The following is a 57,671-nucleotide window of genomic DNA, read 5'->3' as shown; positions in this document are numbered from 1 at the left end:
TCAATGTGTGTGTATTGGAGAGTTCTTCTTAAGCGGAATTCCGGCAGCTCCGAAAGGGAAACATCGCATTCTAATTAACTTTGAAATCAATCAACAAAATGAAGTAATTGTAACCGCTAAGCTTAATGGAGACGACGAAGTAGTTAGTCAAATTACTATTCAAAGAAATTAGGAGCTGAATTAAATGATAGAAAAATCGGGACTGGTGCAAGAACTGCTCGTTCTTCAACAGCAATATGAAGGCAGACAAAAAGAGCTGGAGAAATGGAAAGCTGAATTTGACCGTTTGAGTCAAGAAACAGAGCAATTTATGTTTTCTTTTCATGAAAAATACGAGCAAACGACTATCGATGAAGAATTCACTGATGAATTGAAAGAGAAATTAGAGAACAGACTTGAAGGAATTAGGCTCTCGGATAAAAGTGTCGGTCGCTTGATTCGCAGGCTTAATCCTGAAAAAGAAATCGAAACAGCTACTTCTGAGTTTATCTTGGCAGAAAAAATTGGTGAACAAATTAATAAAAATCGACAAGTAGTTTCTGAAACAGAAGAAGTAGTATCAGACTCTGCATCCGATCTGCAGAATCAAGATGATGTTGAAACGACAGCGGAGGAAAATCATTCAGAAGCATTAGAAGTAGATGAAAACAACGCGCAAGAACATGACATTCAAAATCAACCGATTGAAGACGGTTCTATTGAAAAAGAAGCAGAAGTTACAGAAGAGACAGAGAGTGGAACTTATAGTGAAAGTGAAGCAGCGCTGTTAAAAGAAGCAATTCGTTCGAACCAAAACGTTCTTGAAGAAGTAAATGAAAGAATTGAAGCAGCTGAAAAAAGATTTGTTACATTTATGGAAAAAGGCGTCGCTCCTATCATCGACGGTCTTTACAGTGGGAGTAATTATGCCAATGACCTGCTAATTGAACTAGAACAGCAAAATCACGAACAGTTCTCAAAAGTAAAAGAGTGGTTAACTATCTATCCGCATTTAATGAAAGAGGTTGAAGGGTTATTTAATGAGTTTCACGTGGAGCTTTACATTCCTCAGCCTCAAGATACGTTCGATGAATACAAACATGAACCTATTGGCGTTGTTGAAGATGAAGGGCTAGAAGATGAGCAAATTAAAGAAGTTGTTCGATACGGCCTTATCTATCAAAAGGAATTATTTAATCAGTCTCATTTTCTTATTCGTCCAGCTCAAGTAATTGTGGTGAAAAATAAGTCAAAAGACCTTGTAGAAGAGAATAGAGGGAATGTTGAATGAGGCATGATAATGAAAAAAAACCGGTGCTAGGCATAGATCTAGGAACAACTTATTCAGCTATTGCTAGGTGGACGGAGAAAGGGCCTAAAGTTTATCAAAACCCTCGAAGAGAATATACATGGGCTTCCGTTGTTTATTATGACGAGCGTCAAGAAAAGCCGCTGGTGGGAAATTTGGCGCTAAAGCGTGCTTTAATTGACCCGGAAAATGCCATCATTGGCGTAAAGCGAATGATGGATGACGGGCAACAGAAAATTCAAGTAGGAAACAAAGAATTTACGCCTATTGAAGTATCATCTATGATTCTACGAGATGTATATGAATACGCAGAAAAAACAACGCCAGGATTCGATCCTGCAGGAGTTGTTGTGACGGTTCCTTATTACTTTACAGCGCTTCAGTGTACCAATACTTCTGAAGCTGCATCTTTAGCCAATCTAAATGTACTCGGTATTATCCAAGAGCCGGTAGCGGCAGCGTTAGCTTACGGTGTTCATAATGAAGAAGCTCTTCGAGATGAAATCATTATGGTCTTTGATTTAGGCGGAGGCACGTTTGATTTAACCATTTTTAGATTCACCAATAGTCCCGAGCGTCTATTATTTGAAGTACTGGCAACCGGAGGAGACGATCGTCTTGGAGGGTTAGACTTTGACGAAAGCTTGGCTGAGTTTATCAAGGCTAAAGCGAATTTAGATTTTAATGGTCTAACCGTAGAGAACGAACTCAAAGCGAAAGCAGCACTGATGGAAGCTGCTAAAGAAGCGAAAGAAATTTTATCGTATGAAGAATACACAGATATTATTAAGCCTAATATTTTACCTGGACAGCATATTGAACTAGAAATTACGCGCGACGATTTTGAAGGATGTATCGCTCATTACTTTGAAAAAATGGACAGTATTATTGATAAAGTAATTGAAGAATCGTCACTATCCCGAACGGATATTAGCCGAGTGATTAAAGTTGGAGGTTCCAGTCGTATTCCAAAGATTGATCAAATTCTCTCGCGAAAAATCGGGGACAATAAAATCTACGGAGATATAGATCCAGATTTATGTGTTGCACAAGGAGCAAGCATCTACGCAGCCTTTTTAGATGGACGTATTGAGTGGTCTAAAGAAATTGAAATTCAAACGGCAACTGCTCATGCTCTAGGTGTAGAAGCAGCTAATGGAGAATTTAGTACGCTTATTCCAAGTAATCGACGCACGCCTTGTGAAGTGACAAAAGTGTATACCTTAGACACCGATTATTGCGAAGAATTAGATATTGACTTGTATCAAGGTTCCTCAAAGTATATTCGCAATAACAAAAAAATCGGTACGATTAATGTGACGGGGCTAAAAAAATGTAAAGCAGGCGAGTTAGACATTCATATTACGTTCCGAATTAGCCAGCAGCAGTCCGTTTCTGTCACGATTGTACAAAGAGAAAGTAATATTAGGAAAGTGGAAAGTGTGAAATTAACCTAACGATAGTTTCATAACTTGTTAGATAAAGGATAAGGTGATCACTATTGAAAATAGAAGGCTATGATATAAAAAGAGAACTTTTTTCTTTTGAAAACGTGACAGTATATGAAGTGATAAAGCAAAGTGACGGTAAAAAATTTCAATTACGCGTCATGAAATTAATCAACAGCGAAGATAGAGAAAGTGAAGATCGCTGGTACCATCAATATGAAGATTATCAGCTCAATATTAATAACTATAAGTATCTTCCGCGTGTTTCAACGATTGCAACTCAAGATCAAATTTTTGTCTATGCTCTGCTAGAAAGTGAAGCAGGTCAGACTTTAAAAGAAAAAGGAAGTATTGAAATTCATGAAGTTGAACATTTAATTGATGCGCTTCGTCACCTTCATGCACAGCGTTTTGTACATGGATTTATCTGCTCAGAGAATATTTGGATGAGTGACGAAGGAAATCGTACAGTTTTATACGGTGCAGGAGAATATAAAGCTATTAGTAACAGCTATGACCTAAAGCAATCTTCTGATATCACAAAGCTAGTCGATATTATCTCTGATTATTCAACTGTTAATGAAGAAATAATTGAAAAGTTAAAGGCTAAAAGTAATCTGTCTCTTGGAGAAATAGCGTCTATTTTAGATGAAGCAAAAGAGATGAATCCTAGAGTTCCAAAGCCAAAGCTAGTAGAACGGGAAGATAAAGTCATCCCTACGGCTCCTTCTATACCTGAAGAAAAAGAAGAGAAGCCAAAACCAAAAGAAAAAAGGGAGCAGTATAAAGAACAAACAGAAGAACGAAAAGAAGAAAAAACGGAAAAAACAAATGAAGAGAAACGTTCAAAAGAGAAGAAAGCTGTACCATTCGTATGGAAAGCGATGACCGGTGTGTTGGTTGTTGCTGTCATGGTGCTTTTGTTTATGGTTGGTAAATCCTTTAATAATGAAGAACCGGCTCCTGTAGAACAAACAGCAGCAGAAGTTACGAAAAATAATCAGCAAGAAACACCAAAAGCTGATGGAGGTAATTCTAATGATGTAGGTACACAAGATAACACAAAGGCAGAGGAACAACCTTCTGTTCAACAAGAGCCCGCTCAAGAAGAGGAACCTGTTGAAGAAGAGGAAGGCCCCAGCTACACAGCGCAGCAAGTTAGTGATTTTATGGCGGAGTACTCCAGTGACAGTATTGAAGCAGTGAACAGTCGAAACTTTACTGTTGTAGAAGATTCACTTGACCCTTCAGGTAAAGCCTATAAAGAACAGCGTGACTACCTTAAATATCTTGAAAAGAAAAACATTACAGAAGAAAGCTTAGGATTCACTGTTAATAAGGTCGTGTCCGTTGATCAATCAACTTATAAAGTGACAACTCAAGAAGAGTATGAGATTTTTTACGATGACGGTTCGTCAAAAATAAAGAGTTTTAGCAGTTCTTATATTGTAAAAGTTTTAGCAAATGGAAATTTGGCTGTTAACGAACTGTTATATACTCAAGAGCTCTCTTCTTCAGCAAATGAAGAAGCAGACGATAGCTCAACGGCTTCAATTGCGCCAACTATCCCAGCACAGCCTGAATCATCTTCGGATGATTCAGGAGCTATTGAAAGCACTATTCGAATTCATTATGGAAGTATTAGCAACGAAAATTTTTCAACAGCGTACAATTTGTTTTCTTCGTCATTTAAACAACAAGTAAGTCAAACGGTTTGGGAAAAAGGACTTCAGCAAAATATGTACGATGAACTAGGTACAGTAGAAGTAAAACAAATAGATGCTAACCGAGCTACGGCATATATTGAAATGACTTCGTATGACGATAACAACGATGGCACAACACTAGTACAGAAGTGGGTTGGAAACTGGAATCTCGTTCAAGAAGGTGGCAGCTGGAAACTAAATAAACCTGAACTAAAAAAAGTTAGCTCCAAGGTTGAGGCACAATGAAGCGCGTAAGCAAGATAGCGCTTCTTTTTCTAATGGCAATTTTAGCGATTACAGCAGTAAGTTCACTTGTGCTTAACACATCTAAGCCTAAAGTTGCTTCTGAGAATGTAAAAGGTGAGGGTGAGTCTAGTAAAAAAATAGCTCCAAAAGCGGCATCGACTCATGAAAAACAAGGTAGCGTGACAGAAAAGGTAGATAGCTTAATGGCCCGCATGACGCTGGAAGAAAAAATTGGTCAGTTAATGATAATCGGCTTTCAAAGTGGTGAAATAGATGAACATGTTCAAACGATGATTAAAGATTATCATGTAGGGGGCATCATTTTATTTGATCGCAATATGAAATCACCTGCTCAAGTAGCTGAACTAAATAACCATCTTCAGCAGCTGGCCCTAAAAAATCAACACCATATTCCTTTGCTGACGAGCGTGGACCAAGAGGGTGGAGCTATTACTCGAATGAAAGACCAGGTTTCTTACCTTCCTTCTCATCAAGAGCTCGGTAAAGAAAAGAATGCTGAACAAGTGTATGATACAGCATATCGTTCTGGGAACGAATTAGCGGCTATGGGATTTAATTTAAACTTTGCACCCGTTTTAGATTTATCCAATACTGACACACGTTCATTTGGAAAAGATCCTTACCTTGTGAACAATTATGGTAACGAAGTCATTAAAGGATTAAACGATTCAGGAATCACAGCAACCTTAAAACATTTTCCTGGAAATGGACGAAGTGATATAGACCCGCATAAAGAAACATCTTCTGTAGAAGCAAATCAGCTCGATTTAGAAAATAGTGATATTTATCCTTTTAAGAAAACCATACACAATGTAGATAACAATCGTTTTTTTGTGATGGTTACACATATTAAATATCCTGCTTACGACAAAGTAAATCCAGCTAGCTTGTCTCCAACTATTATTCAAACGCTATTGAGAGAAAAGCTGGGCTACACAGGAATTGTCATCACAGACGATTTAGAAATGGGGGCGGTAAATAAATATTTCACACCTAGAGAAATGGGATACAAAGCATTAAAAGCAGGAGCGGATATTTTGCTTGTGTGTCATACGCTCCAAACGCAAGAAGAACTCTTTAACGGTGTAGTAGAAGCTGTTCAAAACCATAAACTCTCTGAAGCTCGTATTGACGAAGCGGTAAAAAGAGTACTGACGTATAAGTTAAGCGCTATTAATTCAACTTATTCGGATCCAGAGCTTACTGAAAGAATAGTTGGTAAAAAATAAGAAAATTAAAATTATTTAAAGTTAAGGAGAATGTTAAATGAAATTTAAATTAAGTATTGTACTAGTTTGCCTACTGGCTTTCCTATCATTTTTTAATCATACAACTTATGCACAAAGCATAAGTGCCAATAAAGGAAATCTATCTTCTGGTGTTGCTGTACAAGGTAAATTATCATCTAGCAAGGCAACAGACACTTATAAATTTACTACCAATAAAGATGGAGAAGTTTATATAAGCTTAGACCAAACGACAGCAGGATTTTATCTGTATCTTTATAATGAAGACGGTGAGACTATTACTTCAGATTACTATAGCTCTCGAGGTAGTAAAATAGTATTAAAAGAAGAAGTGCAAAAAGGCACTTACTACGTAAAAGTAGCTCCTTATAGTTGGAGTGGGATTTCAAGTGCAACGTATCGTTTAAAAGCGACATATCCAGGAAATATTACCCGCAATGCTACTACTTTTGAACCGAATGACACAATGGAAACAAGCATGAATATCAATTCAGGTCAAATCTATAAATCTACCAGTGAATCAGATATTGATCAAGACGTTTATCAATTTACAACGAATAAAGACGGAGAAGTGTACATTACCCTTGATGAAACAACGGCTGGTTATTCAATGTATCTATACGATAAAAATGGAAATAAATTAGGTGGAGATTATTACAGTACAAAAGGAAATACGATTGTCATCTCGGATACGGTAGAAAAAGGCACATATTACATTAAGGTAAATCCATACAGTTGGAAAGGTATAACGAGTGCAACATATCGTTTGAAAGCAACATATGCAGGAAGCATTAAGCGCGATGTGTCAACATTTGAACCAAATGAGACACCGGATACGGCTATGGAAATTAGCTCTAATAAGTATTATAGTTCCACTAGCTACTCTAAATCAGATCGAGATGTGTATAAGTTTAAAGTGAGTCAAGATGGAAATACAGTCGTACAGCTGGATAATACGACGGGCGGCTATTCAATGTACCTGTACAATGAAGATGGAAAATCGCTAGGCGGAGATTATTACAGTTCTCGAGGGAACACTATTGTAATTAAAGAGAACCTTGCTAAAGGAACGTACTATATTAAGATTACTCCATACAGCTGGAGCGGAATTTCAAGTGCAAGTTATCGTTTAAAAGCGACGTACCCTTCAGATACAACAAAACCAGATAGCGTAAAAGTAACGGTAAAGTCGAAAACGACAAGTAGCGTAACGTTAAGTCTAAGCGCTCATGATGCTTCAGGAATTAAGCAGTATGAAATCTATCGAAATAATAAACTAGTAAAAACAGTAGGTAACGTAAAAGAATATACGGATGCGAATTTGCAGCCAAACACAACGTATACGTACAAAATTAAAGCGTTTGATCCTTCTAATAATGCGGCAGAAAGCGGAACCGTTTCAGCAAAAACACTGCCTAAAGATACAACAAAACCAGATAGTGTGAAAGTAACGGTAAAATCGAAAACAACGAATAGCGTAACGTTAAGCCTAAGCGCTCATGATGCTTCAGGGATTAAACAGTATGAAATCTATCGAAATAATAAACTAGTAAAAACAGTAGGCAACGTAAAAGAATATACGGATACAAACTTGCAGCCAAACACAACGTATACGTATAGAATTAAAGCGTTTGATCCTTCTAATAATGCGACAGAAAGCGGAACCGTTTCAGCAAAAACACTGCCTAAAGATACAACAAAACCAGATAGTGTGAAAGTAACGGTAAAATNGAAAGTAACGGTAAAATCGAAAACAACGAATAGCGTAACGTTAAGCCTAAGCGCTCATGATGCTTCAGGGATTAAACAGTATGAAATCTATCGAAATAATAAACTAGTAAAAACAGTAGGCAACGTAAAAGAATATACGGATACAAACTTGCAGCCAAACACAACGTATACGTATAAAATCAAAGCGTTTGACCCTTCTAATAATACAGCGGAAAGTTCAGCAATCAATGTGAAAACAAATCCAAAAGGCGGGCTGCAGTCGGGTGTGTTCGTAGAAGGGAAAATGACATCAAGCAGTGCTGGAGACACGTATACTTTTACGACCAACAAAGATGGAGAAGTCTATATTACATTAGACCAAACAACAGCAGGATATTCGATGTATTTATACAATCAAGATGGTGATCGCATAGCCGGAGACTATTATAGTTCAAGAGGAAGTAAAATTGTAATAAATGAAGATATCCAAAAAGGCACTTATTACATTAAAGTAGAGCCATACAGCTGGAGTGGAATTTCAAGTGCCACATATCGAATAAAGGCAACTTATGCAGGAGAGATAAGCAGAAATCCTTCAACATTTGAGCCGAATGAAACGAATGAAACAAGTATGTCTATCAACTCAGGACAGATGTATACATCAACAAGTGAATCGAATATTGATCAAGATGTCTATCAATTTACCACCACTAAAGATGGAGAAGTCTATATTTCGCTAGATCAAACAACAGCAGGATATTCGATGTATTTGTACAACCAAAATGGCGACCGTATAGCTGGAGACTATTATAGTTCAAAAGGAAGTAAAATTGTAATAGATGAAGAGATTCAGCAAGGTACTTATTACGTTAAAATTAAACCATATGAATGGAGCGGCACAACGAGTGCTACGTATCGAATAAAAGCAACCTATGCAGGAACAATAAAAAGAGACGCAGCGACATTTGAACCAAACGAAACAATTGAAACTGCAATGAACATAGTATCGGGTCAAGCTTATAGCTCAAGCTCGTATTCAAGTGTGGATCGAGACGTCTATCAATTTACAACAAAAAAAGATGGAAACGCAAAAATTGTGTTAGATAATATGAAAGGCGGCTATTCTATGTACCTTTATGATCAATATGGCCAAAGAATAGCTGGAGATTATTATAGTACAGCAGGCAACGTTATAGAGATTAATGAGGATCTTTCACAGGGCACTTATTATGTTAAAGTAACACCATACGAATGGAACGGCATATCTAGCGCTACGTACCGGGTAAAGGCAACATATCCTAAGTAAGAAAAATAGGTCCAAAAAGACGCTTGAGTTCAAGCGTCTTTTTTGATGTTAATTATTGAACGTATGTAAAAAATCACTTAATGCTTCTTCTGTTGGGAACTTAAATGAATACCCAAAAGAAATTGGTTGTTTCCCTCCGTTTAACCTCTTTGGAAAATGTTTTAGAGCTGTACTATGAATTTTTCCATCACTTTGACTTAGATCAATATCAAATGAAAGAGGATTTACTGCAAGGTTTATTTCTTTTGTTGGCAGTAAATATACGATGTCTTCAGTCTCTTGATGTTTATATTCAAGTCCTTTTGTTGTTTCATTTGTTAGTTCGAAATTATGAGTTTCAAAAATGTGATGTAAATTTTGCATTGTTAGCGCTCCTGTCTTTTTATGAATTACAAATATTATACAAGAATGCAAGGGATTGTTGTATAAGAGAAGGCTAACTAATCAAAATGTTACTCTAGTACCAGCATACATAAAATTTTAAAAGAAAATAAACAGAGACTGTAAACAACTTAACCTTGATGTCGATATATAGTATGAACATATTTCTTAAAGGTATATGTTATATGTTTGATTACTGTCGTTCCTCGCTTAATTAATTAGTAAGCGTGATGCTTCTTGAATACAAGGATGTAACCAAGAAGTAAAACAATTATATGGAGGTAAAGGGAAATGAGAATTAATCACAATATTGCAGCGTTAAATACGTATCGTCAGTATAATAATGCGAATGCTGCACAATCTAAGTCAATGGAGAAATTATCTTCAGGTTTGCGTATTAACAATGCAGCTGATGATGCTGCAGGTCTTGCTATTTCAGAAAAAATGCGTGGGCAAGTCCGTGGGTTAAATCAAGCATCCCGCAATGCACAGGATGGTGTGTCATTAATTAAGACAGCAGAAGGTGCGTTAAGTGAAACAACTGATATTTTACAACGCATGCGTGAATTAGCAGTCCAATCTTCAAATGATACAAATACTGATTCAGATCGTAAGGAATTACAAAAAGAAGTAGATCAACTATCTCAAGAAATTACAAGAATCTCTACAGATACAGAATTCAATACAAAGAAACTAATTAATGGTGATGCGAAAGACGTAGCTTTCCATATTGGTGCTAACGAAGACCAAAATGTTAAGTTAACTATTAACAACATGGATGCTAGCGCTCTAAAAGTTACTGGTCAAACAGGTGACAAAACAGATCTAAATGGAAATGATGCAATTGAAATCAGAAATGATAAAGGCGAAGCAGTTACAGTTAATTTTAAAGCTGCAGCTGCTGCAGGTGGAGCTGCTATAGATAAAACTACTGCTGAAGTTAGTAGTGATGGGAAAACTGTTACTGTAACTTTAGCACAAGCTGCTGGTGATGGTGCAGCAACACCACCAACAGCAGGAGCTATTACGGCAAAACAACAGGATGTTTTAGATGCTTTAAATAGTACAAATGGAGCTGTTGTTGCTACTGCAAAAGCAGATGGAGATCTTAGTGCAGATGCCACTGTGGGAAGTGCTACCACAACTCTTACGACTTCGACAGTGGACAATACAAAGGGCATTAATATTTCAGATCAAAAGTCAGCATCCGCTGCAATTAAAACAATTAGTAGTGCTATTGAAACGGTTTCAGGAGAACGTGCTAAACTTGGTGCATTCCAAAATCGTTTAGACCACACTATTAACAACTTAAGTACATCATCTGAAAACTTAACTGCTGCTGAATCTCGTATTCGTGACGTAGATTATGCTTTAGCTGCATAAGCAGTACAAGCACAGTCGTCCTAGCTGGTAACGGCTAGTGATTATAATCGGGTGAATTGCTGGGAACCCCTTAGAGCTTTTCTTGCCACAACGTAGTTGGAAACGACAAGCGTGATGGTTAGAAAAAAGGAAAAGATTGGGCAATCAGCAGCCAAGCTCCTGTCTCGAAAGAGTGGAGAAGGTTCAACGACTAGGATAGACCATCTAAAAGCTAAGCTCAAGATGATGAAATCCATAGGTGAAACAGTATACATCAGTATTGTGAATCCGAAGTGCCCGACCCCTACTTATATATAAAAGGGTGAAGATATAGTCTAGTCATTTATGAAAGTAAATGTTCGCACGATGGCGAAAGAAATGATGGAACAAACGAAGAATTCAATTCTTTCTCAAGCATCACAAGCAATGTTGGCTCAATCTAATCAGTTGCCTCAAGGAGTATTACAACTTTTGAGATAATGATTACAGGGCGTCTAGCTTGGTAACGAGCTAGAGGATAACTGGGTGAACTGCTGGAACTTCCTAAAGCTTTATCAACCACAACGTAATCAGAAACGATAAGCGTGACGGTTTGAAAATGATAAAGATAAAACAATGGATAATCAGCAGCCAAGCTTCTGTGAGGAAACTCTGGAGAAGGTTCAACGACTAGAGAATACGGTCTAAGGTGAAAACTATGACTATGAATCTCGTAGGGCAGTGAAAACTGTTCGAAGTGCCCAGCTCCATGAAAAACATGGATGAAGATATAGTCTATTCTGTAATCGAAAGATACAGTCGCAAAGCAAGCGAACCAACAACCACAAGGAGTATTACAACTTCTTCGTTAATTTCAAATTATTTGGAGGAGGCTCTAGCTATTTTGCTAGAGCTCTTTTTTTAGACTTTTTTGAACGACATCACTGGGATGAAATGAGAAAGAAATATATCACCTTTAAATTTCTTAATATTGAAAAAATATAAAAAGTAAATTAAAATAGAGCAAACGTTCTTATTAAAGGATGGTGAAACAAATGAACCAAGAAAAGCAGTTGAAAGAGTTAATTCCATACAATCAACTGTGTATGATCGTAGGCAAGTTATTAGGTGATGGCAATATTTCTATTGAAAAAGGACGCCAGCCAAGGTTCCGATTTAGCCATTGCTTAAAAGATAAGGAGTGGGTCTTTTGGTGTTATGAGAAATTGAAAGATTATGTAGAATTATCATTTCCTAAGTATAGAAAGGTTCTAGATCAACGATTAAAAGATGGATACAGCGAAAGCTACTACACACAATCGAAAGTAGGAGAAGTCAGTACATTATTAAAAGAAATCTGGTATCCCCAAGATAAAAAAGTTTTACCACTAGAGTTTGTAAATGCTCATTTTTCACCATTAACTTTAGCATGGTGGTATCAAGATGATGGTTCTTTAACAATTAGTAATTCTACTATTAGAAAGATTATTCTTTCTACAAATAGCTTTAGTAACCAAGAAAATAAAAAGTTAATAGAAATCCTTTTTACACATTTACATCTTTCATTTTCCTTAGATAGCCAAAATAGACTAGTGATATACGATCAAAAGCAAATTCTTTATTTTCTCAGCTTAGTTAGGGAGTTTATTCATCCATGTATGTCTCGAAAGGTTAATATACCTAACAATAACTCACAATTGTTTCACTTAAATAAGAGAACGACTATTACTCTACCCCTGACTATTCCTGTAACTTCCCCTACAAAAGATTTACGACATTTTCTTAGTTATTTACCTGAACTTTTACTACAATTACAAAATAGATCTACCTATCATCACTTTTTTAAACACGAGTTCTTCCTTGAAAATACTGATTGTAAGAGAAAGAGTTATCAAATTCAATTGGGGCAAAATGAGTTGCGCCTATTGCACGAATGTAGGGAAATCACAGGCTTGTCTATGAATCAAATAACAGAAATATGTTATATATTGCAAAGAAATAGAAATGAAAATTTAATAAAAGAACAAAAGATAGCATATCAATTTTTCACTAGAAACTAAGAGAGTTAAGACATTTTACAAATATAAATAGCTGTTTTCAGTGAAAAAACCTTACTCACAAGTGGAGTAAGGCTCAGGTTTTTGTTAAGAAAAATTTGTAATTTAATGAGTAGCCCCACCAGAAACCACAACATCCTCCTCCACCAAAATCGTCGTCTTCACCACACTCAGCAGTCCCTGCACAATCAAATCCAGCGACATACTCGCTTTCCCCGGATGATTCACAGCTTGTTCAGGAAGGTAAGGAATATGAACAAACCCCCCTTTAATACAACAGTTTTGAATCATGTTCATCAGCCCATAAAACACGTGATTACAGACAAACGTTCCAGCGGTTTGAGAGACGCTGCTTGGAATGCCTGCTTGGCGCAAATTTTCGACAGCGGCTTTAATTGGCAGTGTCGAAAAATATGCGGCAGGGCCGTTTTTGATAATAGGACGGTCAATGGGCTGCTGGCCGATATTGTCAGGGATTCGCGCGTCATCTACGTTAATAGCAACACGTTCGACTGTAATCCCTTCTCGGCCGCCTGCTTGTCCAACGCAAATGACGATAGAAGGGCTGATTTCTTCTATATACGTATGAAGCTTTGCGATTGATTCACCAAACACCGTAGGAAGAGGCTTAGCAATAATGTGATAATCTTCAACAGCTATGCCGTCCAAAGCTTTTACAGCTTCTAAAGACGGGTTAATGCTTTCACCTTCAAATGGTTCAAAGCCAGTTAGTAATACAGTTGTCATTCTATTACTCTCCTTTAAAAGTGATATACAAGGTAGTACATTAATAGCGTATTTACTACAAACACGGATAAAGCAATCGGTACTTGCGCTTTAATCACGGCGTTTTTGTCTTTTAATTCAAGCAGCATAGCAGGTACAATGTTAAAGTTGGCTGCCATTGGCGTTAACAGCGTGCCGCAGTAGCCAGCAAACATGCCGAGCGCTGCCATAATCGCTGGATTTCCTCCGTGCATATGTACAATCAGTGGAAGACCAATCCCTCCAGTAATAACGGCAAACGCTGCAAACGCATTTCCCATGACGATCGTAAATAGCAGCATTCCTAGACAATAAGCCAGCACAGCAACAAACGCATAGTTAGTTGGAAGCACGTCACTCACAATATCTGAAACGACTGTTCCAACGCCTGATTTTGAAAAGATGCCGCCAAGCGCTGCGAGCATCTGTGGTAAAATAACTGCCCAGCCGACGGCTTGAAGCAAGCGGCTTCCTTCTTTAACAGGCACGTCCATTTTTGCTTTGGTGACGCCCATTGAAGCGATAAAGGCAATGACAGCTGCGATTGCCAGTGAAATTAACGTGACTTTTTCTGGATCGATCAATGCCCAGTTTCCGAACTTGATCTTGCCAAAAAGAAGAGTGCCGATAATCGTAAAAATAGGAATAAATAAAGCGGGTAAAAAGATTTTGTTTTTTAATCGCTGCGCGTGAGCCACTCGTTCTTCAGCAGGTGTTTCAGCTTCATTCGATTTAGTTACACGATTAAATGAAGCAAGCAGCACCATAACAATGACTAAACATCCTATATAAAAAGGCGGAATGACGTCGCCAAATAAAAACGTAATGGAAAACAGCGCCCAGAATAGAGAAGATCCTAAACGGTTAGGATGGTTGTGATCGCGTGCGATTCGAATCGCGATAAAAGCGACAATAATACCAAGTAAGTAGTAAATCGTATCAAGCGTCAGGATGCTTTTCATTTAACTCGCCTCCGTCTTAGAAGATGATGTTGGTTTGTGCTTCGTCATTTTTTTATGAATACGTCGGTCTAACTGACGGAAACGAATCGCGCTGATCAGCAGCGCTGCGATGGCTGTTGGAATTCCCCAAAGCGCCATATCCCAGACGTCGACATGAATCCCTACGGAGTCAAAAAATCCTTTCATTAAAAGAATTCCACCCGTTGCGATAAAGATATCTTCTCCGAAAAACCACCCTGTATTTTCAGCTGCCGCTGCGTGAGCGCGAATATCTTCTTTGACTTTAGGTGGAAGCTCTCCGTATTTGGCACGAGCTGCGCCTTCAGACATAGGTGCAACTAAAGGCCGCACAGATTGAGCATGCCCTCCAATATTTAAGCCGACTGCGGCTGAGATTTCACGAATAAAAAGATATATAAGTAAAACATTTCCAGAAGAAGCGTTTTTGGCTTTTTTGATCAGGACTTCCGCTTGTTCCTTTAACCCGTATTTTTCTAACACGCCGAATATAGGAAGAGTAAGTAAAATAGCCATAGACATATAGCGGTTATCTACAAAAAACTGTCCAAACATCGTGATTACTTCATACAATGATAAACCTGCTACAAGGCCCGTCACGAGGCCTGCAACAGTTACCACAAGCAAAGTGTTTAAACGAAATAAAAAACCCACTGCCACTAGCAAAACCCCAATTAATTTCAACATAAAAAATCCCCCTTGAGTATGTATAGACCGTGCTGCAAATTCACCTCCTTTGTTTTCCTAGAAAAACAAAGATGTTTCGAGTATAAACAATTCTGAAAATTAAAACAAGATACTTAAGGCATAAAATAGTTTGATTAGTGAAATAAGTGAAAAAGAAAAAAGCTTTGGAATTTTATATTCCAAAGCTTTTTCTAAACCCAATACCTGGGATACTGCCGATCTTGAAATAAATTGTTATACACGGTAGAAATCAATACAACTACACACGCACAAATCATAATAATACCTAAGTATCCCCAGCCTGCTTGAGTGTTAATGGCAACAATCGCGCTAGCCGCAGCAGGAGGATGAACGGTTTTGGTAAGAATCATTAAAATAAGAACAAACGCAAGGACAATCGCTATGGTGATAAGACTTCGATGAAATAAACTCCAGATAATAAGTGCAGAAACCGTTGCTAGTAAGTGCCCTCCAAGCACGTGGCGCGGCTGTGATAAAGGCCCTTTATGAGCACCGAAGACAAGTACGCAGGTTGCGCCAATCGGAGCAAGAGCCATTGGATAACCAAGCGCTAGTGCAATCGCGCTGCTGATGATAATCGCAATTAAGCCTCCGATTGAAGAAACGACCGCGTCTCTATAATTGATTTTCGGCTCTTCTTTTAGTTCTCCTTTCATCTTTTTAGCATAAGAGCTTAAGTAAGACAGAAAGGGGCTTTTTGTTTGAGCAAAACTTTTTTCAATCTGCATTTCTTCTTTCCTTTCTCCTTTGTAAGTAAAAGTTGTTTGTCAAGTTGTATGTCAGAACATCTGCTATATTAAGTTAGTTTATAAGAAAAGAAGGATTACTGGAAGAGGAAAAATATCTTTTTTTAGTGGAAATTCTTTTGATGAACGAAAAAAGGTGGGAGAGGCGGTAGAAGGGTCTCTATGTGCAGTGAGGGCAAGAGAAATGTATAATAGATTTAGAGGTGACTAAATTATGTATCTAGTAGACTACCATCATCACACGAATAATTCATTTGACTCACAGGCAGTCATGAAAGAAGTGTGCGAACAAGCTGTAAAAAATGGCATAAACGAAATTTGTTTTACCGAGCACTTTTCATTAAATCCATTAGCGCCAACGTACGGTCATATGGATTTTGATAAATATGAACGAGAACTAGCGGAATGCAGAGATCAATTCCAAGACCAGCTAGTGATTAAAAAAGGAATTGAAATTTGTGAACCGCACTATCTAAAAGAGAAGTATCAAAAAACGATGCAGCAAGAGAACTTTGATTTTATTTTAGGATCAGTTCATAATATTAATAACATCAAGCTTCGCAAACATTTAGAACTTAACGATAAAGACGCAATTTACCGCGCTTATTTTAATGAAATGTATAAACTAGTAAGCGAAGCGGACATTGACGTGTTGGCTCATTTAGATTTAATGAAGCGCTATGCATTTGAGCAATACGGCATTTACGACTTTCATCAGTTCAAAGATATTCTTGCGGATATTTTGAAAAAAGCAATTGATCGTAATATTGGCATTGAAATTAACACTTCAGGTATAAGAGGGAAGCTGAGCGAAGCGCTGCCGGCACTTGAAGTTGTTGGGCTGTACCGCGATTTAGGCGGAGAAATCTTAACAATTGGATCTGATTCACACTTCGCTGAAACCGTAGGAGCACATATGAAAGAAGCGGTTGAAATGGCAAAACAGTGCGGATTTACGGAGGTTTATACGTTTGACCAGCGTAAGCCAAAAGGAATTCGTATTTAATAGGAGTGGGTTTCACTTTCTTCTAGAATAATAATAACTGTAAAAAGCACGCTCTGATTAGAGCGTGCTTTTTTAATTTAGTTCCGCTTAAGCTCTGATAAAAATCTCCGGACTTCTTCAATGGTCAGACCCAGCTTGCGGGCTGATTCCATAAGACTTACCCACTCTTGATCGATTGACAGTACATGTTCTTTTTTCATTACGATTCATCCACCCTTTGCCAGGGAACCCAGCTATCATAGCCAAAAGCGGCCTTAGATCTGAAGCTTTGCGTCACTATTTTTCAATAGTTTTGCCCTTATCTGGATAATTTGTAATAGTATTCTTAGTATACAGTTATTTTACAAAATAATATTTGTAAAAGATGTCGAAATAGGTCGATTACAACAAAAAAATTAAACGTTTATGAATGGATCTATCAGTTTGTTTTACGGAACTTTAAATAATACTGAAATTCAATAAATTCTTCTTTGGTCATGCCGTCTTGAATGGCTCGCTCAATTAAATGCAGCCACTCTAAATTGAGGGATGGCTTTGAAGTTAGAGCTGCACAGCTGATGTCTCCTTCGATTAATTCGTCAATCGTTGTATGAAGAGAAGACGCGATTTTATCAAGCATTTGAAGGGAAGGATTATTATTTAACCCTTTTTCTAAATGAGATAAATATGATTTTGAAATATGGGCTTCCTCAGCTAAGCGTGTAATAGAATACCCTTTTTTTTGTCGCAAATTCTTAATCTTTTTCCCTATCACATTCAGTTCATCCTCTGCTTATGGATTTTTTGTTCATTATAACGCATAAATGTCCATTTTGTGTAGATATAAATATAAATCTAATAATATATTGTTCTTTATAAAGAATAAAATAGGTTAAAATACCTATTCTTGATACGGGTATATCATGCTATACTTCACTTACAAATTGTTCTTTATTAAGAATATTTGTCGATTAATCACCTTTTTATTCGCTATAGTGAACGTTTTATATAGTATGCTAGCACTATTTAAGATGAGCGCTGTGCGATGAAGGGATGACATCATTTATTACATTTTAGATAGGAGATTACATGGAAAAAAGATATGTAGAACTTGATGCGTTAAGAGGGTTAGCAGCTCTTTTTGTTGTGATAAATCATTATCTCATGATTTATCCAAGCTTCAGTGAGTATAGGTATGACGGTGATTCTTCTTTTTTACTGTCCATGGTAAAAGAAAGTCCGCTGCGGCTATTGTTCAGCAGTGGAAATGAATCAGTTGTTTTGTTTTTTGTCTTAAGCGGATTTGTTTTAGCGCTGCCGTTTTATGGACGTTCTTCTTTTCGATATGAGAACTATCTTGTAAGAAGAATTTGCCGAATTTATCTTCCTTACTTGTTTGCGGTGTGTGTGGCTATTCTATGCAAAATCTTATTTAGTCAAGGCGGGATCTCACAGGTAAGCCACTGGTTTAATAACTCATGGATCACAAACGAGTCGCCAAGTTTACTTCTTCAGCACTTCTTTTTAATTGGCACATTTAACACAGACGCTTACAACAATGTTATTTGGTCGCTTGTTCATGAAATGAGAATTTCAATTATTTTTCCTCTTTTAATGATTCTTTTGCTGCGAATGGATGCAAAGAAAATCGTAATGCTATTGTTTTTCGTGTTTGTTTCATCATCAGCGTTATTACTGCTTAATCAATCAAACTTAGAACCTACGAATTTCTTGCTTTCTTATCATTATTTGCTTTTATTCGCAGCAGGTGCAGTTACGGCGAAATATCGAGATTTTTTTATTCAACTTTATCTGAAAATTGGCACATTTAAAAAGGTGCTTATCGTTCTGATTGCATTTACCTGTTATTTATCTGAAGGCATTATGGGAAATTACGCAATCACTAATAACTTTTTATGCCGCAATCTGGCAGTGATGCTAGGGAGCTGTATGTTCATTATTATCGCTTTAGCATCGCCGGCAGCTTCAAAGGTTTTACGCACAGGAGTGCTGTCATTTCTAGGTAAGATTTCGTACAGCTTATATTTAACTCATCTCATTGTGCTGTTTTCAGCTATGTATTTGTTACACGGACTTTTGCCGTACTGGAGCATTCTAAGCATTTGTTTCCTTTTATCACTGGCGATGGCTTCCGTCACGTATCATTTTGTTGAAAAGCCTTCCAGCAGATTAGGGAAATTCCTGACAAGAAACAAAGTTGTTTTCGGCGGAGCAGTGAGTCGTAAGTAACAGAGAGATAAAGCGTATGGAGGTGAGTTTACGATGCAGGATAAAATTCAGCTAAAGGATTTTTTTCGAATTTTAAAAAGAAGATGGCTTACGATGCTTTTAGTCATAGTCATTACGAGTATGAGCATCACAACTATCTGTTTCTATCTATTAAAACCTACGTATCAAGCATCTACTCAAGTGCTTGTTAATCAAGCAACATCTAAGAATGTAGATGAAATTGCTAATATTACGCAGCTGAATACCCAATTAATTTCTTCGTATATCGATTTTATTAAAAGTCCGATGATCATAAACGGTGTAAAAGACGACTTAAAGTTAACTATTTCTAATAAAAAGCTGAGTGAACAAATTACGATTGATCATAACGAAAACTCTCAATTTGTCACGATTACCGTAAGAAACGAGAATTCGAAAACGGTAAGTGAAATCGCAAATAAAGTAGCTCTTCTTTCAAAAGATCAAGCGATGAAGCTAATGAAAGGAAGCAACATTCAAGTATTAACCGAGCCGTCTCAAAGCCTTAAAGTATTTCCAAAGCCGCTGCCGGTTGCAGCTATTACTATCTTGGTCAGTCTGTTGGTAGGAATAGCGGGAGCGATGCTAAGAGAATATCTTGATAGCACAGTTCGAAATGAACAAGATATTCAAGAACTTATCGGACTTCCGATTATTGGACATATCGAGCTTGAACCTCGAAAAATGAAGCGAAATCAAAAGCAAGGCAGTGATCAGGAAAAGGCAAGGAGGGAGAACCTTGAGTTTTAAACAAAAAAAGTATCCATTTTCACTGTATCAAGATGCCAAAACCATCAACCAAACAAATATGATTCGAAAAAATGTCGAAGTGCTGCTGAATAGTGAAGTCAAATGCCTGACAATCACATCAGCGGAATTGAATGACAAGAAGCCTCTTATAACGGCAAAGCTAGGTATTTCATTTGCCGAACAAGGGAAAAACGTTCTTCTTATTGATGGAAACGTGCATTGTCCTTCTCTTCATCAGCTCTTTGACCTTGGAAGTTCAGAAGGATTAACGGATGTGTTAGTAAACGGGAAAGGCCGACATGTACCCATTAAACAAACGTCATACAAAGGACTGGATGTGCTTACGGCCGGATCTCACTTTCGAAACGCATCCACACTATTTGTTTCCAAGTATTTTAATGAGCTCATAGAAAGATGGAAAGAAGAATACGATTTGATTCTTTTTGAAACGCCTCAGTTTTTAGAAGAGACGGATTCTCATATTCTTGCAGCAAAATGTGATGCGACCATGCTTGTTGTGGAAGAACGCAAAACGAAAATGGATGCTGTTGTTAAAACGAAAAATATGCTGGAAAAAGCGCGTATTCATGTGCTAGGCGTTATTTGGAGTCCGTCTCATTAGCTCCTCATTTTATATAGAAGGAAGTGAAACGATGAATCAAATTGTCTCGAAAACGACCGGTGATTCCGATGTGCTAAAAAAAGAATTTCCGCTTTTTTACTCGCTGTGTAAACGCATGGTTGATATCGTGATTTCGTTTGTGGCTCTTGTGGTTTTGCTGCCTGTTATTTTGCTGTTTGCGCTCATTGTGATGATTGAAACACCGGGTTCACCTTTCTTTCTTCAAGAGCGTCTGGGTCAAAGCGGCAGAGCATTTACCATCATGAAGCTGCGTTCGATGTACAGTGACGCTGAAAAAAACGGAGCGCAGTGGGCGGTTAAAAATGACAGCCGGGTCACCAAAGTAGGAAAGCTGATTCGCCAAACGCGAATTGATGAGCTGCCTCAGCTGTGGAATGTGTTAAAAGGCGATATGTCGATTGTTGGACCACGACCTGAAAGAGCCGTATTTATAGAAGAATTCCAAAAAACGCTGCCTTCGTTTAGTCAGCGGCTTGCTGTTAAGCCGGGCCTGACAGGCTGGGCACAAATTAACGGAGGATATGAGCTAACGCCAGCAGAAAAGCTGGAGTTTGATCTTTACTACATTCAACATACGAATATACGGTTTGACGTGAAGATTATGATAAAAACGCTAAGAGTCATCGTAACAGGAGACGGATCAAGATAGGAGAGGGATAACATGAAAAGAGTATTAGTTACAGGCGGATGCGGTTTTATTGGATCACATATGGCAGAGCTTCTTTATCAAAGCGGATTTGAAGTAAAGATAATCGACAATCTCTCAACAGGGAAAATAGCAAACTTAGAAAATCGAGGCATTTCTTTTCACTACGGAGATATTGTGAGTGAAGAATTAGATAAAGTATTTGCCGAGTTTAAACCTCATTATGTTGTTCACCAAGCGGCTCAAGTAAGCGTGGCTCATTCTGTTACTAATTTTCATCATGATGCCAACGTTAACATTCAAGGAACAATCAATATTATTAATGCATGCAAAAAGCACGGTACCGAAAAAATCATTTTTGCTTCATCAGCGGCCGTGTACGGAAATACGGACGTTACTCCAATTTCACTTACTCATCCAACGAGTCCAGCTTCACCGTACGGACTGTCAAAGTTTACGTCTGAAGAATATCTTAAGCTTGCCAAGCAGCTGTATGATATTGACTACGTCATTCTTCGCTACAGCAACGTATATGGCCCGCGGCAAAATTCACAGGGTGAAGGCGGCGTAATCTCGATCTTTTTTGACCGGTTTGTTACGAACCAGCAGCCGATTATTTACGGAAGCGGCCGTCAAACAAGAGACTTTATTTACGTGGAAGACGTGAGCCAGGCGTGCTTAAAAGCCATTCAGTATGAAGGATGCGGCACGTTTAATATTTCCAATAACAGCAGCATCAGCATTAACGAACTTTTTTTCACGATGAAAAGCATATCAGGCAGTCACTTAACACCTGTTTACCACAGCGTGCGTGAAGGTGATATTGCAGACAGCAGACTGTGCAATAAAGAAAGCATCAAATTATTGAAGTGGTCGCCTGCTTTTACGCTTGAAAAAGGATTAGCTAAAACGTATGACTATTATCATGAAACGATAGCTCAACAATTTGCTAAAACGATGGAGTAAGAGGGATGTATGAAGAAAAATTCCATTTGGAAAAACATTGTTCACTTATTTATTAGTACCGTTGTATCACGTTTATTAAATGCAGCTGCGCTTATCGTACTGGCACAGTATTTAAGCGCAGCTAGTTACGGCAGGTTCAGCGTAGCGCTAGCTTTTGCGATGATATTAGGCTACTTTACAGACGTTGGCTTAAGCAACACGGTGCTTCGCGAAGGATCCAAAAAGCGAGCTGACGTGGATCATCTTTTATCCTCGTATGTGAAAATGAGAATTTTACTTTTGCTTGTGACATTTGCAGGGGCATATATAGTAATTTCCTTGTTTTATCACGAAGCATCACTTGTAAAAATGATGTACTACTTGATTGTGCCGATGGTAACAGGGCTTGCGATGCAAAGCATCGGGATTACGTATTTTCAGCTTACTGAACAAATGCATCACTTAGGAGCGATTCGAATCTATTCAGCTCTTTTGCTGGTGGTTCTGCTGACGGTTGGAATGCTGATGCATACAAGCGCGTTTTTTATTTCGTTTTTGTTTGGCTTTTCTTATCTTCTAGCAGGAGTATACGGCCTATGGATGGTGGGAAAAAGAGTATCGTTTAATGTTAAAAAGAAAATTCAACGCGGACTGCTGAAAAATATCGGCTCTTTTATTGTAAGCGGGCTGCTGATTATGCTGCTGCCGCAGCTTGGTCCGATCGTATTAGAAAATACGATTCCGCTTGCAGCCGTCGGCGTGTTTGCCGTTGCGTACCGTATTCCATCCGCGCTGTATCAAGTTCCAGGAATTGTGGCAGGTGCTTTTTATCCAGTATTGTTTCGTCACTATAATCATCAGCAGGCGGACAAACATCTAGAGTTAAATATTCTTCAAGTGAAGCTTATGAGCTTAGTAGGGATGCTAACGGCGCTACCTTTTTATCATTTATCCGATCTTGCCGTGTCGTTGTTGTTTGGAGACAAATGGGCTGCAGCGGGAGATGCGTTAAAGTGGCTGTCGCTCATGCTGATTTTTCAAGGCTTAAGCGTAGCGCTAGCAGATGGTTTAACAACAAAAGGACTTCAAGGAAGAAGAACGGGCGTTCAGCTAGTTGCTGTTGTATCGGGAATTGCTTTTTACTATTTTTTAAGCTCTGCTTATTCTGTGATAGGAGCCGTGTATGCTGCGCTTTTAATTGAAGGGATTTTATTTATTGGCTGCTGGTTATGTAATCCGGAAAGACTGAGCATCATGCGTAAAACCTTTCCGATTTTTGTTTGTTTATTTGGCAGTACGATTGTATTTACCACGCTGCTATTTTCACAGCACCCGTTTATTGCGCTGTGTGTAAACATGCTGCTTGTGTTTTTGTTAACGCTGCTAGATAAAGAGATTAGAAATCAAGCGTTAGGATACCTGCAAAAAAACAAACCACTAAACGTAGAGAACAGAAAGGAGGCGCAAAATGGATAGTGTATACGTGCAAAATCGAAAACCGACCGTTTTGTTTTGCCTTTTTGTTCTTGTTACATTAAGTAAATATAACGTCAATATTGGCTTTTCATTAAAGCCGTACATGATTTTTTTATTTGCGCTTCTGCTGCTGAGCTTTGCTTCTTTTTACGTCTATAAGCTCCAGGCGTATGAAGTGCTGCTGCTTTTATTTTATCTTTTTTACTGTATGACCGGAGCGTTTTCTCTGTACCCAGAAGCGAGTCTTCGTATTATGCTAGGCGTTTTGCTTATCCTTGCCTGCTACTTTTTAATGAAATATGTGATAGCAGAGTTTCATAGCGGCAGCATCAAGCGTGCGTTAACCGGAGCGGGCCTTCTTTTTAATGGCGTGAGCTTGCTGCTTTACATTGCAGGTCTTCAAGCCGTTCATTTTCAATTTGCCTCCGAAGTAGAAATTATTAAATGGGGCGTCATGATTGACCGCAGCTATCCGCGTTTGATTGGCGTACTCGATGATCCTAATATTTACGTATTTTATAATACGCTGTTTTTTACTTACTTTTTAACCAATAGCAATAGTACTAAAAATAAAGTCGGACTTTTACTGAGTACATTAGCCAGCGTTTTAACGTTTTCCCGAGGCGGATTAATTGCCATGGTCGCCGTGTTGATTCTGTATTTGCTCATTACTCGTTCGCTTAACAGTCTCAAAACCGTTCTTTCGTTTGTGTTTTTATTTGGTGTACTTGCTCTTATCGCTCATTTTATGACGAATTTTAACGTGTTCACTATTTTAACCGAACGAGCCGATGATTTTTTACATGACGGAGGAAGCGGAAGGTTTTCGCTGTGGAGCCGGGCATTTGAATTTTTTTCATCGCATCCGTTTGCCGGAATCGGCGCTTTTAACTTTTCAGAGTATAACTTGTTTTACTACGGCGAAGCGCTGTACGTTCATAACACGTTTTTAGAGATTTTATCAGAGACGGGTATGATTGGCTTTTGCCTATATTTTAGCTTTTTACTTCTTGTGTTGCTTCAGCTTTTAAAACAAAAAATTCATAAAAAAGAGCCGTACTTATTTTTAACGTTTGTTGGTTTTTTGCTTCAAATGATGTCGCTTTCGTTAATTGTAAATGAGCTGTTCTTTTTATACTTAGCGCTGCTGTCAAGCTATTTACGAAATCACCAAAGTGAGGAGAATGTAAAATGAATAACTTCAAATCTCAACCGAATCAGCCCCTCGTTTCAATTGTTACACCTGCTTATAACTGCGCAGCCTTCATTTCATCAACTATTAAATCCGTTCAGCAGCAAACCTACCTCAACTGGGAGCTGCTTGTGATTGACGACTGTTCGACAGATGAAACGGCTGAAGTAGTAAAGAAATTCAGTAGAAAAGATCAACGCATTCAGCTGCTTCAGCTAACCAAAAATTCAGGAGCCGCAGCGGCACGCAACGAAGGTATAAGCGCAGCAAGCGGACGGTTCCTTGCTTTTTTAGACAGTGATGATCTATGGCATAGGAAAAAACTTAAAAAGCAAGTCGCTTTTATGCTTGAAAAAAACTGCGCTTTTTCCTATACAGGGTACAGCATAATGGATGAAAAAGGTGAAGAAACAGGCGTTGAAGTAAACGTTCCGAAAAGCGTTGACTATAGAATGCTAGCGGGGAACACCATTATCGGCTGTTTGACAGTGATGCTTGATAAAAAACAAATTTCCGGGATTTCAATGCCAAACATTCAGCCAGAAGACACGGCGCTTTGGCTGTCACTGTTGAGAAAAGGCTATACAGCGTACGGCCTTCAAGAGTCACTTGCTTATTACCGTCTTGTATCTCACTCGGTTTCTCGCAACAAGCTAAAAGCAGCGACGAGGTATTGGAAACTTCTTCGCAAGCAAGAGCGGCTGCCTTTATGGAAAAGCGCCACTTATTTTGTGCAGTACAGCGTGAATGCGTACGCTAAAAGTAAAAACCTTTCAAAATCGTAAAGGATGTGAAGTCTTGAAAAACGTACTTTTAATCACGGATAAATTGATTACAGGCGGAGCAGAAACGTATTTTTGCAAGCTCGAAAATCAGTTGAATCATCCAGACATTACCGTATACACAGCAGCTGCAATGGGAGAGCTGTACAACAAAATTCAGTATAAAAAGCGGTTCACGCCTTTAAGCAGAAAAAATCATCTCCACAACCTTTATGTGCTTTGGAAAAAGGTTCGAACGTGTAAAATTGACATCATTCATGCTAACAGCCTGCGTATGGTGATGTATGCAGTATGCGTAAATCGGATGCTGAGGAAAAAAGTAAAAATACTTTATACAAAGCATAATGTAACGGTGCTGGAACAAAAGGCAAAAAGCTTTTTTTGTAAACTCGTAAACTCTTATGTGCATGGAGTGATTACGGTCAGCCGCTTTGAACAGGAGCAGCTAATGAATCTCGGCGTAAACAGCAACAAAGTGACAACAATCTATAACGGAGTGGATTTGAATCAGTTTGTGTTTAAAGAAAAATCTGCTTCACTCAATTGTCATATCGGTCTGTTGGCACGAGCTTCAAAAGAAAAAAATCACGAGCTGTTTATCGAAATTGCCTCACTGCTTCGAGATCATAAAAATATGAAGTTTCATATTGGAGGAGGAGGACCTGACCTTCAGCGAATTCAGGAGCTTATTCAGCAGCAAGGCTTGTCTGAAAAGATAAAGATATGGGGAGAAGTGGAAGACCCTGAAGCATTTATTACAAAAATGGATATGCTTCTGTTAACTTCTCATCGTGAAGTCTTTCCAATGGTTGTTTTAGAAGCAATGGCCGTTGGTACACCGATGATTTCAATTGATGTAGGAGGCGTGAAAGAAGCGATAGCAGACGGAGACACGGGCTATTTAATCCCGACTTATTCACCTGAAGCATTTGCGGAGAAAATTACGGAGCTGTACGCCGAGCAAGAGCAAAAGCAGCGTTTTGCTAAAGGAGCGAGAAAAAAAGTCGAACAGCACTTTACGTCGAGTCAAATGATTGCGTCCACTGCTAATCAATACGTAAACATGAGCGGAAAAAGCTTCTAACACGGAAGCTTTTTTTCTATGGAAACAGTGAACCACAGGTAGTCAAAACGCATAAAGTAATAGAAGCAGTACATGCTTTACAGCTGCTGAGAAAGCGAGATGAGTTTAATGGAAAACTGCAGTGAAGAAAGAATAGTAGACGCCGCTTGTTTTGGTGTGAAAAGAGACGGCGTGACGGATGATGCACCTGCGATACAGCAAGCAATTGACTACGCAGAGGCTAACAAATTATCACGAGTACTACTAACAGGAGACTATACGTACGCCATCGCATCACCCATTGTGATTAAGCCGTCTATTTCGTTTGAAATGGACAGCGGAACCAAACTTAAAGTAACGGGAAATTATCATGTATTTACGCTGCAAAAAAATGCGTCCATTTCAGGTGGAACAGTTGAAGTGACCGACCCATCATTTACCTCTTCGGTCATTTATCTTCACGGATCGCAGCAATTGGAAACAGGAAACAAAACGACGATAAGCAACATCAGCATGATTAATACGTCAGGTGCTTATAATGGAAAAGGCATTTATTTTTATTGCCAAAAAGCGTGGGATTTTATCAGCTTTGTGAACGTATCCTTTGTACACCTTCGCAACTTTGAAAGAGGCGTACTGCTGCAAACTGAAAAAATCACCAACATCAATACACCTGCATGGATTAACGCGAATAATTTTAGCTATTTATCGATTGACGGCTGTCAGTACGGAATTGACGTAGCCGGCATCAGTGACGTGCCGTATGAAACGTCAGGAAATAGCTTTGTTCATTTTCAAATGCAGTGCCGCAGCCAAACGAAACGAGCGATTAAATGTTCAGGTGCTTACAATACGTTTGAAGGGCATATTTGGGATACGTATTTAATGAACGGAGGAGAACCGCCGGTAGAATTTACGAGTATCGCACATCGAAATCAGCTTGCCTCTAACCTTTTATCCACATCAATTTTAAACAACGGACAGTATAATGACATTACGTCTCCTTTTGAACAAACCCGAAATATATTTGCGCCAGGACTTCCAGGAAAGCCTGATATAATCGGCAATCAAGACGATATTTTTGTACAAGCTGATAAAAAATATACTATCAAACAAACGGCCGGAAAAGCCCCGTACGGAGGTAGCATCAGCAACTGCTTCAGCTTAATTGATGAACAAAGCATGAATTACCTCGACGTGCCGGCTTCAGCTCCCGTTGTGATTGAAATGGACTTTACTGCAAATCCAATTAAAATGCTAAATATGGCCGGCGTTTCATTTGGGTGGGGTGAGTCACCTAAAAATATTAAATTTGAATATCTAACAGCACTAGACGGCGCGTGGACAACAGCAAAAGACGTAAAAAACAACTTAGGAAACACCGTGACAGCAGAAGTGCGAGCCAATACGCTGTATAAAATGAGGATCACTTTAAGTGAATATACAAAAGACCACAAGCGTTTTCGAATTAACCGTATATTCGGTACGTCTTCCATGATGCCCGGTTCCTCTTGGGTGGCAACGTCCGGAAGCAAAATGTACGGAAACCTCGAGTTTCAGCAAGGAAACAGCCTGATCCTTAAATCTCCTGACGGACAAAGCTGGAAGCTAAGCGTCGATAACACAGGGAAAGTATCAGGGACAAAAATCTAAGTGGAGAAATTATTTTTAAACCAGCTTCTTTTTATAAGAAGCTATTTTTTATGCGGATAAAAAGTCACGAGCGTACTATGGATAGAACACCCCCTATTACCGATAGATATAACGAAGTGTGAAAATGAAAGCAGAAGAATACATCAGCAAAAAAGGGAAATGTTATGGGGGCATTATGAAATCTGAGTATCTATCGAAAGCTGCTAGTCATGGTTATCATTTCAACAATTTCACTTATTGCAGTCGCCGTGATCAGCTATTTTTACACACAGCGAATTGCTGACAGCTCGGAGTCTATGTACAATGACCGCCTGCAGCCAATCAGGCAGTTAGGGCAAATTCGTACGAATAACCGAGCAATCGATGCCAATACGCTTGAAATGATTTTATCGAAAGATGAAAACTATCAGCGTAAGCGTCTCGATGAAATTCAAGAAAAAGAAGCTGAAAATAACAAGCTTATCGAACAGTATAAAAAGACATTTTTGCTAGATAGTGAAAAAGAAAAACTGGCTCTATACGAAGAAAATATAGGTAACTTAACACAAGCAAGAAGTGAAGCCATACAGCTTGCTCAAGATGAAAAAGGGGACGAAGCCTATAACGTTTTTTCTAAACAAATCGTCACTCTGCGTACGACCATAAACAACACGCTAGATGATCTTCAAACGATAAATAATGACGAAGCAAAAAGCATTTATCAAAAAAATAAGCAAAGCGTAAAATCAGCCGTTACCACCCTATTACTCGTTAGCGCATTGGTTATCCTGCTTACGATAGCCGTTGGACTTCTAATTGCACGCATGATTACAAAGCCGTTAAACGATATTAAAAACCTCATGGAAACAGCAAAAGACGGGGATTTTCAAGTGCAAGGCACCTACGCATCCAAAGATGAAATTGGCTTACTGACAGCATCATTCAATAAAATGATTAGCGGATTAAAAGAAATGATTATGTCCGTTGGAAACATTTCATCAACGGTTGCCGCTTCTTCAGAAGAACTAAGCGCGAGCGCAGAACAAAACAATAGTGCTATTGAACATATTTCAAGCATCACTGAAAAACTAGCCTCAGGATCTCACCATCAAGTGAATCAAATTCAAGAAAGCTCCACTATTATTCACCGCATTACGAACCAAACATCAGAAGTTGTTGAAAACGTCGAGCAAATCACTAAGCGAGCACTCGACACGGCTGCAATTTCAAATAGCGGAACAGCCACCGTTGAAACAGCAGCCAAACAAATGAAATCAATCAACGAAAATGTCACTGAACTCTCATCTGTTTTTCAAGGCCTTAGCGAACACTCAGCTAAAATTAGTCAAATTAACGATGTCATTACAACCATTGCCGATCAAACGAACCTGCTTGCGTTGAACGCAGCTATTGAAGCCGCAAGAGCAGGAGATCACGGAAAAGGCTTTGCTGTTGTGGCAAGTGAAGTACGAAAACTAGCAGAAGGCTCATCCAACTCAGCGCATCAAATTAAAGATCTGGTTGCACTCATTCAAAGCGAAACAGCTCGAACGTTGCAGTCGATGACAACCACAACCAAAGAAGTAAAAGAAGGCCTAGCAGTAGTGGAACAAGCGGGTACATCATTTATGCAAATTAACGAAGCTGTACAGCATGTAGTGGACCAAATTAAACAAATCGGAAGCGCTATTCATAATCTAGCTAAAGATACGCTCGAAGTCCAGCAGGCGATTCACGAAGTCAATGGAATTGCTGAAGAAGCGGCAGCGGGCGCGCAAAACGTATCTGCTACAACGGAAGAACAGCTTGCTTCCATGGAGGAAATCGCTTCATCGGCGATGGATTTAGCCAATATGTCAGAGGAGCTGCAAGAATTGATTGCCAGATTCAAAATCTAAGAAAAAACATGGGGCACTCGCTCCATGTTTTTTGTATGAAGTAGGCTTATTTAAGCTACAAGGTACTCTCTACCATAGTTCTGTGCTCTTTCTTCAACAGTGAAGTTGCAAAGAATTGATATACCCGTTATCAAAAGAAGGTGATAAGATTTAACTAACAAGAAAACGTTTACAAAAAATTAAGTACAGGTTACAATCCATGATTTATAAAAAAGGGGTTTGTAGAAATGGAGATGTTAACAACACGACAAAAGAAGTTATTGCAATTAATCATTAGCGAAGAAGAGTACAAAACGATAGATTTCTATTCTCAGAAAATGAAGGTTTCAGAGCGCACGGTGCATAATGATTTAAAGCTAGTTTCTGGCTATTTATCAAAAGGAAGCGCCACTCTTCATAAAAAACCTGGAGTAGGAATTAAAATCAAGGCCAAACCAGATTATAAACTCATGCTATTAAATGATTTAGATCTAAAGAAAGAAGAAATCGATCCTCTATCAACCAAAATAAGAAAAATGAAAATTATACTGCAGTTGTTATATGCAAATCAGTCGACTTCTCTTCAAAAGTTGTCAGAAGAATTTATGGTAAGTAAAACATCGATTGTAAAAGACTTAGAGAAAGTAAAAGAATGGTTAAAGCCCTATGGCTTAATTTTAGTAAAAAACCACGAAGGCACAAGGGTAAAAGGAAATGAAGAAAGTACCCGAAGAGCAATTGCAGGTATTACAAATGAACTTTTAAATTTAAATTACCAGCAGGATTACGATATTCAATCCAGCAGCAGGCTGGATGCCGCGACTTTCTCAGGACTATCCAACTTGTTTGAAGACCTTGAAGTCACACAAGTAGAACACATCATTGAGCGTGCAGAGAAAAAGCTTCAGTATCGCATCAGTCATACGTATTTTCTGAATTTAGTTACACACATTTTAATTTTGATTAAGCGTGTTCGCTCTCATCAGCGTATAGCAGCTGTTAATGAGCCAGAGTTGCATCATCAAACGGATTACGTTTTGAAAATGTATACCATTGCTAAAGAGGTAAGTGAAGAAATATCTGAATGTTTCGATATCAGTATCCCGGAAAATGAAATCCACTATATAAAGCAGTATTTATTATGTTCCGGTATGGAAAAAGATATTTCACCAAGTAATGTTGAACTATTTGTAAACCACGCGGATAGTTCGTTAAAAGAGTTAGTAGACGAGATGGTTCAAACTTCGACCAAGGTAATGAATCTGAATCTGCAAGGTGACAAAGAGCTGTACACAGGTCTGCTCATGCATATTAAACCGATGGTTAACCGCTTGAAATATCAAATTAACATCAAAAACCCGCTTCTAGAAGAAATCAAACATCAGTATTCCGCAACATTTGGCATGACGTGGCTTGTTTGTTCCATCATCGAAAGAAAATTGAATGTAAAAGTAAATGAAGATGAAATTGGATATGTAACGCTTCATTTTCAAGCAGCAATTGAAAGATGCGTAGGGCTAAAAAGAGCTATTGTCGTCTGCCCCGGAGGTATTGGCACATCTCAGCTAATTGCAAATCGAATCAAGAGGCTCATCCCTCAGCTGGAAATAGCAGAAGTTATCTCCTTAGGCAGATTATCTCACTTTGATTTAAGCAATATTGATTTTATTATTTCAACCGTTCCTTTACATATTGAAGTGAAGCCGGTCATTACGATCTCTTCGCTCGTAAGTGAAGTGGACATTAAAAATATTAATAACTTTTTTTGGGAAGATACATTTTCGAAAAAAGAAGCAAGTATAACATGTACCAATTTATTTAAAATGCTAGATCCGCAGTTGATTTTTCCTCAGGTGTATTTTACAGATAAAGAACAGCTAATTGATTATTTATGTCACCAGCTTCAAAGCAAAGGATACGTGAAGGAAGGTTTTAAGCAATCAGTTGTTCAACGTGAAAACATAGCTTCTACTTCACTTGGAAATTCAGTAGCGATCCCTCACGGAGAAGATCAGTACGTAGAGCGTTCTAAAATTATTATTGCCACGTGCTCAAATGCGTTGGACTGGGAAGAAGGAGAAGTGAAGATTATCTTTCTACTTGCTTTAAAATTTGGTGAACAAATTGTTGTCAAAGATATACTTACAGATCTGTACAGTATCTTTGATTCTGAGAATACTCTTACTAGATTAACAGAATGTACAACGGCAGAAGAAGTAATGATGCTGTTGGGAGAGGGGATGTAATGGTTATTAGTGAAAGCTTAGTAGCACTTGATTTAAAATCCAAAGATAAATTAGACATCATTAAAGAGCTCGGACATTTAGCTTATTCGTCTGGGAAAATCAAATCAATCGATAAGTATATTGATAGCGTCTTAAAAAGAGAGGAAGAGTTCTCTACGGCTATTGGATATTCAATCGCTATCCCGCACGGAAAGTCTGATCAAGTAGTCGAGCCATTCATTGTATTTGGGAGAGTAAGCGAGCAAGTTGAATGGGATGAAGACGAAGATAAAGAAGTGAAATTGATTTTCTTAATAGGCGTTCCTTTAGCTCAAAGCGGGGATGTCCATTTGAAAATTTTAGCTAATATTAGCCGGGAGCTTATGGATGAAGAATTCCGCGAAGAGTTAATTCACGCTCCTGGTGTAAGAGAAGTATGTTCAACACTTAAAGCAATAGCACTATAAAATTTGAGGAGGAATAAACATGAATATTGTAGGAATTACAGCTTGTCCGACAGGAATTGCACACACATATATGGCTCAATCTGCTTTAGAAAAGGCTGGAAAGAAATTAGGACATAAAGTAATGATTGAAACGCAAGGAGCAATGGGCATTGAAAATGAACTAAAGAAAAAACAGATTGAATCAGCGGACGTTGTTATTTTAGCTATAGGCTGCGCCATTGAACGAGAAGAAAGGTTTACCGGTAAAAAGATATTAAAAGTAGGAGTAGCAGAAGCCATTTCCAACCCTCAGAAAGTATTGGAACAAGCAGAAAAGCTTATGACGCAAGAAGTATAAATGGAAGCGGGAGAGTGGTGCTATGAAAGAGTTTTTTAAAATCCTAAAAAATCATTTAATGACGGGTGTTTCCTACATGATTCCAGCGGTTGTAGTGGGCGGCATTTGCATAGCAGCTGCGTTAGCTACAGGAACACCCGGGGAAAATGGAATGGAAGTCACCAACCCTTTAATGAATAACATCTTAAGTATTGGTACAGCTGGATTTACGATGATGGTTCCGGTTTTGGCAGGGTATATTGCTTACTCGATTGCGGGTAAGCCTGGTCTTGTACCGGGGATGATTGTTGGATACATTGCTAACACACCGATTGGTGACAGTGAAGTAAAAGCAGGATTTCTCGGAGCAATTGTTTTAGGATTTTTAGCGGGCTGTTTTGTTCAGTGGGTAAAAACCTGGCGAGTGCCCACTATGCTTCGGCCAATCATGCCTATTTTTATCATTCCGATTACCAGTTCACTCGTAATTGGTTTAGGATACATCTATTTATTAGCCAAGCCGATTGGTTATTTTATGACAGCTATGACGGAAACGTTAAAACAAATGAATGGGTCAAGTTTAATTTTATTAGCGGTTATTTTAGGATGCATGATTGCATTTGATATGGGAGGTCCTATTAATAAAGTAGCCTGCATGTTTGCTTTTGGAATGATGGCAGAAGGCGTGTATACCATTATGGGAATTATTGCAATAGCAATTTGTACTCCTCCTCTTGGTTTAGGACTGGCTACCTTATTAAGCAAGAAGAAGTATAACGATCAAGAAAGACAAGCGGGAAAAGCAGCTCTTGCCATGGGAATGATAGGTATTACAGAAGGAGCCATTCCGTTTGCCGCAGCCGATCCTTTTCGAGTGCTGCCTTCTATCATGGTAGGATCTGCCACAGGAGCCGTCATTGGCGCCCTTGCTAAAGTAACTGACCATGCACCACACGGAGGGCCAATTGTTTTATTGGTTGTCGATCATAAGCTTTGGTATATAGGAGCTATTTTAGCAGGAACAGTCGTGACAGCCGTCATGGTTAATGCTTTAAAGAAAGATGTAACAAAAGAAGTGCCTGAAGAAGAACCGATGGATCAACAAAGCATCAGCGTCTAAAAGTCAATAGCAATCCCTCGAATGAACAATATGTGTATACATATTGTTCGTTCCATTTTAAAGGGGTGTTAACCATAAAAGGAGGAAGTATCATGCAAAAAGTAAACATTAACGAAGTGGTAAAAGTAATGCTCAACATGCAAGACAAAGGGGAGGCGGTTACGCTTCTGGGAATTGGACCAATGTCTAAAACGTTATTAAAAGCTTGTTTTGAATTAGGAAAAGAAAAAGATTTTCCGCTATTATTTATCGCTAGCCGCAATCAAGTAGATGCAACAGAACTAGGCGGAGGCTACGTGTGTAACTGGAATCAAAGAACGTTTACTCAAACGATTGCTGAAACAGCAGCTGAAACAGGGTTTGACGGCTTATATTACACGTGCCGAGATCACGGCGGCCCGTGGCAGAGAGACAATGAAAGAAATGATCATTTAGCAGAAGAACTGGCAATGCAGTTAGGTAAGCAGTCATACTTAGAAGATTTGATTAACGGATTTGATTTGCTTCATATTGATCCAACAAAAGATCCTTATGAAATGGGAAAAGTTGTTCCGATGGAAAGTGTGCTGAGTCGTACAATTGAATTAATTCAGTACTGTGAAAGTGAACGAAAACGATTGGGATTAGCTGAAATTGGCTACGAAGTAGGAACAGAAGAGACAAACGGGGGGTTAACTTCAAGAGAAACCTATGAAACATTTATTCAAACATTAAACAGTGAGCTAACGAAACGACAGCTGCCTACTCCAACCTTTATTGTAGGTCAAACAGGAACGCTTGTAAAAATGACAGAAAATGTAGGGACATTTAATTCTAAAAATGCCCAAGAGCTAGCAAGCATCGCTAAACAGTATGGAGTAGGTCTAAAAGAACATAACGGAGATTATATTGATGATCATATTTTGCTGCAGCATTTGCCGCTTGGCATTACTGCGACAAACGTTGCTCCACAGTTCGGAACGGAAGAAACGCGTGCGTATATTGAATTAGCTAAAGTAGAAGAACAGCTCGCTCAAGATGGACTCATCGAACACAAATCAAATGTTGAATACGTCTTAACGCTTCAAGCGATTAAAAGTGAAAGATGGAGAAAATGGATGGTAGGGGATCAGCGCGAGCTACAAATCGAAGATATTTTCCAGCAAAAAGAGCTCACTGATAAAATTTTAGATATTGCCGGTCACTATGCATTTAACCATGGAGAAGTAAAAGCTGAAATTCAAACGTTATTTCATAATTTACGACAATGCAATATTGACGGAGAACGCTTTGTTATTAATCGAATTAAACGTTCGTTAAATCAATACGTGGAGTGTTTTAACTTGGAAGGAAGCACGACAAAAATTATGAAGGAAATTGGTGTTGAAGTATAACAAATAAGACAAAAAAAGCAGAAGGGCTCCTTCTGCTTTTTATCTTGCAAACTATTTAGCTGTCAGTTTATTCCGTTGCAATAAAAACAATAGAAATAACATAATGGCAGCTCCTGATGAATCAATCATTACATCTACAATACGACCGTCTCGTCCAATAATAAAAGCTTGATGAATCTCATCTACAAATGCAAAGGCAGCCAGACAGCACCACGCTTTTAAATGACGGTACTTCTGGTTTTTTAAATTCCAGTAAAAAAGCAAACCAAGAAATCCGAAAAATGAAAGGTGAGCGATTTTACGCAAAATAAACTCTAAGTCAAATCCATATGTATAAGACGTATAGAATTCACTTCCAGGTCTTAATATAGACCAAAGTGTCGCGTTGTGATCCCATACAGAAGAGTTTGTCCAAGTAGAAGGATCGGTGACTAGCAAATGCGGAGTGTGTGAGAACTTTGAAATAGATAAAATTAAAAAGATTAAAAGAATACGTTTTAGCATAATGGGAAACTCTTTTCCTGAATTTTTTAAAATCATAAAAATAATCATAAAGAAATTTAAATGCAATTGCAAGAAACGTACATAAATTTTTTCAATCATTATAGATGAGCTTAATGGTATCTTTGTTTGGAATCTATTAAATAGTAATAACTGAGTGAAAGGAAATATATGAAAAATAATTAGTGACAAGAAAAGTCCTTTTTAGGCAGTGATTACGACATTTTACGCTTGTATCAATCACTTCGACAAAAAAAGACAAAAAATTTCATATTCAAGAATAATTTGTTATGATAGTATTATTTTTGATACAAGACTAAAGTAATGTTTATTAGCGTTTTTAACATTGTCAGTGAAATCGCAACTAGTAAATAAGACTTAAATTAGGTCTTATTAAAATTATAAAAAACGGTGATGTCTCCTTATCATTAACAAAGGAGGTACTCGGCTACGCTGTGGGTGAAAATAAGCAATATCACCTTAGACACTAGAGTTGTCAATAGCGCGGTGTGAGGAAGGGTTTGATGCCCTATTTATTATACACATTTAATAGACAAGTATGGAAAATACTTGTCTATTAAATGTGTATAAATTGTTTTTTTTGAAAGAAGTGATTAGGTGAACATAAACGAATTTGATACTTTGCCGAAAAGTGTAAAAAAAACAGTTAGGTATATTAAAGAGAATTCAACTCTTGAGCAGTTGTTGTATATACAAAAATTACTCAATCAAACTATTAGAGCAAGAATGGAGGATTCAGCGAATGACAGCAGGTTAAATCTTAAGAGATAACCGTCAATTTAAAAATATAAAGTAAGAAAGGTGATAGAACTTGAATTATAAAAAGAGAATGTCTCTTTTAATGCTACTGGACTCCATTATTGTATTAGGATCTGTATACGTTAGTTATTTTATTTTACATCCTTATTTTCAAATTTTCACTACGAAAACACTGCTTGTTAGTTCTGTCAGCTTATTTATAGCACACCATGTACTAGCCAATGTGTTTCACCTTTATAAGAAAGCATGGCAATACGCAAGTATTGGTGAACTGTGGGCTATTTTTAAATCTGTAACATTCTCCGTTGTAGCTACTGCTATTATACAACTAGTATTCTTCCAAGACATTTATTTTAGAACATTATTTATTGCTTGGCTGCTACATATTTTATTAATTGGTGGCTCTCGCTATGTATGGATTATCTTCAGAAACACATATTTTAAAAAGAAAAACATAGCTGATTACAAACGCACGCTTATTATAGGAGCAGGATCAGCAGGTACCATGATAGCAAGGCAGTTAAAAACCAATCATGAAAGTAAGCTTTATCCTGTAGCTTTTATAGATGATGATGTAAAAAAACATAAATTGGAGATTATGGGATTACCCGTGTTAGGTGGAAAAGAAGTCATACAAGATGCGGTTAAACGGTTTAACGTTCACTATGTTATTATTGCTATTCCATCTTTAAAGGCAAGTGAGTTAAAAGAAATATATAACGAATGCGCAAAAACTCAGGCTAAAACACAAATTATGCCTAAAATTGAAGATATTATGCTAGGAAAAGTATCTGTTAATCAATTTAAAGACGTAAAAGTTGAAGATTTACTGGGAAGAGAACCTGTGGAGCTTGATCATGCAGGCATTTTAGAAACAATTGGCGGTAAAACCGTTTTAGTAACGGGTGCTGGAGGTTCGATAGGGTCTGAGATTTGTCGTCAAATCTGTAAGTTTAATCCTAGAAAAATTATTTTATTAGGTCATGGAGAAAACAGTATTTACACCATCGATATGGAGTTGCGTCAGAAATATCAAACTACTATTGAAATTTTACCTGTTATAGCCGATGTTCAGGATAGAGACCGTATCTTTGAAGTAATGGATACACATAAACCGGATGTAGTTTACCATGCTGCAGCTCATAAGCATGTCCCTCTAATGGAATATAACCCTAAAGAAGCTGTGAAAAATAATGTAATTGGTACAAAGAATGTAGCAGAAGCCGCTGACACATTTTCGGTCCGTAACTTTGTACTGATTTCGTCTGATAAAGCAGTTAATCCTACAAATGTCATGGGGTCTACTAAACGAATTGCAGAAATGGTAATTCAAGAATTAAATAAGCATAGCCAGACAAAATTTGTAGCTGTTCGTTTTGGAAATGTTCTAGGAAGTCGCGGTAGTGTAATTCCTTTATTTAAAAAGCAGATTCAAACAGGCGGCCCTCTTACAGTTACTCATCCTGATATGACCAGATATTTTATGACCATTCCAGAAGCTTCTAGGCTGGTTATGCAAGCAGGGACGCTTGCTCGTGGAGGAGAAATTTTTGTATTAGATATGGGTGAGCCTGTTAAAATTGTGGACCTAGCTAAGAATCTAATCAATCTTTCAGGATATACGGAAGAAGAAATTGGAATTAAGTATGCAGGAATTCGACCTGGAGAGAAAATGTACGAAGAGCTTCTAGGGAAAGATGAAGTACACGATGAGGCAATTTTCCCTAAGATTTTTATTGGAAAATCGGTAGAAGTAGATTTTTCTCGAGTTACAACATTAGTTAATAATTATGAAGTTTATGATACAGAGTATACGCGTGATTATGTATTGAATTTAGCAAATAATCGTAAAAGTTTACTTGTACAAAGTATGAATTAAATTGTTTTTATTTTATAGAAGGAAGCAGTTTCATCTTTAATAAGGTAAGGAGTAGAATACTGTGGCGAAACTTTTAATCTTAGGTGCAGGCGGTCATGGGAAAGTAGTATCTGAAATTGCGCAACTCATGAGACAGTGGGAAGAGATCAGTTTTCTAGATGATAGAGAAGATGTCTCAGAAGTAATAGGAATTTCTATAGTAGGTAAACTAGCTGATTTACCTGCACTAAGGAGCGAATATGAATATGCATTTGTAGCTATCGGTAGCAATGCTGCTAGGCTTAAATGGACAAAAAAATTAATTCAACAGGATTTTAAAATACCAATTCTTATTCATCCCTCTAGTACAGTAAGTGTGAAAAGTTCTATAGAAGAAGGAACTGTAATAATGGCAGGATCAGTAATAAATCCAGATGCGAGAATTGGTAGAAGCTGTATCATTAATACAGCTTCTACAATTGACCATGACTGCATATTACAAGATGGTGTTCATGCATCTCCTGGTACTCATCTTGGTGGTACTGTAAAAGTCGGGGAGCGAACGTGGATTTGTATTGGAGCTTCTATTATAAATAATATTAATATTGGTTGTGATTCTGTTATAGCAGCTGGGGCAGTTGTAACTAAAGATATACCAAGCAATGTTCTAGTAGCGGGTGTACCGGCAGTTATAAAGAAATAGCTTTATTAATTGCGATATCGTAAAACGAAATAGAAAACACCTTATAAAGGAAGGAAGTCCTTAATATGCAAGATAGAATTTTCCTTTCTTCTCCTCATATGAGTGAAGAAGGATATGAGATGGAATATGTAAAAGAAGCTTTTGATACAAACTGGATTGCTCCTCTTGGAGAAAATGTAAACAAGTTTGAAGAAGAGTTAGCGACTAAAGTCGGTTCAAAATCAGCAGCAGCTTTATCATCGGGAACAGCAGCTATTCATTTAGCTTTAAAAGCAACTGGAGTAGAAGCGGGAGATGTTGTTTTTTGTCCAACGCTTACTTTCTCAGCTACAGCAAATCCAATAATCTATCAAAATGCTACACCTGTTTTTATTGATAGCAATAAAGAAACATGGAATATGTGTCCAAAAGCATTAGAAGAAGCTTTTACAAAGTACCCTAATGTAAAAGCCGTGATTATTGTGCACCTTTATGGACTATCAGCTGATATGGATAGAATTACAGAGCTTTGTACAAAATATAATGTTCCCTTAATTGAAGATGCAGCTGAAAGTCTAGGAACTTATTATAAAGGAAAGCATACAGGTACCTTCGGGGACTATGGTATCTTCTCTTTTAATGGAAATAAAATTATCACAACTTCTGGCGGGGGAATGCTTGTCTCAAACAATGAAGAAAAAATCTCAAAGGCTCGTTTCTGGGCTACACAGAGCCGTGACCAAGCAAGACATTATCAGCATAGTGAATTAGGTTTTAATTATCGTATGAGCAATGTTGTTGCCGGAATTGGTCGAGGTCAGTTAAAAGTCTTAGATCAACGAGTAGAGAAAAAAAGAGAAATTTTCTCTTATTATAAAGCGCAATTAGAGATTCTTGAAGGAATAGAGTTTATGCCTAGCAATGAATGGGATCAACCGAACTATTGGTTAAGCAGTATGACTTTGAACGGTAAAGTGAGACCTCTTGATGTTATGGAAGCATTGGAAAAAGAGAATATTGAATCAAGACCTGTTTGGAAACCAATGCATATGCAGCCATTCTTTGAAAAGTATGACTATGTTGGTAGCGGAATAGCAGAAAAACTATTTGAAAACGGTGTGTGTCTGCCGAGTGATACGAAAATGACCTCTGATGACCTAGAGAGAGTAGTGAGTATCATCAAGAAGTTGTGGTATGAATGATGCAGGGTCCAAATGGCAATGGTATTTATAGAAAGTATATAAAGAGATTATTAGATATTGTATTATCTTTAATTGCAATTATTGGTTTAAGCTTTGTATTTTTAATAGTAGCTTTTCTTGTAAGAGTAAAGCTAGGAAGTCCAATTTTATTTAAACAAAAACGACCTGGAATGAATGAAAAGATATTTCTAATGTATAAATTTCGAACCATGACTGATGCAAAAGGAGCGGATGGAGAACTGCTACCAGATGATGTGCGGCTTACTAAGTTTGGGAAATTTTTGAGATCGACCTCGCTTGATGAATTGCCTGAGTTGTTTAATATTCTTAAGGGTGATATGTCACTTGTCGGGCCTCGACCTTTATTAGTTCAGTACTTGCCTCTGTATAATAAACATCAGAAACGTCGTCATGAAGTGAGGCCTGGCTTGTCTGGCCTAGCTCAAGTTAATGGTAGGAATACTATTAGCTGGGAAGAAAAATTTGATTTAGATGTACGGTATGTAGAAAATTTGAGTTTCTTGCTAGATATTACAATTATATTTTTTACAATTAAGAAAGTTTTTATTCGTGAAGGCATTAATTCAGAGACCGCTGCTACAGTAGAGGTTTTTAGAGGAAATACACATAAAGAATATAAAAGTAAATAGATAAAAAATTTCTTTATACAAGTTAATCAAAAATATATTATAAAACATCCAATTATGAATAATATGAGACTTTTTTAAAGATTGTAGCTAGGAGATAATATAAATGGCAAAGATTTTAATATTAGCTAATAATGACGTAGGATTATATCGGTTTAGAAGAGAGTTAATTGAACAACTTGTAAAAAATTATGAAGTATATATTTCTTTACCATATGGTGATTTAGTTCCTAATTTAGAGGATTTGGGATGCACATTTATAAACACTGATATAAGTAGAAGAGGAACCAATCCTTTAACAGATTTAAAACTATTTATGACGTATAGAAATATTATTAAAAATGTTAGACCAGATATAGTTCTAACTTATACAATTAAGCCAAACGTTTATGGAGGGTTAGCTAGTAGAATTAGTTCTGTTCCTTATATTACTAATATAACTGGTTTGGGAACAGCTGTGGAGAATGAAAGTATATTGCAAAAAGTGACGCTGTTCCTTTATAAAAATGCATTGAGAAAGGCAAAATGTGTTTTCTTTCAGAATGAAGATAATTTAAAGTTTTTTATTGAAAGAAACATAGTTGGTAGTAAGTATAGATTGATACCAGGGTCAGGTGTTAATCTCCAACAATATAAAATGTTAGATTATCCAGATGATAATAACATTAATTTTCTCTTTGTAGCTAGGGTGATGAAAGAAAAGGGGATTGATCAATTTCTTGAAGCTGCAGAATATATAAGAAAAAAATATTCTAATACCAGGTTTCATGTGTTAGGTTTCTGCGAAGAAAATTATGAAAAAAAGTTAGAAGAGTTGCAGAAAAAAAATATAATTAAATATCATGGTATGCAAAGCGATGTTAAGGAATTCCATGCTTTTTCTCATTGTACAATTCATCCCACGTACTATCCAGAAGGTATGTCTAATGTGTTGTTAGAGAGTGCATCATGTGGAAGGCCAATAATTACTACTAATAGAAACGGTTGTCGAGAAATAGTCGAAGAGGGTGTTAATGGTTACCTGGTTAATCAAAAAGATACTAAGGACTTGATCATTGCAATTGAGAAATTTCTTTCATTAGATTATAACTTAAAAAGAAACATGGGAATACAAGGGAGAAAGAAGATGGAAAAGGAGTTTAATAGAAATATAGTCATAAATGCGTATCTTGAAGAGGTAAAAGAGTCTGTATGACAAAGAGAATGTGTTTTATGACTGAGTTGTCTCATGCTAATGTAAATTATAGTTTAATATCATTACTCACACAACAGAGAAATGTGACAATAATGGTGATTATCTAAAATACTAATCACCAATTTACAAGAAGTTTTTAAAATTAATTGCTAACTACAAAAGGAAATCAATAATGTCAAAAATAAAAAAAAACTTAATATATGTATATAGTTCAACTGCTGTAAATGGAGTGTTAGGATTAATATTTGTGCCTATTGCTTTGCATTATTTAGGAGTATCTAGCTACGGTTTATATTCTATATTTATTACTTTAACAGGCTTTATTGTACTTGCAGAGCTAGGGTTTAATAAATATTTCACTAGAATTTTATCTAGCAATCGAAATTTGGAAGAGCAAAAATCAAATCTTCAAATTGCTATAGGGTTCTATATTTATGTTTACATCTTTTTAATTATAATTTTAGCCCCATTGTTAGTATATATAGTTCCAAACTATATTTTTCCTATAGAAGGTAAGAAAAATCTTGTTATAGTTATAGTAATATGTTCAATACTTGATTATTTATTTACTATTCCTACCACCCTATTAAAAACAAATTCAATTAGCAATGAAAGATTTGATAGATTATCAAAGTTTAATTTAGTTACAGGTCTATGGAGATATTCATTATTAATTTTGTCTTCTATATTTTTTAAGTCAGTAATAGTTCTAGTATGCATCATTTTATTAAGAAGGGTTATAGAATTTTTTTACGGATTAAAAGTTTTAGGGAATTTGCCATTTGGATCATGGAAACCAATCTTTAAAAGAAATCTATATAAAAAAATTCTAAGTGATTCTCTCTATCTTTCAGTTTCACAGTTGTTCCAGCTATCAGTAGTTGCAATAGGATCGGTATTAGTCAATAGATTCTTCGGTATTCAAAGTCTAGGTATATACCGATCATCTTTTGATATAGCTAATAAAGTATGGTTTATTTCTAATGGATTAGGAATAGTGTTATTCCCTAGATTTTCTAGTTTATTGAGTAGTAAAGATAATATTCTTAATCTAAGATTAAGCAAGTATCTAAATATTAGTTGGGTAGTTTACAGCTTAATTTTTATTTTGGGTGTATTTACTTTTGGTGTGTACAGTGATTTATTAAATATTAAATCGCATGAAATGTTTTTATTACTACTACTTGGTGTGTGTTACAATGCGCATTCTAACTTGGGATTTGAGTATTTACAGGCATTTGGTAAATTCAAAACTGTAGCTATGATAAATCTAATAAGTTTTTTAGTATTAATAATATCTTTTTATTCGCTTATAGATAAATACAGCTTTTTAACAGCAGGGTATGCTTGGGTTATTAGCCAGATCTTCTATAGCTTAATTACAGATTTAATTACTATAAAAGGGTTAGGATATAGAATTAAAAGTATTAATATTATTATAAAATTAGTTTTATTATCAACCACTATTTTAATATATAAAGGGTTTGTATAAGGAGAGAGAACTATGAGTGTACCATTTACAATTGTCATATCAACTTATAACAGGAGAGATCTCTTGGAAAGATGTATAGATTCAATCATAAAACAGAATTATTTCTCCTATGAAATCATAGTAATAGATGACTGTTCAGATAAATCTTCTGAACAGTTTATTTGCGCAAAATATCCGAGTGTTAATTATATTTATCTGGATAGAAATGGTGGTCCATGTAAAGCGAGAAACATTGGAATTAGTTTAGCAAAAAACGAATGGGTTATAATAATGGATGATGATGATACAATGAAAGAGTTTTCACTATCAACAATATCTAATACTATGTCTAGTATTGAATATAATAACTATCCAGTATTGAATTTTGCGAGGACAAATGGATATTTAGACATGGATTATAAAGTAGTTAGAATACAGGATTATATTAATAGGAAAGTCAAAGGAGAATTTGTTCCTGTTATTCAAAAAGAATTATTCTTAAAAAAAGGATATGGCTATCCTGATATTGTAATTGGTGGTGAATCAATACTTTGGATGGATATTGCTAAAAAAGAAGGAATACCAACTTGGTTAAATAATGTTTGTACACTGCATACTGATGCGGACAATCGATTGACAGATACAAAGCATCAAATTAAAAGAGCCAATGAATATGCAAGATTCCAAGAAAAAATAATAGAAAGATATAAAGATGATTATTTAATGCATAATAAAAAAGAATTATATAAAAGATATAAAGGAGCAATTTTATATAATCTATTATCTAAAAATAAGTCTGAGGCATTTAACAAATTAAAAAGTTTAATTAAACTAAATCCTCGATTCCTTTACTTAATTCTTTTTATATATTTTCCTAGTAAATCTTATGAACAAATACTCTTATTACTTAGAAAAGTCCAACGCATTAAACCTATATTTATTCAGTCATGAACAGTCGCTTTATAATAATTAATTTTTGATGATGGAAATTTATGATGGATTTCCCATGTTTCTATATTTAATTTATTGTATTTATAAAAGTTGGTGGGCCATTACAACTGTGTTTTAACGATTGAATAGCTTAGTTAGTAACACTTTTGATATTGAAAAAAATTAACATCTTTTTTAATCATTTTTTAGACTTAGGAAGTTAAACAAGGAATATTAAATGGAATAAAATAGATAATGGCTAGAGAGTAAGAGAATATACTATTTTTTGTATAAACCTTCTTTTCTTCAGGCCTTTTCTAAGATTAACAATAAAATGGCGTACTATAATATTTAATGAATTATCACTTCGTTGAGCTTAGTCACTCTCAAAAAACTTTAGGAGTAATATAATGTTATTAATTTTTTATGTTTCTATAGCTTTGGTTTTCTTAATATCTTTAGATAAGAGAAACAGTATAATCAATAATGTGTATTTTAATAATTTTGTTATGCTTATGATGCTATTAATCATAGCTATTGCTATAGGGATGCGCAATATTACTTTTGGTACTGATAGTTTTGCGTACAGTAATACTTTTTTGCAACTAAAAGATCTCTCTTTAAAAGAAGCGTTAAATGCATCAATTTATGAACCGTTTTTTATTATTTGGCAATGGATCTTAGCCCGGGTTTTTACATCCCCGCATACATTTTTTATGATTAATTTTTTGTTTTTTATTGGTATTTTAGTATTTGGGTTCACTAAAATTGTGAACAAAAGATTTTTAGTTTTTCTCGTATTTGGCTATGTTTCTATTTTCTTTTTCAGTAATTTAATTACTAATATTATTAGACAAGGATTGTCACTAAGCTTAATAATTTTAGCTGTTTGTTTATATGTACAAAAAGAAAGAAAAGATTTTTACTTTTTCTTGAGTTTATTTTGCGCTTCTCTATTTCATTATTCTACTGTCCCAGTCGCGCTACTTCTAACATTCATTAATGTTAAAAATACAAAAATAAAAACATTACTTTTTATTTGGTTTGCTTTTTCAATTTCATTTTTACTAAAGATACCAAGTATATTTAGCCCTTTAATAAATGACCCTACTTTGTCGCGTTATATGTCGGATTATGCTTCTAGCATTTATGAGGGAGGAATATACCGGAAAAATTTTTTAATATTTAGTCTTTTTTGGATTGTATTAAGTCTAATAATATACAAGAAAATTAATTTTAACTTAAAATACTCTTTATTATTAAAATTCTATATACTGACTAACCTATATTTCCTTATGTTTGGATTTATTCCTTTCTCAGATAGATTTGCAATATATTCATGGTGTTTCATACCTTTATTAGTATGGTATCCCTTAAGTCTAATAAAAAAAAACCAATCCTTAATTATCTTTTCGATTTGTTTAATAAGTTTAATTATTGGGATTATTACTGGGAGCTTTTCTTATTTATATGAACATAATGCTTAGTTTAAATAAATAATAACTTGTGGAGTTATAGATTTGTTACCTTCAAAAGGAGCCCCCTCAATTAAAACAAGAGATTGAAATTCTAAAAAAAACTACGATCATATTTGTAGAAAATAATAAAAATAGTACTCAGTCATTTTATTAAGAAGCATAAAGAGCGATACAGCGTTCAGAAAATGTGTGAAGTGTCAAATGACCTAAAAAAATAACTAATATTATAAATTGAGTAATAATGGCGTATTACTAAATAATAATGTTAATTTATAAAGTTGAAGGTAACATAAATTAATTAATAGGAGACTTTATTTTGAGAATACTTCATATTATTAACAGCCTTAGTTCTGGAGGAGCAGAGAAATTAATACAAGAAATATTGCCGCTTATGAATAATCTAGAAGGAGTTGAAGCTGAGGTTCTTTTGCTAACAGATAAAAATAATGTTTTTGATAAAAAGCTAAAAGAAAAGAATATTAATATACAAGTATTACCCAAAGGGAAGATGAGAAGTCCGTACAATATATTTGATATTAGAAGACAAATTATTGAAAAGAAATATGATGTAGTACATACTCATTTATTTCCAGCTAATTACTGGACGTCGATAGCTTTTAAATTAATTCTTGGTAAAAAACCAAAAATTTTAACTACAGAACACAGCACACATAATAGAAGAAGAGAAAAGTTTTATTTTAGATACATCGATAAATTTATTTATTCAAACTTCGATAAGATCATTTCAATAAGTAAACAGACTCAAGACAGCCTTAGCTTATGGATAGATCCTAATCAAAGAAATTTAGAAAAATTCATAGTTATAGAGAATGGTATTAATCTTAGTGAATTTATGGAAGTGAAACCCTATCCTAAAGCAAAAATAAACAAGGATTTTAATGAAGATTTAAAGTTGTTATGCATGGTTGGTAGATTCTCTGAGTCAAAAGATCAAGCAACAGTAATAAAGTCACTTGAAAATTTATCTGAAGATGTTCATTTGCTCCTTATAGGAGAAGGTGAATTGAAAATGAAAAATGAAATTTTAGCAAAGGAGATAGGAGTAGAAAGTAGAGTTCATTTTTTAGGTTTTAGGAATGATGTTAATAGAATACTTCGTACGTCTGACATAATTATACTTTCTTCGTATTGGGAAGGGTTTGGACTAGCAGCAGTAGAAGGGATGGCGGCAGGCAAACCTGTAATAGCAAGTGATGTTCCTGGGTTAAGAGAAGTTGTTAAAGGTGCGGGCGTTCTATTTCCAAAAGGCGATAGCAAAGAATTAGCTAGAACAATTGATAAACTAACTAAAGATAAAAAAGAGTATGAGTATATTTCAGAAGCATGTATGAGGAGAGCAGATCACTTTGATATTAAAAACATGGTGGAAGGATATGTGAATACCTATAAAGCATTAAATAATAAAATGTAATATCGTTAAAAGCGATGTATTACATCGGAGTTGTATTTTTTATGGTGTTATGAGGCTTTACTTAGATATAAAAATTTATATACGTAAATAACGAACATTTTCTTATATTTGATCTTATTCTTATTTAGGATAGAATTACGATAAATTTAATTAAAAAGCTAAACAGGGAATGTTTCGTATTATAAGTAATGATGTATAAATACGTGAATGTATATAAGCCTATCATAAGAAATTTTTAGATTATTTAGTTGCAAAAATAGATATGTTTCAGTTTATAGAAAGGTTTATAACCTAAAAAAATTCACAGTAACCTCTGCTAGTGAACCTCTAAAATAATTGACGTTCACAAAATCTGAAAAAGATAAATTCTTAGAGAGAAGGAATTAATAATGTATAAAATTTCTGTAGCAGGTACAGGGTATGTTGGATTAGTAGCGGGCGTATGCTTTGCTGAAATGGGCCATCAAGTAACTTGTGTGGACATTGATCAAGAGAAAGTAGAATTAATGAAGTCGGGTGTTTCTCCTATTTACGAAGCGGGCTTACAGGAATTAATGATAAAGAACTTTGAATCAGGAAGCCTTAACTATACAATAGATTATCAATCTGCTTATAAAGATGCAGATGCCATATTTATGGGTGTAGGAACTCCAGAACAACCAGACGGATCAGCTAACCTCTCTTATATTGCCACAGTTGCAAGACAAATTGCTGAGTCAGTAGAAAAAGATTGCTTAGTGGTAGTAAAATCTACAGTCCCAGTCGGTACAAATGATAAGGTAGAGCAATTCATTCAGGACTTTTTAATAAATGATGTAAGAGTAGAAGTAGCGTCTAATCCAGAATTTTTAGCACAAGGATCTGCAGTGCAGGATACATTACATGCAGAACGAGTTATTATTGGAACTGAAAGTAAGTGGGCAGAAAATCTTTTACAAGATATCTATAAACCATTTAATCTTCCAATTGTCTCAGTAAACAGACGATCTGCTGAGATGATTAAGTATGCCTCAAATGATTTCTTGGCATTAAAGATTTCGTATATGAATGATATTGCAAACCTGTGTGAACTAGTAGGAGCTGATATTCAAGACGTTGCAAAAGGAATGAGTTTTGATGAGCGTATTGGTAGTAAGTTCTTAAATGCAGGTATTGGATTTGGAGGCTCATGCTTCCCTAAAGATACAAAAGCTTTAGATTACCTTGCAACACAAAATGGTTACGAGTTAAAAACAGTACAAGCTGCTATTAATGTGAATAAAGAGCAAAAGACAATGCTTTATAAAAAAGCAAGCCGCCGACTTATAACATTTAACGGTTTAAAAGTTGCTGTACTAGGTTTAACATTCAAACCGGGAACGGACGATTTACGTGAGGCTGCTTCTCTTGAAAATATACCTTTATTAGTAGAACAAGGTGCGGACATTTACGCGTTCGATCCTGTTGGAGCAGACAATTTTGCGAAGGTACATCCTGAAGGCCGCCATGGAAGAGGAAGTATCACTTACGTATCTAATGTTGAAGAGGCAATTAAAGATGCTAACGTTTGCTTTATTTTTACAGAGTGGGGGGAAGTAAAAGAAGTTACCCCAGGCATGTACAAAAAACTAATGAGAACTCCATTAGTTTACGATGGAAGAAATATTTATAGTGTAGATGAAATGGAGCAAGCAGGAGTGGAGTACCATTCTATTGGGAGAAAAACAGTAGAAAGACAAAACGTGAAGGAGACGAATAAACGTGAGCTACAATCAACTAGACACTAATAAAACATACCTTATTACAGGTGCTGCAGGATTTATTGGTTACTTCTTGTCTAAGAAATTATTAGCGGAAGGATGTACAGTTATAGGAATTGATAATATTAATGATTATTATGATGTCAAACTAAAACATACCCGCTTAGAACAGCTAGAGCCATATGAGAAATTTACTTTTTTAAAAGTAGATATTTCCGATAAGGAAGCTCTTACGAATATATTTAAAGAGTACGCACCCAACATTGTAGTAAACTTAGCTGCTCAAGCAGGGGTACGTTATTCAATTGAAAATCCTGATGTATATATGCAAAGCAATGTTATTGGTTTCTACAATATTCTGGAGGCTTGCAGACATTATCCCGTAGATCATTTAATCTATGCTTCTTCAAGCTCTGTGTACGGTGCTAACAAGAAAGTTCCATTTGAAGAAAGTGACTTTGTTGACCATCCAGTATCACTTTACGCAGCAACTAAGAAATCTAATGAATTAATGGCTCATACTTATAGTCACTTATATAACGTTCCAGCTACAGGACTTCGATTCTTTACAGTATACGGACCAATGGGACGGCCAGACATGGCTTACTTTGGATTTGCAAATAAGTATTTTGCAAATGAGCCAATCAAGATTTTTAACAACGGTGATTTTGAGAGAGACTTATATAGAGATTTTACCTATATTGATGACATTGTAGAAGGAATTGAACGTTTACTTCCTAATCCTTCAGTTGGTGAAAATAATGTCCCTCACAAAGTATTCAATATTGGAAACAATAATCCGGAGAAACTAATGACTTTTGTTGAAACTTTGGAAAAATGTTTAAGTAACGCTCTGGGCAGAGAGGTATCATTTGAGAAAGTATTTGAGCCTATTAAACCGGGAGATGTTCCAGCTACATATGCATCGACGGAATTGCTGCAAAATGCTGTAGGATTCAAGCCAGAGACTTCAATAGAAGAAGGATTACAAAAATTTTCAAATTGGTATGTGAATTATTATAATATGAAAGAGAAAGTTAACATTAGTATAAATGAATAAGTTAAATGTATTTTAAAAGGTTGAAATCAAGTCCTTTGTTTATTATATATCCTTTCTAACCTTATACTTAAATTATGAAGAAATCGTTTTATAAAGGAAAAATTTATAGTGTTTAAAATTGATTTATCAGATTAAAGTAACAAAATAATTGATTGAAATTTATAAAAATTATAAAGGTAAATTTGTCATTTGGAGAGTAAACAAATTATCAACTCTGTCGATATAAATACGGGAACAGAAAAGTGAATGTCAATATTTCACCTATTTTACAAAATGGTGTAGTTAATTATAGCTTTGTAAAGTATAGTGGGAAGTAGATGTTTTTTAAGAAGTTATTAAGTTCGGAGGTCAGTTATGGAAGAATCTATTGATTTAAAACAATTATTCGGAATCATAAAGAAAAGATTCTGGTTAATTGCTTTACTTACAATCATAGCAGCAACAATTAGCGCTGTTGTCAGTTTTTTTGTTTTAACACCTGTATATGAAGCCAATACTCAAATCCTAGTTAACCAAGCAAAATCAAAAGAGCAGTTTTACAATTCATCTGAATTGCAAACAAATGTTCAGTTAATTCAAACGTACAATGATATTATTAAAAGTCCAGCAATTTTAGGAGAAGTAACAAAGCAATTAAATTTAGATATGACTCCTAAACAGTTAAGTAATCAAATTCAAGTGACGAATTCACAAGATTCTCAAGTTGCCCATATTGTAGTACAAGATACAAATGCCAGACTAGCAGTAAAAATTGCTAATACAACGGCAGCTGTATTTAAAAAAGAAGTACCTAAAATTATGAGCATTGATAACGTAAGTATTTTAGCAAAAGCAGAGCTTGATGAAACTTTAAGTCCAATTAAGCCCCAGCCTCTTATGAATATTGCTATTGCGATTGTTGTGGGATTGATGCTCGGCGTTGGTCTGTCATTTTTATTAGAGTATTTAGATAATAGTATTAAAGACGAACAGGACATTGATCAGATTATGGAACTCCCTGTTATTGGAGTCATTTCTCTTATGGACGAGGAAGAATTAAAGGGTTCCTCTGTTTCTTCGCATTCTCTAGCGCCAGCGAGAGGAGGAACTCACAGTGTTTAAAAAATCTAAAAATGTAGGATCAAAGAAATTAACTCATATGCGAAGCTTGATTTCACACCAAAAGCCGAAATCTCCTATTTCAGAGCAATATCGAACGCTGCGTACAAATATTCAATTTTCAAATGTTGATCGTAATATTCGTTCGATTATGGTAACTTCTTCATTTCAGGAAGAAGGAAAGTCTACAACAGCAGCCAATTTAGCTGTAGTATTTGCTCAGCAAGGAAAAAGAGTGTTATTTGTAGATGGCGATTTGCGTAAGCCAACTGTACAGTACACGTTTCAGTTAGAGAACCATATTGGTTTGACGAATGTATTAACGAAGCAAACGAAGTTAGGTGCAGCAGTTAAAAATTCACATATCACAGATCTATGGATTTTAACAAGCGGTCCTATTCCTCCGAATCCAGCTGAGCTTCTGGGTTCGCAAGCGATGGAAGAGTTATTAGAAGAGATGTACAGTCAATTTGATATGATTATTTTTGATACACCTCCGGTGTTACCGGTTGCAGATGCTCATATTTTAGCAAATCAATGCGACGGTATTGTGCTTGTCATGAAGAGCGGAGCAGTTGAGAAAGATGCAGCGTTAAAAGCCAAAGATATTTTGGAACATGCCGACGGTAAACTTCTAGGCGTTGTGCTAAATCAGAAAAAGCATCCTGCTGATGGCCAATACTATTATTATGGAACTAAGGCATAATAACCTACAAAAGAACGCACCCAGTAAATAAATAATATTTACTGGGTGCGTTTTTATTATAAAAAACGAATAGGTCTAAAGAATCATTTGTTCAAGCTCAATTAAGAGAGTTCAAAATTCACCAAAATGTGATAATAGTAATAATGAAAGCGATAACAACATTTAAATTATTTATGTATAATATAAAATAATCTGAAAAAATAAACAAGTCTGTAGTCTCACGAAAAAACGACCGATTATTGGTAATATATAAACTATATTATAGAAAATATCAGAATAAGATAAAAATGGATATTATATTAAAATGATATTTCTTTAGACTTATAAGTGACTCTTTCATGAATAATATGGACTGTTTCAGAGACAAAAACAGACATGAAAAGTAAAAAAATGTGCTTTTCGTGAATTTCGACAAAATAAGACATTGAACCTATAAAATTCCTATGCTAAGATTAAGTGTAATTTTGGGTCTTTTGGATTAATGGAGGTGGAGGAAATGATTGATTTACATTGTCATATCTTGCCTGGTATAGATGATGGTGCTAAAGATATAGAAGACAGTATAGAAATGGCTAAGCATGCATCTTCTCAAGGGATTCGAACGATTGTAGCGACACCTCATCATCAAAATGGCAAGTATACAAATGAAAAAAAAGATATTGAGGAAAAAGTATCTTTTCTAAATAAAATATTAATTGATAAACAGATCCCTGTCACGATTTTACCAGGACAAGAATCTCGTATATTTGGAGAGATGGTAGAAGAGTACCGAAATGGAAAAGTTTTAACCTTAAACAATACGCATAAATACGTATTTGTAGAGTTCCCATCTAGTCAAGTGCCTCGATATACGGAACAGCTTTTATTTAACCTTCAATCAGAAGGGTTAACACCTATTATTGTACATCCAGAACGCAACAGTCGAATTATGGAAGAGCCAGATATTCTTTATAATTTAGTAAACAAAGGGGCGTTAACACAAGTTACAGCTTCAAGTTTAACTGGCCACTTCGGTAAAAAAATTCAAAAGTTTTCGAATAAACTGATTGAATGCAATTTAACTCATTTTGTGGCATCAGATGCTCATAATGTTACAAATAGAGGGTTTCTGATGGACCAAGCGTTTGATGCAGTAGAGCAGGAGTTTGGAATAGATATGGTTTATCTTTTTCAGGAAAATGCGGAAGCTGTTATTGAAGCAAAAATGTGTTTTAAAGAGCCGCCGGAAAAGATTAAAAGAAAGAAGATTTTAGGCATTTTTTAAAACGTTTATGTAAGTTTACCTTACATAAATGTTATTTTTTGCTTTTAACTGGATTATTATTCTTTGTAAGATAAAAAAATCTAAAACTTAAAGATTTAGGTGATGTCTCCTAGCCGTTATCAACGGAGATACTCGATTGTGCTGTGGGTTATCAAGCCTTAGACGCTAGTCGTCAAAAGTACAATGTGAGGGAGGGTTAGATGCCCGTTTTACAATTAAATACTTAGGTAAGAAATAACAGTTTATTTCTTACCTAAGTATTTAATTTAGATTAAGTACCTTCCCCATTACTTATTAAAAAGGAGAGAATACTATGAAAAAAGTAAGAAAAGCGATTATTCCAGCTGCAGGGCTGGGAACAAGATTTTTACCGGCTACAAAGGCAATGCCGAAAGAAATGCTGCCGATTGTCGATAAGCCAACAATCCAATACATAATTGAAGAAGCAGTAGAATCAGGTATCGAAGATATCATTATTGTAACGGGAAAAGGAAAGCGTGCAATTGAAGATCATTTTGACTATGCACCTGAACTAGAAAACAACTTAATGGAAAAAGAGAAGTTTGATTTGCTGGAAAAAGTTCGTCAGTCTTCTAACGTAGATATTCACTATATCCGTCAAAAAGAGCCAAAAGGTCTTGGACATGCTGTTTGGTGTGCACGTAATTTTATTGGGGACGAGCCTTTTGCTGTACTGTTGGGGGACGATATTGTTCAAGCTGATACACCTTGCTTGCGTCAATTAATGGATGAATACGAAACAACATTATCATCTGTAATCGGTGTTCAAACAGTTGCAGACGATCAAACTCACCGTTATGGGATTGTTGATCCTATTTCAAATGAAGGTCGTCGTCATCAAGTGAATACGTTTGTAGAGAAGCCAGCAAAAGGAACAGCACCTTCAAACCTTGCTATTATGGGACGCTATGTATTCACACCGGAAATTTTTAAATTCTTAGAAGAACAGGAAATTGGTGCAGGCGGGGAAATTCAATTAACGGATGCAATTCAAAAGCTAAATGAAATTCAGCGCGTATTTGCTTATGACTTCGAAGGAAAACGTTATGATGTGGGTGAAAAATTAGGCTTTATCCGTACAACGCTTGAATTTGCATTAAATCACGAGGAGCTGCGTGATGATGTGCGCAAACTAATCGATGAGCTTGCTCAATTAAATGCTGTAAAACAATAAGGAGTAAATGGGAGGGCTTGTTTTTGAGCGCATCAAAAGTAGCACAAAGTAAATCATCGGCTTCGTACCCAACTCAGAACATAGAAGCGGTTGTTCAACAACAACCTGCTTCTTATTACATAGGGAAACGGATTATCGATATTTCAGGTGCATTAATTGGAATTATTTTGTTATCGTGGCTATTTCTTATCATTTCAATTGCTATAAAAGTAGAAGACCCTAAAGGGCCTGTCTTTTTTCGTCAAAAGCGCATTGGAAAAAACGAAAAAGAGTTTCATATGTTTAAGTTTCGTTCCATGGTCTCTGATGCTGAAGAAAGACTGAAAGATTTGCTTGAGAAAAATGAAACAGGAAGTATCATGTTCAAGATGAAACATGATCCTCGTATCACAAGAATTGGACGTTTTATTCGAAAAACCAGCTTAGATGAATTGCCTCAGCTTTGGAACGTGTTAAAAGGAGAAATGAGTCTAGTAGGACCAAGACCTCCTATCGAAAGGGAAGTTGAACAATATTCTGAGTATGACAAGCAGAGACTTCTTGTAACACCAGGCTGTACAGGCCTTTGGCAAGTAAGCGGCAGAAGCAGTATAGGTTTTGAAGAAATGGTGGAGCTTGACTTGCAGTACATCCAAAAACGTACGATTGGATACGACATCAATATCATTTTAAAAACAGTCGGCGTTTTATTTGGATCAAAAGATGCATATTAAACGAACGATTAAATTCAGAAATAAATAGGTGAAATTATGTCTTCTTCAATGTCTCGTAATACTATATGGTCGTTTCTGAGTATTGTCGGCGTTCAGTTCATTAACATTATGACCAATGTAGCATTAGCTAGAATCCTGAGCCCAGAAACATTTGGAATTTTAGGGATGGCTATTGTGTTTGCTGGATTTGCATTTGTAGTGCAAGAGGCTGGCTTAAACTCATATTTAATCTTTAAAAAAGGTGATATTCAAAAAGTTGTCTCTACTACTTTTTGGCTGAATATCATTTTTTCTATTGTCATCGCGGGAGCTCTGTACTTTAGTTCAGGGGCTATTGCTGATTTTTATCGCGATACACACGTAATTACCATTTTACATTTTATTTGTATAGGGATTTTAGTAGGTTCGATTGGAAGTACCCATCGAGCGCTGTTAATGAAAAATAATCAATTTAAAGATGTAACAAAGGTCGATATCTTAGCTGAGGTAGTATCAAGTATCGCGGCTATTATCCTAGCACTCTATATCAACGGATTATTGGCAGTATCAGCGAAATATGTATTTAGACCGTTCATTCAATCTTTAGTTGTTTTTAAATACTCTAAATACCGTATTCAATTTGCTATCTATATGGATGAGTTGAAGGACTTGTTCTTGTATAGCGCAAATGTACTGGGTTCTCAATTATTTATGTATATGAATAACAACGTAGATTTCTTTTTAGTAGGGCGTTTCTTAGGAGATAAAATCTTAGGAATTTATACACTAGCCTTTCAGTGGGGAGCACTAGCTAGATATTATCTTTCAGGAGCTGTGATGAGGGTAGTATTTCCAGAAGTATCCAGACAGCAAGATGATCCTAGCAAACTAAAAGATATGTATATAAACGTCGTTTCAAAATTAGCCTTTATTACACTTCCAATTTGCTTCGGTTTAGCCCTTGTAGCACATGAGTTTATTTACGTCCTGTATGGAGAGAAGTGGATGGCCGTTGTGCCTGTTCTTCAGTTGCTGCTCATAGCTGGGGGAATATCTTCTATCAGTGTAGTAGGGGGACCGGTGCTACGAGGTATCGGGCGACCTGATTTAGAAATGAAGCTTAGTGTATTTTCGTTTGTTTCTTTTACGGCGTTAGTTCTTATTGGAGTAAAGCATGGCCTTCTAGCAGTTGCTATAGCAGAGTGCTGCCGCGTTGTTCTTGTAGAGACAACAAGATTATGGCTCATCAGAAAGCATTTAGGTGTATCTGTACGAGCTGTATGTAAACAATTGCTGCCTACTGTGCAATCGTTAGTACTCATGATTATTGTACTGTATGGAATGAATTTGTTAGAGATTGAAATAAACGTATTGATTCTATTTGTACTTAAAATTGCAATTGGTGCGGCTGCTTATATTGCGGGTTCGTTTATATTTAATAAATCCCAGTCTAAATGGATTCTTAACTACGTTAAAAAGAAACAAGCAGCATAAACTTTTGTCGTTAAAAAGAGGGAGAGCATGAAAAAAAAAATATTGATTGTCAATAGCTTCTATTTTCCTACCATCGTAGGAGGAGCTGAAATTTCAACTCAATTGCTTGCAGAAGGATTGTCAGCAGATTACGAAGTGCATGTATTAACAACAGGTGAACAAAAAAAGAAAGTTCTTACAGAAGTTATTAACGGAGTCACGGTGCACCGTTTGCCTTCACTAAATATCTATTCACCTTTAGATCGAAAAGATAAGGGGACTTTAAAAAAGTTAACCTGGCATTTTATTAATATGTATCAGCCAGCTCAGGCGAAATTACTGACTAAAGTGTTAAAAGAAATTAAACCTGACCTCATTCATTCTCAGAATTTAATGGGTATCGGAACTTATCTATGGAATATCTGCAGCCAGCTATCTATTCCAATTGTTCACACAACGCGTGACTATGCTCTTATTGAGCCCGTAAATAGCGGTGTGGTCAATCGTTTCATTCATAAGGTCAATGTAAAAAGAAGTTTGAACGTGAAAAAAGTGGTT

52 protein-coding genes and 1 riboswitch (2 of these 53 running past the window's edge) are annotated in these 57,671 nt (G+C 36.2%); of the genes, 44 read left to right on the top strand and 8 right to left on the bottom strand.

Features of this window, described 5'->3' with window-relative positions:
- The 6 genes in view from ACFX4E_RS08455 to ACFX4E_RS08430 are tightly spaced (at most 44 nt apart) and all read left to right on the top strand, a layout consistent with a single transcriptional unit that may run on beyond the window.
- Nucleotides 1–172 carry the 3' end of an Hsp70 family protein gene (locus tag ACFX4E_RS08455; RefSeq protein WP_377258150.1) on the top strand. Its footprint begins 1,418 nt before the window's first position, so the window shows 172 of its 1,590 coding nt (coding positions 1,419–1,590); its start codon lies beyond the left edge, outside the window; its stop codon occupies nt 170–172.
- Nucleotides 173–184: 12 nt separating this feature from the next.
- Nucleotides 185–1,270, top strand: a complete 1,086-nt coding sequence (grpE, locus tag ACFX4E_RS08450; RefSeq protein ID WP_377258147.1) for a nucleotide exchange factor GrpE — start codon at nt 185–187, stop codon at nt 1,268–1,270.
- Nucleotides 1,267–2,745 (top strand): Hsp70 family protein, encoded by a 1,479-nt coding sequence (locus ACFX4E_RS08445; RefSeq protein WP_377258144.1) that lies wholly within the window; start codon nt 1,267–1,269, stop codon nt 2,743–2,745. Before grpE ends, ACFX4E_RS08445 begins: the two co-directional genes overlap by 4 nt.
- Before the next feature lie 44 nt (nt 2,746–2,789).
- Nucleotides 2,790–4,688 (top strand): TcaA NTF2-like domain-containing protein, encoded by a 1,899-nt coding sequence (locus ACFX4E_RS08440; RefSeq protein ID WP_377258142.1) that lies wholly within the window; start codon nt 2,790–2,792, stop codon nt 4,686–4,688.
- A complete protein-coding gene (nagZ, locus tag ACFX4E_RS08435) occupies nt 4,685–5,938 on the top strand; it encodes a beta-N-acetylhexosaminidase (protein WP_377258139.1) in 1,254 nt (417 codons plus the stop codon). Before ACFX4E_RS08440 ends, nagZ begins: the two co-directional genes overlap by 4 nt.
- Before the next feature lie 37 nt (nt 5,939–5,975).
- Nucleotides 5,976–8,972 (top strand): pre-peptidase C-terminal domain-containing protein, encoded by a 2,997-nt coding sequence (locus ACFX4E_RS08430; protein WP_377579664.1) that lies wholly within the window; start codon nt 5,976–5,978, stop codon nt 8,970–8,972.
- A gap of 48 nt (nt 8,973–9,020) precedes the next feature.
- Here the strand turns inward: ACFX4E_RS08430 and ACFX4E_RS08425 are convergent, their stop codons facing one another.
- Nucleotides 9,021–9,335, bottom strand: a complete 315-nt coding sequence (locus ACFX4E_RS08425; RefSeq protein ID WP_208756116.1) for a hypothetical protein — start codon at nt 9,333–9,335, stop codon at nt 9,021–9,023.
- Nucleotides 9,336–9,644: 309 nt separating this feature from the next.
- Between ACFX4E_RS08425 and ACFX4E_RS08420 the strand changes: the two genes are divergently transcribed.
- The 3 genes from ACFX4E_RS08420 (at nt 9,645) to ACFX4E_RS08410 (ending at nt 12,754) form a co-directional block, all read left to right on the top strand.
- A complete protein-coding gene (locus ACFX4E_RS08420; protein ID WP_377258133.1) occupies nt 9,645–10,736 on the top strand; it encodes a flagellin N-terminal helical domain-containing protein in 1,092 nt (363 codons plus the stop codon).
- Between the two features lie 324 nt (nt 10,737–11,060).
- Nucleotides 11,061–11,195: a flagellin gene (locus ACFX4E_RS08415; RefSeq protein WP_049163237.1), complete on the top strand. Its 135-nt coding sequence runs from the start codon at nt 11,061–11,063 to the stop codon at nt 11,193–11,195.
- A gap of 554 nt (nt 11,196–11,749) precedes the next feature.
- The gene (locus ACFX4E_RS08410) at nt 11,750–12,754 is read left to right on the top strand and encodes an endonuclease (RefSeq protein WP_377258130.1); all 1,005 of its coding nucleotides are present in this window, start codon (nt 11,750–11,752) and stop codon (nt 12,752–12,754) included.
- A 102-nt stretch (nt 12,755–12,856) separates the two neighbouring features.
- Here the strand turns inward: ACFX4E_RS08410 and pcp are convergent, their stop codons facing one another.
- From pcp to ACFX4E_RS08390, 4 genes are all read right to left on the bottom strand, one after another.
- Nucleotides 12,857–13,498, bottom strand: a complete 642-nt coding sequence (gene pcp / locus ACFX4E_RS08405; protein ID WP_377258127.1) for a pyroglutamyl-peptidase I — start codon at nt 13,496–13,498, stop codon at nt 12,857–12,859.
- Nucleotides 13,499–13,512: 14 nt separating this feature from the next.
- Complete coding sequence (locus ACFX4E_RS08400; protein WP_377258124.1) at nt 13,513–14,478, bottom strand: DUF979 domain-containing protein; 966 nt, start codon at nt 14,476–14,478, stop codon at nt 13,513–13,515.
- Entirely contained in the window at nt 14,479–15,183 is a 705-nt protein-coding gene (locus tag ACFX4E_RS08395) for a DUF969 domain-containing protein (RefSeq protein WP_377258121.1), read from the bottom strand.
- Between the two features lie 191 nt (nt 15,184–15,374).
- Nucleotides 15,375–15,932, bottom strand: coding sequence for an HPP family protein (locus tag ACFX4E_RS08390; protein WP_057274458.1), 558 nt, complete (start codon nt 15,930–15,932; stop codon nt 15,375–15,377).
- A gap of 232 nt (nt 15,933–16,164) precedes the next feature.
- On the opposite strand from ACFX4E_RS08390, the gene ACFX4E_RS08385 reads away from it, so the two are divergent.
- Entirely contained in the window at nt 16,165–16,956 is a 792-nt protein-coding gene (locus ACFX4E_RS08385) for a histidinol-phosphatase HisJ family protein (protein ID WP_377258118.1), read from the top strand.
- A gap of 77 nt (nt 16,957–17,033) precedes the next feature.
- Here ACFX4E_RS08385 and ACFX4E_RS08380 read toward each other — a convergent pair whose 3' ends face one another.
- Both ACFX4E_RS08380 and ACFX4E_RS08375 read right to left on the bottom strand, forming a co-directional pair.
- The gene (locus ACFX4E_RS08380) at nt 17,034–17,156 is read right to left on the bottom strand and encodes an anti-repressor SinI family protein (protein ID WP_084595920.1); all 123 of its coding nucleotides are present in this window, start codon (nt 17,154–17,156) and stop codon (nt 17,034–17,036) included.
- A gap of 20 nt (nt 17,157–17,176) precedes the next feature.
- Nucleotides 17,177–17,263, bottom strand: a riboswitch (cyclic di-GMP riboswitch).
- Between the two features lie 111 nt (nt 17,264–17,374).
- The gene (locus ACFX4E_RS08375; protein ID WP_377258115.1) at nt 17,375–17,710 is read right to left on the bottom strand and encodes a helix-turn-helix domain-containing protein; all 336 of its coding nucleotides are present in this window, start codon (nt 17,708–17,710) and stop codon (nt 17,375–17,377) included.
- A gap of 314 nt (nt 17,711–18,024) precedes the next feature.
- On the opposite strand from ACFX4E_RS08375, the gene ACFX4E_RS08370 reads away from it, so the two are divergent.
- The 16 genes from ACFX4E_RS08370 to ACFX4E_RS08295 all read left to right on the top strand — a co-directional run bounded on the left by ACFX4E_RS08370 (nt 18,025) and on the right by ACFX4E_RS08295 (nt 35,710).
- Nucleotides 18,025–19,185 (top strand): acyltransferase family protein, encoded by a 1,161-nt coding sequence (locus tag ACFX4E_RS08370; RefSeq protein ID WP_377258112.1) that lies wholly within the window; start codon nt 18,025–18,027, stop codon nt 19,183–19,185.
- A 33-nt stretch (nt 19,186–19,218) separates the two neighbouring features.
- Nucleotides 19,219–19,953 (top strand): YveK family protein, encoded by a 735-nt coding sequence (locus ACFX4E_RS08365; protein WP_377258109.1) that lies wholly within the window; start codon nt 19,219–19,221, stop codon nt 19,951–19,953.
- A complete protein-coding gene (locus ACFX4E_RS08360; protein WP_377237495.1) occupies nt 19,943–20,575 on the top strand; it encodes a CpsD/CapB family tyrosine-protein kinase in 633 nt (210 codons plus the stop codon). Before ACFX4E_RS08365 ends, ACFX4E_RS08360 begins: the two co-directional genes overlap by 11 nt.
- A 31-nt stretch (nt 20,576–20,606) precedes the next feature.
- Nucleotides 20,607–21,245, top strand: coding sequence for a sugar transferase (locus ACFX4E_RS08355; protein WP_377258106.1), 639 nt, complete (start codon nt 20,607–20,609; stop codon nt 21,243–21,245).
- 12 nt (nt 21,246–21,257) lie between these two features.
- Entirely contained in the window at nt 21,258–22,208 is a 951-nt protein-coding gene (locus tag ACFX4E_RS08350) for an NAD-dependent epimerase/dehydratase family protein (RefSeq protein WP_377258103.1), read from the top strand.
- Between the two features lie 9 nt (nt 22,209–22,217).
- Nucleotides 22,218–23,663, top strand: a complete 1,446-nt coding sequence (locus ACFX4E_RS08345; protein ID WP_377258100.1) for an oligosaccharide flippase family protein — start codon at nt 22,218–22,220, stop codon at nt 23,661–23,663.
- A complete protein-coding gene (locus ACFX4E_RS08340) occupies nt 23,656–24,858 on the top strand; it encodes an O-antigen ligase family protein (RefSeq protein WP_377258097.1) in 1,203 nt (400 codons plus the stop codon). The genes ACFX4E_RS08345 and ACFX4E_RS08340 overlap by 8 nt, the downstream gene beginning before the upstream one ends.
- Nucleotides 24,855–25,640 (top strand): glycosyltransferase family 2 protein, encoded by a 786-nt coding sequence (locus ACFX4E_RS08335; RefSeq protein ID WP_377258094.1) that lies wholly within the window; start codon nt 24,855–24,857, stop codon nt 25,638–25,640. Before ACFX4E_RS08340 ends, ACFX4E_RS08335 begins: the two co-directional genes overlap by 4 nt.
- A gap of 13 nt (nt 25,641–25,653) precedes the next feature.
- Nucleotides 25,654–26,721: a glycosyltransferase family 4 protein gene (locus tag ACFX4E_RS08330; RefSeq protein ID WP_377258091.1), complete on the top strand. Its 1,068-nt coding sequence runs from the start codon at nt 25,654–25,656 to the stop codon at nt 26,719–26,721.
- Between the two features lie 99 nt (nt 26,722–26,820).
- Nucleotides 26,821–28,353: a pectate lyase family protein gene (locus ACFX4E_RS08325; RefSeq protein WP_377258088.1), complete on the top strand. Its 1,533-nt coding sequence runs from the start codon at nt 26,821–26,823 to the stop codon at nt 28,351–28,353.
- 182 nt (nt 28,354–28,535) lie between these two features.
- Nucleotides 28,536–30,230, top strand: coding sequence for a methyl-accepting chemotaxis protein (locus tag ACFX4E_RS08320; protein ID WP_377258374.1), 1,695 nt, complete (start codon nt 28,536–28,538; stop codon nt 30,228–30,230).
- Between the two features lie 227 nt (nt 30,231–30,457).
- Nucleotides 30,458–32,455, top strand: coding sequence for a BglG family transcription antiterminator (locus tag ACFX4E_RS08315; protein ID WP_377258085.1), 1,998 nt, complete (start codon nt 30,458–30,460; stop codon nt 32,453–32,455).
- Nucleotides 32,455–32,901 carry a PTS sugar transporter subunit IIA gene (locus ACFX4E_RS08310; RefSeq protein ID WP_217028504.1) on the top strand — a complete coding sequence of 149 codons (447 nt, stop codon included), beginning with the start codon at nt 32,455–32,457 and terminating at the stop codon, nt 32,899–32,901. The genes ACFX4E_RS08315 and ACFX4E_RS08310 overlap by 1 nt, the downstream gene beginning before the upstream one ends.
- Nucleotides 32,902–32,920: 19 nt before the next feature.
- Nucleotides 32,921–33,238, top strand: coding sequence for a PTS fructose transporter subunit IIB (locus ACFX4E_RS08305; RefSeq protein WP_377258082.1), 318 nt, complete (start codon nt 32,921–32,923; stop codon nt 33,236–33,238).
- Between the two features lie 22 nt (nt 33,239–33,260).
- The gene (locus tag ACFX4E_RS08300; protein WP_121944582.1) at nt 33,261–34,337 is read left to right on the top strand and encodes a PTS fructose transporter subunit IIC; all 1,077 of its coding nucleotides are present in this window, start codon (nt 33,261–33,263) and stop codon (nt 34,335–34,337) included.
- A gap of 92 nt (nt 34,338–34,429) precedes the next feature.
- The gene (locus ACFX4E_RS08295; RefSeq protein WP_377258079.1) at nt 34,430–35,710 is read left to right on the top strand and encodes a class II D-tagatose-bisphosphate aldolase non-catalytic subunit; all 1,281 of its coding nucleotides are present in this window, start codon (nt 34,430–34,432) and stop codon (nt 35,708–35,710) included.
- Between the two features lie 51 nt (nt 35,711–35,761).
- On the opposite strand, the gene ACFX4E_RS08290 is transcribed toward ACFX4E_RS08295, so the two are convergent.
- Entirely contained in the window at nt 35,762–36,214 is a 453-nt protein-coding gene (locus ACFX4E_RS08290; protein WP_377258076.1) for a VanZ family protein, read from the bottom strand.
- 829 nt (nt 36,215–37,043) lie between these two features.
- Between ACFX4E_RS08290 and ACFX4E_RS08285 the strand changes: the two genes are divergently transcribed.
- The 18 genes from ACFX4E_RS08285 to ACFX4E_RS08200 form a co-directional block, all read left to right on the top strand.
- The gene (locus ACFX4E_RS08285) at nt 37,044–38,870 is read left to right on the top strand and encodes a nucleoside-diphosphate sugar epimerase/dehydratase (protein ID WP_377258073.1); all 1,827 of its coding nucleotides are present in this window, start codon (nt 37,044–37,046) and stop codon (nt 38,868–38,870) included.
- Nucleotides 38,871–38,931: 61 nt separating this feature from the next.
- A complete protein-coding gene (locus ACFX4E_RS08280) occupies nt 38,932–39,552 on the top strand; it encodes an acetyltransferase (protein WP_377258070.1) in 621 nt (206 codons plus the stop codon).
- A gap of 65 nt (nt 39,553–39,617) precedes the next feature.
- Complete coding sequence (locus tag ACFX4E_RS08275; RefSeq protein WP_377258067.1) at nt 39,618–40,733, top strand: DegT/DnrJ/EryC1/StrS family aminotransferase; 1,116 nt, start codon at nt 39,618–39,620, stop codon at nt 40,731–40,733.
- A complete protein-coding gene (locus ACFX4E_RS08270) occupies nt 40,733–41,383 on the top strand; it encodes a sugar transferase (RefSeq protein WP_377258371.1) in 651 nt (216 codons plus the stop codon). The genes ACFX4E_RS08275 and ACFX4E_RS08270 overlap by 1 nt, the downstream gene beginning before the upstream one ends.
- A 103-nt stretch (nt 41,384–41,486) precedes the next feature.
- On the top strand, nt 41,487–42,575 hold the full coding sequence (locus ACFX4E_RS08265) for a glycosyltransferase family 4 protein (RefSeq protein ID WP_377258064.1): 1,089 nt from the start codon (nt 41,487–41,489) through the stop codon (nt 42,573–42,575).
- A gap of 172 nt (nt 42,576–42,747) precedes the next feature.
- Nucleotides 42,748–44,067 (top strand): oligosaccharide flippase family protein, encoded by a 1,320-nt coding sequence (locus ACFX4E_RS08260; protein ID WP_377258061.1) that lies wholly within the window; start codon nt 42,748–42,750, stop codon nt 44,065–44,067.
- Between the two features lie 12 nt (nt 44,068–44,079).
- Nucleotides 44,080–44,997 carry a glycosyltransferase gene (locus tag ACFX4E_RS08255; protein WP_377258058.1) on the top strand — a complete coding sequence of 306 codons (918 nt, stop codon included), beginning with the start codon at nt 44,080–44,082 and terminating at the stop codon, nt 44,995–44,997.
- Between the two features lie 389 nt (nt 44,998–45,386).
- Nucleotides 45,387–46,463, top strand: a complete 1,077-nt coding sequence (locus tag ACFX4E_RS08250; protein ID WP_377258055.1) for an EpsG family protein — start codon at nt 45,387–45,389, stop codon at nt 46,461–46,463.
- Nucleotides 46,464–46,770: 307 nt separating this feature from the next.
- Nucleotides 46,771–47,886 (top strand): glycosyltransferase, encoded by a 1,116-nt coding sequence (locus ACFX4E_RS08245; RefSeq protein ID WP_377258052.1) that lies wholly within the window; start codon nt 46,771–46,773, stop codon nt 47,884–47,886.
- 389 nt (nt 47,887–48,275) lie between these two features.
- Nucleotides 48,276–49,652, top strand: a complete 1,377-nt coding sequence (locus tag ACFX4E_RS08240) for a UDP-glucose dehydrogenase family protein (RefSeq protein WP_377258049.1) — start codon at nt 48,276–48,278, stop codon at nt 49,650–49,652.
- Complete coding sequence (locus ACFX4E_RS08235; RefSeq protein WP_377258046.1) at nt 49,627–50,685, top strand: SDR family NAD(P)-dependent oxidoreductase; 1,059 nt, start codon at nt 49,627–49,629, stop codon at nt 50,683–50,685. The genes ACFX4E_RS08240 and ACFX4E_RS08235 overlap by 26 nt, the downstream gene beginning before the upstream one ends.
- A gap of 354 nt (nt 50,686–51,039) precedes the next feature.
- Nucleotides 51,040–51,786 (top strand): YveK family protein, encoded by a 747-nt coding sequence (locus ACFX4E_RS08230; protein WP_377258043.1) that lies wholly within the window; start codon nt 51,040–51,042, stop codon nt 51,784–51,786.
- Between the two features lie 37 nt (nt 51,787–51,823).
- Nucleotides 51,824–52,489 carry a CpsD/CapB family tyrosine-protein kinase gene (locus ACFX4E_RS08225; RefSeq protein WP_377258368.1) on the top strand — a complete coding sequence of 222 codons (666 nt, stop codon included), beginning with the start codon at nt 51,824–51,826 and terminating at the stop codon, nt 52,487–52,489.
- Between the two features lie 496 nt (nt 52,490–52,985).
- A complete protein-coding gene (locus ACFX4E_RS08220) occupies nt 52,986–53,753 on the top strand; it encodes a tyrosine-protein phosphatase (RefSeq protein ID WP_377258040.1) in 768 nt (255 codons plus the stop codon).
- A gap of 313 nt (nt 53,754–54,066) precedes the next feature.
- Entirely contained in the window at nt 54,067–54,948 is an 882-nt protein-coding gene (gene galU / locus ACFX4E_RS08215) for a UTP--glucose-1-phosphate uridylyltransferase GalU (protein ID WP_098660363.1), read from the top strand.
- 80 nt (nt 54,949–55,028) lie between these two features.
- A complete protein-coding gene (locus ACFX4E_RS08210) occupies nt 55,029–55,661 on the top strand; it encodes a sugar transferase (protein WP_186808535.1) in 633 nt (210 codons plus the stop codon).
- A gap of 36 nt (nt 55,662–55,697) precedes the next feature.
- A complete protein-coding gene (locus ACFX4E_RS08205) occupies nt 55,698–57,134 on the top strand; it encodes a lipopolysaccharide biosynthesis protein (protein WP_377258037.1) in 1,437 nt (478 codons plus the stop codon).
- Nucleotides 57,135–57,161: 27 nt separating this feature from the next.
- Nucleotides 57,162–57,671: the 5' end (the start) of a glycosyltransferase family 4 protein gene (locus tag ACFX4E_RS08200; RefSeq protein WP_377258034.1), read on the top strand. The gene runs 645 nt beyond the window's last position; the window shows 510 of its 1,155 coding nt (coding positions 1–510); its start codon is at nt 57,162–57,164; its stop codon lies beyond the right edge, outside the window.

The organism is Priestia sp. YIM B13491, from assembly GCF_042787605.1.
GTDB classification, from domain to species: Bacteria; Bacillota; Bacilli; order Bacillales; family Bacillaceae_H; genus Priestia; species Priestia megaterium_E.
This window is presented reverse-complemented; position numbering and strand designations above follow the sequence as displayed.

Excerpts from the sequence above, each read along its gene's own strand:
- grpE (WP_377258147.1), top strand. The coding sequence starts at position 185 with ATGATAGAAAAATCGGGACTGGTGCAAGAACTGCTCGTTCTTCAACAG.
- ACFX4E_RS08445 (WP_377258144.1), top strand. The coding sequence starts at position 1,267 with ATGAGGCATGATAATGAAAAAAAACCGGTGCTAGGCATAGATCTAGGA.
- nagZ (WP_377258139.1), top strand. The coding sequence starts at position 4,685 with ATGAAGCGCGTAAGCAAGATAGCGCTTCTTTTTCTAATGGCAATTTTA.
- ACFX4E_RS08425 (WP_208756116.1), bottom strand. The coding sequence starts at position 9,335 with ATGCAAAATTTACATCACATTTTTGAAACTCATAATTTCGAACTAACA.
- ACFX4E_RS08420 (WP_377258133.1), top strand. The coding sequence starts at position 9,645 with ATGAGAATTAATCACAATATTGCAGCGTTAAATACGTATCGTCAGTAT.
- ACFX4E_RS08415 (WP_049163237.1), top strand. The coding sequence starts at position 11,061 with ATGAAAGTAAATGTTCGCACGATGGCGAAAGAAATGATGGAACAAACG.
- ACFX4E_RS08410 (WP_377258130.1), top strand. The coding sequence starts at position 11,750 with ATGAACCAAGAAAAGCAGTTGAAAGAGTTAATTCCATACAATCAACTG.
- pcp (WP_377258127.1), bottom strand. The coding sequence starts at position 13,498 with ATGACAACTGTATTACTAACTGGCTTTGAACCATTTGAAGGTGAAAGC.
- ACFX4E_RS08400 (WP_377258124.1), bottom strand. The coding sequence starts at position 14,478 with ATGAAAAGCATCCTGACGCTTGATACGATTTACTACTTACTTGGTATT.
- ACFX4E_RS08395 (WP_377258121.1), bottom strand. The coding sequence starts at position 15,183 with ATGTTGAAATTAATTGGGGTTTTGCTAGTGGCAGTGGGTTTTTTATTT.
- ACFX4E_RS08390 (WP_057274458.1), bottom strand. The coding sequence starts at position 15,932 with ATGCAGATTGAAAAAAGTTTTGCTCAAACAAAAAGCCCCTTTCTGTCT.
- ACFX4E_RS08385 (WP_377258118.1), top strand. The coding sequence starts at position 16,165 with ATGTATCTAGTAGACTACCATCATCACACGAATAATTCATTTGACTCA.
- ACFX4E_RS08380 (WP_084595920.1), bottom strand. The coding sequence starts at position 17,156 with ATGAAAAAAGAACATGTACTGTCAATCGATCAAGAGTGGGTAAGTCTT.
- ACFX4E_RS08370 (WP_377258112.1), top strand. The coding sequence starts at position 18,025 with ATGGAAAAAAGATATGTAGAACTTGATGCGTTAAGAGGGTTAGCAGCT.
- ACFX4E_RS08365 (WP_377258109.1), top strand. The coding sequence starts at position 19,219 with ATGCAGGATAAAATTCAGCTAAAGGATTTTTTTCGAATTTTAAAAAGA.
- ACFX4E_RS08355 (WP_377258106.1), top strand. The coding sequence starts at position 20,607 with ATGAATCAAATTGTCTCGAAAACGACCGGTGATTCCGATGTGCTAAAA.
- ACFX4E_RS08350 (WP_377258103.1), top strand. The coding sequence starts at position 21,258 with ATGAAAAGAGTATTAGTTACAGGCGGATGCGGTTTTATTGGATCACAT.
- ACFX4E_RS08345 (WP_377258100.1), top strand. The coding sequence starts at position 22,218 with ATGAAGAAAAATTCCATTTGGAAAAACATTGTTCACTTATTTATTAGT.
- ACFX4E_RS08340 (WP_377258097.1), top strand. The coding sequence starts at position 23,656 with ATGGATAGTGTATACGTGCAAAATCGAAAACCGACCGTTTTGTTTTGC.
- ACFX4E_RS08335 (WP_377258094.1), top strand. The coding sequence starts at position 24,855 with ATGAATAACTTCAAATCTCAACCGAATCAGCCCCTCGTTTCAATTGTT.
- ACFX4E_RS08325 (WP_377258088.1), top strand. The coding sequence starts at position 26,821 with ATGAGTTTAATGGAAAACTGCAGTGAAGAAAGAATAGTAGACGCCGCT.
- ACFX4E_RS08315 (WP_377258085.1), top strand. The coding sequence starts at position 30,458 with ATGGAGATGTTAACAACACGACAAAAGAAGTTATTGCAATTAATCATT.
- ACFX4E_RS08310 (WP_217028504.1), top strand. The coding sequence starts at position 32,455 with ATGGTTATTAGTGAAAGCTTAGTAGCACTTGATTTAAAATCCAAAGAT.
- ACFX4E_RS08305 (WP_377258082.1), top strand. The coding sequence starts at position 32,921 with ATGAATATTGTAGGAATTACAGCTTGTCCGACAGGAATTGCACACACA.
- ACFX4E_RS08300 (WP_121944582.1), top strand. The coding sequence starts at position 33,261 with ATGAAAGAGTTTTTTAAAATCCTAAAAAATCATTTAATGACGGGTGTT.
- ACFX4E_RS08295 (WP_377258079.1), top strand. The coding sequence starts at position 34,430 with ATGCAAAAAGTAAACATTAACGAAGTGGTAAAAGTAATGCTCAACATG.
- ACFX4E_RS08290 (WP_377258076.1), bottom strand. The coding sequence starts at position 36,214 with ATGCTAAAACGTATTCTTTTAATCTTTTTAATTTTATCTATTTCAAAG.
- ACFX4E_RS08275 (WP_377258067.1), top strand. The coding sequence starts at position 39,618 with ATGCAAGATAGAATTTTCCTTTCTTCTCCTCATATGAGTGAAGAAGGA.
- ACFX4E_RS08270 (WP_377258371.1), top strand. The coding sequence starts at position 40,733 with ATGCAGGGTCCAAATGGCAATGGTATTTATAGAAAGTATATAAAGAGA.
- ACFX4E_RS08265 (WP_377258064.1), top strand. The coding sequence starts at position 41,487 with ATGGCAAAGATTTTAATATTAGCTAATAATGACGTAGGATTATATCGG.
- ACFX4E_RS08260 (WP_377258061.1), top strand. The coding sequence starts at position 42,748 with ATGTCAAAAATAAAAAAAAACTTAATATATGTATATAGTTCAACTGCT.
- ACFX4E_RS08255 (WP_377258058.1), top strand. The coding sequence starts at position 44,080 with ATGAGTGTACCATTTACAATTGTCATATCAACTTATAACAGGAGAGAT.
- ACFX4E_RS08250 (WP_377258055.1), top strand. The coding sequence starts at position 45,387 with ATGTTATTAATTTTTTATGTTTCTATAGCTTTGGTTTTCTTAATATCT.
- ACFX4E_RS08240 (WP_377258049.1), top strand. The coding sequence starts at position 48,276 with ATGTATAAAATTTCTGTAGCAGGTACAGGGTATGTTGGATTAGTAGCG.
- ACFX4E_RS08230 (WP_377258043.1), top strand. The coding sequence starts at position 51,040 with ATGGAAGAATCTATTGATTTAAAACAATTATTCGGAATCATAAAGAAA.
- ACFX4E_RS08225 (WP_377258368.1), top strand. The coding sequence starts at position 51,824 with ATGCGAAGCTTGATTTCACACCAAAAGCCGAAATCTCCTATTTCAGAG.
- ACFX4E_RS08220 (WP_377258040.1), top strand. The coding sequence starts at position 52,986 with ATGATTGATTTACATTGTCATATCTTGCCTGGTATAGATGATGGTGCT.
- galU (WP_098660363.1), top strand. The coding sequence starts at position 54,067 with ATGAAAAAAGTAAGAAAAGCGATTATTCCAGCTGCAGGGCTGGGAACA.
- ACFX4E_RS08205 (WP_377258037.1), top strand. The coding sequence starts at position 55,698 with ATGTCTTCTTCAATGTCTCGTAATACTATATGGTCGTTTCTGAGTATT.